General features: G+C 69.4%; 43 protein-coding genes, 2 tRNA genes and 1 pseudogene (2 of these 46 running past the window's edge). 15 read left to right on the top strand and 31 right to left on the bottom strand.

Translation table 11 applies throughout. The features are described from left to right. The 3 genes from hisG to hisS all read right to left on the bottom strand — a co-directional run. Positions 1 to 128, bottom strand: the 5' portion of a protein-coding gene (hisG, locus tag HEP74_RS11525) for an ATP phosphoribosyltransferase (RefSeq protein WP_185813006.1). 787 nt of this gene lie to the left of the window's left edge; only the first 128 of its 915 coding nucleotides appear in the window; the start codon lies at positions 126 to 128; its stop codon lies beyond the left edge, outside the window. 9 nt (positions 129 to 137) lie between these two features. After that, on the bottom strand, positions 138 to 464 hold the full coding sequence (locus tag HEP74_RS11530) for a YerC/YecD family TrpR-related protein (protein WP_179564306.1): 327 nt from the start codon (positions 462 to 464) through the stop codon (positions 138 to 140). Positions 465 to 819: 355 nt separating this feature from the next. After that, a complete protein-coding gene (gene hisS, locus HEP74_RS11535) occupies positions 820 to 2,217 on the bottom strand; it encodes a histidine--tRNA ligase (RefSeq protein WP_185813007.1) in 1,398 nt (465 codons plus the stop codon). Positions 2,218 to 2,329: 112 nt separating this feature from the next. Here hisS and HEP74_RS11540 point away from each other — a divergent pair, with 112 nt between their 5' ends. Further along, a complete protein-coding gene (locus HEP74_RS11540) occupies positions 2,330 to 3,085 on the top strand; it encodes a Crp/Fnr family transcriptional regulator (RefSeq protein ID WP_255427974.1) in 756 nt (251 codons plus the stop codon). 338 nt (positions 3,086 to 3,423) lie between these two features. Continuing rightward, positions 3,424 to 3,744 carry a hypothetical protein gene (locus HEP74_RS11545; protein WP_185813008.1) on the top strand — a complete coding sequence of 107 codons (321 nt, stop codon included), beginning with the start codon at positions 3,424 to 3,426 and terminating at the stop codon, positions 3,742 to 3,744. Between the two features lie 106 nt (positions 3,745 to 3,850). Here the strand turns inward: HEP74_RS11545 and thrC are convergent, their stop codons facing one another. The 6 genes from thrC to HEP74_RS11575 form a co-directional block, all read right to left on the bottom strand. Continuing rightward, positions 3,851 to 5,152, bottom strand: a complete 1,302-nt coding sequence (gene thrC / locus HEP74_RS11550) for a threonine synthase (RefSeq protein ID WP_185813009.1) — start codon at positions 5,150 to 5,152, stop codon at positions 3,851 to 3,853. A gap of 713 nt (positions 5,153 to 5,865) precedes the next feature. Next, on the bottom strand, positions 5,866 to 6,834 hold the full coding sequence (locus HEP74_RS11555) for a homoserine kinase (RefSeq protein WP_185813010.1): 969 nt from the start codon (positions 6,832 to 6,834) through the stop codon (positions 5,866 to 5,868). Continuing rightward, the gene (thrA, locus tag HEP74_RS11560) at positions 6,831 to 9,338 is read right to left on the bottom strand and encodes a bifunctional aspartate kinase/homoserine dehydrogenase I (RefSeq protein ID WP_185813011.1); all 2,508 of its coding nucleotides are present in this window, start codon (positions 9,336 to 9,338) and stop codon (positions 6,831 to 6,833) included. The genes HEP74_RS11555 and thrA overlap by 4 nt, the downstream gene beginning before the upstream one ends. A gap of 368 nt (positions 9,339 to 9,706) precedes the next feature. Next, positions 9,707 to 9,883 carry a hypothetical protein gene (locus HEP74_RS11565; protein WP_221893124.1) on the bottom strand — a complete coding sequence of 59 codons (177 nt, stop codon included), beginning with the start codon at positions 9,881 to 9,883 and terminating at the stop codon, positions 9,707 to 9,709. Positions 9,884 to 10,080: 197 nt separating this feature from the next. Then, positions 10,081 to 10,395 (bottom strand): hypothetical protein, encoded by a 315-nt coding sequence (locus HEP74_RS11570; RefSeq protein WP_255423826.1) that lies wholly within the window; start codon positions 10,393 to 10,395, stop codon positions 10,081 to 10,083. A gap of 418 nt (positions 10,396 to 10,813) precedes the next feature. Beyond that, positions 10,814 to 10,890: transfer RNA gene (locus HEP74_RS11575), tRNA-Arg, on the bottom strand. A gap of 164 nt (positions 10,891 to 11,054) precedes the next feature. Here HEP74_RS11575 and amaB point away from each other — a divergent pair. The 9 genes from amaB (at position 11,055) to HEP74_RS11620 (ending at position 19,569) form a co-directional block, all read left to right on the top strand. After that, on the top strand, positions 11,055 to 12,587 hold the full coding sequence (gene amaB / locus HEP74_RS11580; protein ID WP_185813013.1) for an L-piperidine-6-carboxylate dehydrogenase: 1,533 nt from the start codon (positions 11,055 to 11,057) through the stop codon (positions 12,585 to 12,587). Positions 12,588 to 12,590: 3 nt separating this feature from the next. Next, the gene (locus tag HEP74_RS11585; protein WP_185813014.1) at positions 12,591 to 13,331 is read left to right on the top strand and encodes a metallophosphoesterase family protein; all 741 of its coding nucleotides are present in this window, start codon (positions 12,591 to 12,593) and stop codon (positions 13,329 to 13,331) included. A gap of 85 nt (positions 13,332 to 13,416) precedes the next feature. Beyond that, entirely contained in the window at positions 13,417 to 13,698 is a 282-nt protein-coding gene (locus HEP74_RS11590; protein ID WP_179564286.1) for a DUF4190 domain-containing protein, read from the top strand. Between the two features lie 4 nt (positions 13,699 to 13,702). Next, the gene (locus tag HEP74_RS11595; protein WP_185813015.1) at positions 13,703 to 14,470 is read left to right on the top strand and encodes a class I SAM-dependent methyltransferase; all 768 of its coding nucleotides are present in this window, start codon (positions 13,703 to 13,705) and stop codon (positions 14,468 to 14,470) included. 9 nt (positions 14,471 to 14,479) lie between these two features. Then, positions 14,480 to 15,535, top strand: coding sequence for a quinone-dependent dihydroorotate dehydrogenase (locus HEP74_RS11600; protein WP_185813016.1), 1,056 nt, complete (start codon positions 14,480 to 14,482; stop codon positions 15,533 to 15,535). Next, the gene (gene murB, locus HEP74_RS11605; protein WP_185813017.1) at positions 15,532 to 16,572 is read left to right on the top strand and encodes a UDP-N-acetylmuramate dehydrogenase; all 1,041 of its coding nucleotides are present in this window, start codon (positions 15,532 to 15,534) and stop codon (positions 16,570 to 16,572) included. Before HEP74_RS11600 ends, murB begins: the two co-directional genes overlap by 4 nt. Before the next feature lie 32 nt (positions 16,573 to 16,604). Next, positions 16,605 to 17,474, top strand: a complete 870-nt coding sequence (locus HEP74_RS11610; protein ID WP_185816599.1) for a DMT family transporter — start codon at positions 16,605 to 16,607, stop codon at positions 17,472 to 17,474. A gap of 62 nt (positions 17,475 to 17,536) precedes the next feature. After that, positions 17,537 to 18,655, top strand: coding sequence for a TPM domain-containing protein (locus tag HEP74_RS11615; RefSeq protein ID WP_255427725.1), 1,119 nt, complete (start codon positions 17,537 to 17,539; stop codon positions 18,653 to 18,655). 224 nt (positions 18,656 to 18,879) lie between these two features. Next, complete coding sequence (locus tag HEP74_RS11620) at positions 18,880 to 19,569, top strand: aspartate/glutamate racemase family protein (RefSeq protein WP_185813019.1); 690 nt, start codon at positions 18,880 to 18,882, stop codon at positions 19,567 to 19,569. A gap of 18 nt (positions 19,570 to 19,587) precedes the next feature. Here the strand turns inward: HEP74_RS11620 and HEP74_RS11625 are convergent, their stop codons facing one another. Then, positions 19,588 to 20,295, bottom strand: a complete 708-nt coding sequence (locus HEP74_RS11625) for a phosphatase PAP2 family protein (protein WP_185813020.1) — start codon at positions 20,293 to 20,295, stop codon at positions 19,588 to 19,590. Next, the gene (gene ispG / locus HEP74_RS11630; protein WP_185813021.1) at positions 20,276 to 21,541 is read right to left on the bottom strand and encodes a flavodoxin-dependent (E)-4-hydroxy-3-methylbut-2-enyl-diphosphate synthase; all 1,266 of its coding nucleotides are present in this window, start codon (positions 21,539 to 21,541) and stop codon (positions 20,276 to 20,278) included. Before ispG ends, HEP74_RS11625 begins: the two co-directional genes overlap by 20 nt. A gap of 103 nt (positions 21,542 to 21,644) precedes the next feature. Here ispG and HEP74_RS11635 point away from each other — a divergent pair, with 103 nt between their 5' ends. The 3 genes from HEP74_RS11635 to HEP74_RS11645 all read left to right on the top strand — a co-directional run bounded on the left by HEP74_RS11635 (position 21,645) and on the right by HEP74_RS11645 (position 25,345). Continuing rightward, positions 21,645 to 22,868: an ATP-binding protein gene (locus HEP74_RS11635; RefSeq protein ID WP_185813022.1), complete on the top strand. Its 1,224-nt coding sequence runs from the start codon at positions 21,645 to 21,647 to the stop codon at positions 22,866 to 22,868. Next, the gene (locus tag HEP74_RS11640; RefSeq protein ID WP_185813023.1) at positions 22,865 to 23,431 is read left to right on the top strand and encodes a response regulator transcription factor; all 567 of its coding nucleotides are present in this window, start codon (positions 22,865 to 22,867) and stop codon (positions 23,429 to 23,431) included. The genes HEP74_RS11635 and HEP74_RS11640 overlap by 4 nt, the downstream gene beginning before the upstream one ends. A 126-nt stretch (positions 23,432 to 23,557) precedes the next feature. Then, positions 23,558 to 25,345 (top strand): putative bifunctional diguanylate cyclase/phosphodiesterase, encoded by a 1,788-nt coding sequence (locus HEP74_RS11645; RefSeq protein WP_185813024.1) that lies wholly within the window; start codon positions 23,558 to 23,560, stop codon positions 25,343 to 25,345. A gap of 65 nt (positions 25,346 to 25,410) precedes the next feature. On the opposite strand, the gene HEP74_RS11650 is transcribed toward HEP74_RS11645, so the two are convergent. The 8 genes from HEP74_RS11650 to pcnB form a co-directional block, all read right to left on the bottom strand. After that, the gene (locus HEP74_RS11650) at positions 25,411 to 26,973 is read right to left on the bottom strand and encodes a sodium/sugar symporter (protein WP_185813025.1); all 1,563 of its coding nucleotides are present in this window, start codon (positions 26,971 to 26,973) and stop codon (positions 25,411 to 25,413) included. Positions 26,974 to 27,314: 341 nt separating this feature from the next. Further along, positions 27,315 to 29,900: a glycoside hydrolase family 3 protein gene (locus HEP74_RS11655; RefSeq protein WP_185813026.1), complete on the bottom strand. Its 2,586-nt coding sequence runs from the start codon at positions 29,898 to 29,900 to the stop codon at positions 27,315 to 27,317. Positions 29,901 to 30,493: 593 nt separating this feature from the next. Further along, on the bottom strand, positions 30,494 to 32,008 hold the full coding sequence (pgi, locus tag HEP74_RS11660) for a glucose-6-phosphate isomerase (protein ID WP_185813027.1): 1,515 nt from the start codon (positions 32,006 to 32,008) through the stop codon (positions 30,494 to 30,496). Beyond that, positions 32,005 to 32,385 (bottom strand): aspartate 1-decarboxylase, encoded by a 381-nt coding sequence (panD, locus tag HEP74_RS11665; protein WP_003470181.1) that lies wholly within the window; start codon positions 32,383 to 32,385, stop codon positions 32,005 to 32,007. Before panD ends, pgi begins: the two co-directional genes overlap by 4 nt. Positions 32,386 to 33,026: 641 nt before the next feature. After that, a complete protein-coding gene (gene panC / locus HEP74_RS11670; protein ID WP_185813028.1) occupies positions 33,027 to 33,866 on the bottom strand; it encodes a pantoate--beta-alanine ligase in 840 nt (279 codons plus the stop codon). Beyond that, entirely contained in the window at positions 33,863 to 34,681 is an 819-nt protein-coding gene (panB, locus tag HEP74_RS11675; protein WP_185813029.1) for a 3-methyl-2-oxobutanoate hydroxymethyltransferase, read from the bottom strand. The genes panC and panB overlap by 4 nt, the downstream gene beginning before the upstream one ends. A 31-nt stretch (positions 34,682 to 34,712) precedes the next feature. Beyond that, complete coding sequence (folK, locus tag HEP74_RS11680) at positions 34,713 to 35,225, bottom strand: 2-amino-4-hydroxy-6-hydroxymethyldihydropteridine diphosphokinase (RefSeq protein WP_185813030.1); 513 nt, start codon at positions 35,223 to 35,225, stop codon at positions 34,713 to 34,715. Further along, positions 35,222 to 36,565 carry a polynucleotide adenylyltransferase PcnB gene (gene pcnB / locus HEP74_RS11685; RefSeq protein WP_255427726.1) on the bottom strand — a complete coding sequence of 448 codons (1,344 nt, stop codon included), beginning with the start codon at positions 36,563 to 36,565 and terminating at the stop codon, positions 35,222 to 35,224. Before pcnB ends, folK begins: the two co-directional genes overlap by 4 nt. 103 nt (positions 36,566 to 36,668) lie before the next feature. On the opposite strand from pcnB, the gene HEP74_RS11690 reads away from it, so the two are divergent. Continuing rightward, positions 36,669 to 36,743, top strand: a tRNA-Glu gene (locus HEP74_RS11690). A 91-nt stretch (positions 36,744 to 36,834) separates the two neighbouring features. Here the strand turns inward: HEP74_RS11690 and HEP74_RS11695 are convergent. The 12 genes and pseudogenes from HEP74_RS11695 to HEP74_RS11750 form a co-directional block, all read right to left on the bottom strand. After that, a complete protein-coding gene (locus HEP74_RS11695) occupies positions 36,835 to 37,395 on the bottom strand; it encodes a gamma carbonic anhydrase family protein (RefSeq protein WP_185813031.1) in 561 nt (186 codons plus the stop codon). After that, positions 37,392 to 38,339 (bottom strand): GTP cyclohydrolase FolE2, encoded by a 948-nt coding sequence (gene folE2 / locus HEP74_RS11700; RefSeq protein WP_185816601.1) that lies wholly within the window; start codon positions 38,337 to 38,339, stop codon positions 37,392 to 37,394. Before folE2 ends, HEP74_RS11695 begins: the two co-directional genes overlap by 4 nt. Positions 38,340 to 38,393: 54 nt before the next feature. Then, positions 38,394 to 39,077 (bottom strand): annotated as a pseudogene (locus HEP74_RS11705) (N-acetylmuramoyl-L-alanine amidase family protein); the annotation flags it as partial. A 331-nt stretch (positions 39,078 to 39,408) separates the two neighbouring features. After that, positions 39,409 to 40,836 carry a sugar porter family MFS transporter gene (locus HEP74_RS11710; protein ID WP_185813033.1) on the bottom strand — a complete coding sequence of 476 codons (1,428 nt, stop codon included), beginning with the start codon at positions 40,834 to 40,836 and terminating at the stop codon, positions 39,409 to 39,411. A gap of 90 nt (positions 40,837 to 40,926) precedes the next feature. Next, on the bottom strand, positions 40,927 to 42,267 hold the full coding sequence (gene xylA, locus HEP74_RS11715; protein ID WP_185813034.1) for a xylose isomerase: 1,341 nt from the start codon (positions 42,265 to 42,267) through the stop codon (positions 40,927 to 40,929). A 39-nt stretch (positions 42,268 to 42,306) separates the two neighbouring features. Then, positions 42,307 to 43,800, bottom strand: a complete 1,494-nt coding sequence (xylB, locus tag HEP74_RS11720; RefSeq protein WP_185813035.1) for a xylulokinase — start codon at positions 43,798 to 43,800, stop codon at positions 42,307 to 42,309. Continuing rightward, complete coding sequence (locus HEP74_RS11725) at positions 43,797 to 46,202, bottom strand: glycoside hydrolase family 95 protein (RefSeq protein ID WP_185813036.1); 2,406 nt, start codon at positions 46,200 to 46,202, stop codon at positions 43,797 to 43,799. Before HEP74_RS11725 ends, xylB begins: the two co-directional genes overlap by 4 nt. Before the next feature lie 184 nt (positions 46,203 to 46,386). Beyond that, a complete protein-coding gene (locus tag HEP74_RS11730) occupies positions 46,387 to 49,278 on the bottom strand; it encodes a TIM-barrel domain-containing protein (RefSeq protein WP_185813037.1) in 2,892 nt (963 codons plus the stop codon). 53 nt (positions 49,279 to 49,331) lie between these two features. Next, complete coding sequence (locus tag HEP74_RS11735; protein ID WP_185813038.1) at positions 49,332 to 51,050, bottom strand: DUF5597 domain-containing protein; 1,719 nt, start codon at positions 51,048 to 51,050, stop codon at positions 49,332 to 49,334. Positions 51,051 to 51,067: 17 nt separating this feature from the next. Continuing rightward, positions 51,068 to 52,993 (bottom strand): sialate O-acetylesterase, encoded by a 1,926-nt coding sequence (locus tag HEP74_RS11740; protein ID WP_185813039.1) that lies wholly within the window; start codon positions 52,991 to 52,993, stop codon positions 51,068 to 51,070. 120 nt (positions 52,994 to 53,113) lie between these two features. Then, the gene (locus HEP74_RS11745; protein WP_185813040.1) at positions 53,114 to 55,339 is read right to left on the bottom strand and encodes a beta propeller repeat protein; all 2,226 of its coding nucleotides are present in this window, start codon (positions 55,337 to 55,339) and stop codon (positions 53,114 to 53,116) included. A 142-nt stretch (positions 55,340 to 55,481) separates the two neighbouring features. Continuing rightward, a protein-coding gene (locus HEP74_RS11750) for a TonB-dependent receptor (RefSeq protein ID WP_185813041.1) crosses the window boundary here: on the bottom strand, positions 55,482 to 57,671 show its 3' portion. 543 nt of this gene lie beyond the right edge of the window; only the last 2,190 of its 2,733 coding nucleotides appear in the window; its start codon lies beyond the right edge, outside the window; its stop codon occupies positions 55,482 to 55,484.

The following is a 57,671-nucleotide window of genomic DNA, read 5'->3' on the forward strand; positions in this document are numbered from 1 at the left end:
TCGCGGCTCTCGCGCCAGCTCAGCCCGCAGGCGGCCAGCACCGCCCGCGCCGGCTCGGCCAAGCGGCCGCTCTTCTGGATCGCGATACGCAGCCGGTCACGCGCCGGCGCTGCCAGGGAAGCACTCATCAGGACATCTCAATGGGAATCGGAGGGGCGCGCCGCTTGCCGGCGCAGCGCCGTGGCATAGCCGCCGGCGCCGTATTCCAGGGTCCGCGCGACGCGGCCGATGGTGGTCACGCTGACCTGGGTCAGCTCGTGGATCTCGCGGTACGGCACGCCCTTGAGCAGCAGCGGCACCACCCGCCAGCGATCGGACATCGCCTCCAGTTCGGCCGGCGTGCACAGGTCCTGCAGGAACGCGGCGACCTCCTGCGGCTTGCTCAGGTGGGCCAAGGCGCGCGACAGCGCCTTGAACGAGGTGTCGCTGTCGCGATCGGGTTGCGTGGCGGGTCGTTGTTTCATTGCGATAATGTAATAGCGTGTTAGTACATTAGCGCGATTGGACAGGCCGGGTCAAGCCGCGGTGTGCAGGGGCGTTGTGTGGATGTGTTCGATCACCGATGAGCGCGAGGGCGCCATGCGCTCTGTCGCGGCTGAAGCCGCTCCTACAAGGTGCACGAAAGTTCGCGCACACCGCCCCCTGTAGGAGCGGCTTCAGCCGCGACAGGCACTCACACCCACCGCATAGGCCAAGGGCGCAGGAGCGGCTTCAAGTAGCGCCAGGCCCTGGTCATCCGCGTCGCGACTGAAGTCGCTCCCACAAGGGATACGCGGCGCGAACGACCAAGTTGCGCCACGCCCGACCCTGCATCCCCGCTCAGGGCATGACCTTGGCCTGCTCCAGCTCGACCAGCAGGGCGCTGGCCAGTTCGTCGCGGGCGACCTCGAACTGCTGCTCGCGCACCAGGTCCTTGACCGCGACCACGCCGCGCGCCAATTCGTCGTCGCCGGCCAGCACCACGAAGCGGATGCCGGCACGCGCGGCGTACTGGAACTGCTTGCCGACCTTCTTCGGCTCCATCTGCACTTCGGTATTGATGCCGCCGACGCGCAGGCGCCGGGCGATGTCCAGCGCGTCGTCCAGCTTGGCTTCGTCCATCAGCGCCACCATCGCCTGCACGCTGCTGGAGGCGATGCCCTCGATCAGCCCGGCCTCGCGCAGTTGCCAGAACAGGCGGGTCAGGCCGATGGAGATGCCCACGCCCGGCAGCTTGGACTTGCTGTAGTGGCTGGCCAGGTCCTCGTAGCGTCCGCCCGAGCAGATCGAGCCGATCTGCGGGTAGTCGGTCAGCAAGGTCTCGTAGACGGTGCCGGTGTAGTAGTCCAGGCCGCGGGCGATGGAGAAGTTCAGGCAGTACGCGGTTTCCGGCACGCCCAGCGCCTTGACCAGGGCCAGCACCTCGCGCAGCTCGGCCACGCCTTCGCGCAGCGTCGCGCTCGAGGCGGCCGCCGCGTCCAGCGCATCCAGCCGCGCCAGCGCGTCGTCGTGGCCGCTGGAGCGCACCGCGACGAAGGCCAGGATCTGTTCGACCTGCTCGGCTGGGATAGCGAAACCCTCCCCGGCCAGCGTCTCGCGCACGTAGTCGGCGCCGCGCTTGTCCAGCTTGTCGACCTCGCGCAGCACCGCCAGCTGGCGCTCGCCCTCGGCCACGCCCAGGCTCTCGAAGAAGCCGCGCATCAGCTTGCGGTTGTTCAACTGCACCGCGAACGCGCCGATGCCCAGTTCGGCGAACACCGCGTGGATCACCGCCAGCACTTCGGCGTCGTAGCGGATGCTCAGCGCATCCTTGCCGATCACGTCGATGTCGCACTGGTAGAACTCGCGGAAACGGCCGCGCTGGGCGCGCTCGCCGCGGTACACGCGCTGCATCTGGTAGCGGCGGAACGGGAAGCTCAGCTCGTGTTCGTGCTCGGCCACGTAGCGCGCCAGCGGCACGGTCAGGTCGAAGCGCAGCGCCAGCTCCGGCAAGCCGCCCTCGCCGCTGGCCTCGGCATTGGCCAGCGCGCCGGTGGACTGCACGAAATACACCTGACGCTCGGTCTCCCCGCCGGACTTGGTCAGCAACACGTCGGACAGTTCGAACACCGGCGTCTCCACCGGCAGGAACCCGAACCGCTCGTAGTTGCGGCGGATGACGTCCAGCATGCGCTGGAACGCGATCTGCTCGCGCGGCAGCAATTCCATGATGCCGGGCGGCGTACGGGGCTTGATCACGTGCAAAACTCCTGCGTCTTGGGGGCAAACAGACGTCAATTCTAGCCGTACCGGGGTGCCGGCGAACGTATCGGCGTATCATCCCGGCGTGACCACTCCGCCCGCCAAGCGCATGCACCGGACCGTCCCCGGCTTCGCCCTGCCCTATGCCGAACCCGCCGCGGCCCGCGATCCGAACGCGCACGAATGCATGCATTGCGCCGTGCGCCACCTGGCGATCTGCTCGGCGCTGGCCTGCGACGAAGTGCAGGCGCTGGAGCGGGTGACCACCTCGCTGTCCTACGCCGCCGGCGCCACCCTGGTCCGCACCGGCGAGGCGCGGCAAGCGGTCTATACCGTCACCTCCGGCGCGCTGCGCCTGGTTCGCACCCTGGCCGACGGCCGCCGCCAGGTGGTCGGCTTCGTGCTGCCGGGCGACTACGTGGGCCTGAGCGAGTCGGAGAAATACCGCAACGACATCGAAGCGATCGCCGACAGCCGCGTGTGCCGGGTGTCGGTGGCGCAGATGCGGCTGCTGCGCACGCAATACCCGCAGCTGGAACGCAAGCTGTTGCAGCGCGCCTGCCTGGAACTGGACGCGGCCCAGGATGCGGCGCTGTCGCTGGCACGCCTGCAGCCGATGGAAAAGCTCGCCGACTTCCTGCTGAAGCTGGCGGCGCGCACCGCCAGCCGAGGCGATCCCGGCAACACGGTGACCTTGATGATGGGCCGCGGCGACATCGCCGACCATCTCGGCCTGACCATGGAAACGGTCAGCCGCACCTTCACCAAGCTGCGCCAGCAAGGCCTGATCGCGCTGCCGCAGCTGCACGTGGTCGAGATCCGCGACTTCGCCGCCTTGCACCGGCTGGCGTCCGACGAAGCATGAGCCGATGGGCGGCGGCGATTTTTTCGCCAGCCCCTGTCTACGCCTTGCACCACCGCGCCCGCACCGACTTATCCACAGGTTTCCAGGGCAACGCTCCACATGCGCTGTGGACAACCCGGCGGACCACGACTGCCTTCGAACCGCGGAGCTGGCTGCGGCCTTAGGGCCCGCCTAAGCGGACCAACGGTCGCGGACGGCGCAGACGCTGCCAGCCGCCGCATCCGTGAACGCTTCAGACCTCGGCCATGCCTTGTCACACGCCCGGGCATAGACTTGCGCCGCGATACACCTGCGGCGCCGCCGCGGTGCCGGAGGGGGGAACCACTGGGAGGGCAACCATGCTCGTCGCCATCGATGTGCTGCACGACCCACGCGCCTGCGTGGTGCTGGATCGCGAAAGGGAGTTGGATTTCTGGAAGGCGCATTTCGCCCAGGCCCCGTTCCATCAGCCCGGGCATGCGTTCACCGACTACGAGCCGGCGCTGAAACTGGCCTACGACGCCTACCTGAAGTACCACGGCCAGCGCTTCGAGGACGTGGCCCCGCAGCTGCGCGACGTGTTCCTGCGCGACCACCCGCGCTCGCGCCTGGACTGGCTGCAGGTCCGCAGCGTGGTGCAGGCCGCCTGGTTGCGGCTGCAGCCGCAGGATCAGGACTGACTCTGCGCCGCGGACCGCGCGCCGCCGTGCGCGCGCAACGCAGGCTGCAGCGCGGCGGCCCGGACAGCGGCGCCGCCGCTGCCGGGTCAAGCGGCAGCGGCCAGTCTCAGCCGACCAGCAGGCGCGCGCGCAGCGTCGCGTAGTCCGGCGCGATCGGCTCGGCGTGCGCCGGCCGCTGCAACAAGGCGGCCAACGCCGGCGGCACTGGCACCGGCTGGCCGATCAGCGGCTCGACCACCGCCTCGAACTTGGCCGGATGCGCGGTGGCCGCCACCGCCCAGTCGCCGGCATCGGCCTCGGCGCCCTCGGCACGGATCTGCTGCAACACGTGCAAGGCGGTGGCGGTATGCGGGCAATGCACTTCGCCGTAGCGGCGGAAGCGCTCGCCGATCAGCTGGCGGATCTGCACATCGTCCACCGAATAGGACTGGAACTGCGCGCGCAACGCGGCATCGTCGCCGCGGTACAGCCAGCGCAAGCGCTCGAAATTGCTCGGCGCGCCCACGTCCATGGCATTGGCGACGGTGGCCACGCTGGGCTGCGGCGCGTAGTCGGCACCGGCGAAATAATCCGGCAGCACGTGGTTGGCATTGGTCGCCAGCACGATGCGGCCCAGCGGCACGCCCAGCCCGCGCGCCAGGATCGCCGCCAGCGCATTGCCCAGGTTGCCGGTCGGCACCACCAGGTTCAGCGGCTGCGCGCGCCCGGCGTAGTGCACCAGGGCGCTGTGCGCGTAATAACTCATCTGCGGCAGCAACCGGCCCAGGCTGATGCTGTTGGCCGAGCTCAGCGGCGCCTGCGCCTGCAGTTCGACATCGCTCAAGGCCTGCTTGACCAGCGCCTGGCAATCATCGAACGAGCCGGACACGCGCAGCGCCTGGATGTTGTCGCCGAAGCAGCCCAGCTGATGCGCCTGCCGCGGCGACACGCGGCCGTCCGGATACAGCACCACCACGCGCAGCCCAGGCTGGCGATGGAAGGCGGCGGCGACCGCGGCGCCGGTATCGCCGGAGGTGGCGACCAGGATGGTCAGCGGCGTAGCGGCATCGCGACGCAGCCGGGCCAGGCAGGCGGCGAGGAAGCGCGCGCCGAAGTCCTTGAACGCGGCGGTCGGTCCATGGAACAGCTCCAGCGCATGGTCGCCGGGCGTGGCCAGCGGCTGCAGCGGCGCATCGAAATCGAAGGCTTCGGCGCAGATCGCCGGCAGCTCGGCGGCTAGCGCGTCGCCGTCGAAGAACGGCGCCAGCAGCGTCGCGGCGGTCTCGGCCAGGCTTGCGCCAGGACGCAGTTCACGGGCCGGCGGCATGCGCTCGGGTACGTACAGCCCGCCATCGGGCGCCAGACCGGCGGCGATGGCCTGGCTGAGCGTGGCGGCGGGCGCGGCATTACGGGTGGAAATAAAGTTCATGGTGGTTCCATCGGCAGGGGGAATTCGATCGCACTGTCATCCGTGACTGTGGCACTGCTTGGTTATTGCTCTTGTTGTTGCTCTGCCCTTGCTTCGGCTGTTGCTTTTTTGCTTTTCGATCTCCCGTGAGGCGCGGCAAGCAGGATGGGTACAACCCCCGAAGGGGGCGACGCGCAGGATGCGCGTCGTTTTCGGCAGGCACATGGATGTGCCTTCCGAAAATTCCCATCCTGCTTGCGCACCCGTAGCGCGCAGCGCGGAGGGCGCGCCGCCCGGGTGTGCTTTCTTTTGGTTACTTTTCTTTGCACAAGCAAAGAAAAGTGACCCGCGCCAGCGGAAGCTTTGCTCTTGCTCTTGCTCTTGCTTTGAATCTTCAGACCAAAGCAAAAGCAGAGGCAAAGGCAAAGGCTTTCGCCTTGCGGCGAGTCACTTTTCTTTGCTCGCGCAAAGAAAAGTAACCAAAAGAAAGCGCGCCCTGCCTAGCGCCCTCCGCGCTGCGCGCTCCGGGTCCGCGTCCATACCGGGGATTCGCGGAAGGGGCATCCTGCCCCTGCCGCGAACGGCGCACATCCATGTGCGCCGCCCCTTCGGGGTTTTTCCCCGCCATGGCCGCCGCTTCGGAAGGGAACCCGGTACGGCAACAGCAAAAGCAACAACAAGAGCAACAGCAAAAACAACCTCGAAAGCAACAGCAACAGCGAGGCTACGCGCCGCTACAGCAATCGGGCGCCCGGACACTGCAGCGGCGATACCCAATGCTGGCTGTCGAAGCCGGCTGCCGCGAACGCCGCCTGCACCGCCGGCGCGGCCGCCTCGGCCGCCGCGCGCGTCGGGAACCAGGCGAATACGCTGGGGCCCGCACCGGAAATGCTCGCGCCCATCGCTCCCGCCGCCAGCGCGGCCTGCTTGGCCGCATCGAAACCGACGATCAACGGCGCACGCCGCGGCTCGATCAGCACGTCGCGCAAGCCCGCGCGCACCAGCGCCTCGTCGCCGGCATGGCAGCCCGCCAGCACCAGCGCCAGATTCGAACTCTGCGCCACGAATTCGCCGAGCCGGTACTCGCCGGCCAACGCCTCGCGCGCGCGGCGTGTCTCCAGCACAGCATCCGGATGCACCAGCAGACTGTGCCAAGCCGCAGGCACCGGCACCGGCACCATCCGCTGCAGCGTGGACAGCACCAACCCGCCCAGGAACATCGGGCCGAGGTTGTCGCCGTGGCGGCTGCCGCTGGCCACCGCCTCGCCCTCCAGCGAATACAGATAAAGCTGCTCGCGCGACAAGGGCGCGTCCAGCAACGCATTGGCCGCCACCAGCGCAGCAACGCACGAGGCCGCCGAACCGCCCATGCCGGAGCTGAGCGGGATGCCCTTGTCGATCTCCAGCTCGAAGCCGAACGGCAGCGCCAACGCCTCGCGCAAGGCGATCAGCGCCGCGCCGGCGGTGTTGCGCGCCGCCTCCAGCGGCAACGCCACCGTGGTGCCGCGGATCGCGGCGATACGCACCTCCGCCGCATCGATGCGGCGCACGCTCACCGTGTCGCCGACACCCTCCACCGCATAGCCCAGCAGATCGAAACCCACCGCCACATTGGCCACCGAGGCCGGCGCGAAGGCGCGCGCCTCGCGCGGCACGGCGCGGGCAGCGGACTGCGGCGCCGGCGAGGTCTGCGCCTGGCTCACAGCCGCGCGCCCTCGCCCGCCGCCACCCGCAGCAGGTCGGCGAACACGCCGGCAGCGGTGACTTCCGGACCGGCACCGGGCCCCTGCACCACCAACGGATTGTCGCAATAGCGGCGGGTGGTGAACTGCACCACGTTGTCGGTCAGGCGCAGGTTGGCGAAGGCATGCTCGGCCGGCAATTCCACCAGGCCAACGCTGGGCGCGCGGTCCGGCGCCAGCTGCGCCACGTAGCGCAGCACGCAGCCGCGCGCCTTGGCCGCCTGCAGGCGTTGCGCGAACGCCGCATCCACTTCGTGCAGCCGCGCCATGAAATCCTCCACGCTGGCCTGGCGCAGCGCCTCCGGCACCAGGCTCTCCACCGCCACGTCCTCCAGGCTCAGCTCGCGCCCGGCCTCGCGCGCCAGGATCACCAGCTTGCGCGCCACGTCGGTACCGGACAGGTCGTCGCGCGGATCCGGCTCGGTATAGCCCATGCCGCGCGCGTCGGTGACCAGTTGCGAGAACGGCACGCTGCCGTCGTACTTGTTGAACAGCCAGGCCAGGGTGCCGGAGAAGATGCCCTCGATCGCGGTGACTTCGTCACCGGTATCGACCAGATCGCGCAGCGTGGTGATCACCGGCAGGCCGGCGCCGACCGTGGCCTCGTAGCGGAAACGCGCACCGCTGCTCTCGGCGGCGGCACGGATCGCATGGAAGCGCGCCAGCGGCCCGGCGCCGGCCTGTTTGTTCGGGGTGACCACATGGATACCGGCGGCGAGCCAGCCGGCGTAGCGGTCGGCCACGTCGGCGCTACCGCTGCAATCGATGATGACCGCGTGCGGCAGGTGCGCCGACAGCAGGTGCGCGGTGAACGCGTCCAGGTCGGTGGGCTGCGGGCCGCTGGCGAAGGCCTGGCGCCAATCGCCGGTGATCGCGCGGGTTTCCAGGCGCATCGTGCTGCGCGAGGCGATCGCGCGCAGGCGCAGGTCGAGGTTGGCCTTGGCCAGCAACTGCGGCTGCGCCACGCGCAGTTGGTCGAGCAGCGCCGCGCCGACGTTGCCGGGGCCGATCACCCCGACCGAGAAGGTCTGCGGCGACAGCCAGAACCCGGCATGCGCCGCGCGCAGCGCCTTGGTCGCGTGCGCGCTGTCGATCGCCACCGAGATGTTGCGCTCCGACGACCCCTGCGCGATCGCCAGGATGTTGACCTGGGCGCGGCCCAGCGATTCGAACAGGCGCGCGGCCACGCCCGGCTGCCCGGCCATGCCGTCGCCGACCGCGGCCAGCACGCTGATGCCGGTGGTCAGCTGCACGCGCTGCACCTGGCCGACCACCAGCTCGTGCGCGAACGCCGACAGCAGCGCATCGCGCGCGCGTTCGCATTCGTTCTGCCGCACCACGCAGCAGATCGAATGCTCCGAGGAACCCTGCGAGATCATCACCACCGACACCCGCGCATTGCGCAGCGCGGCGAACACGCGCTCGGCGGTGCCGGGCACGCCGATCAGGCCGGTGCCTTCCAGGTTCAGCACCGCCAGGTCCGGGCTCAGGGTCAGGCCTTTGATCGGGCCGCTGCTGGCACTGCTGGCGGTGATGCGGGTGCCCGGGTGTTCGGGCTGGAAGGTGTTGCGGATGATGATCGGCAGGCCGCGCTCGATCGCCGGCGACATGGTCTGCGGATGCACAACCTTGGCGCCGAAATAGGCCAGTTCGCAGGCCTCGTCGTAGCTCAGCGTTTCCAGTTGCACCGCTTCGGGCACCACCCGCGGGTCGGCCGACAGCACGCCGTCCACGTCGGTCCAGATATGCAGTTCGTCGGCATCGAACAGGGCGGCGAAGATCGCGCCGGAGTAGTCGCTGCCGTTGCGACCGAGCGTGGTGATGCGGCCCGCGCGGTCGCGGGCGACGAAGCCGGTGACCACGACGCGCTGCTGCGGATGCTGCTCTCGCCACGCCGACAGGCGCGCCGCGCTGGCCTCCCAATCCACGTCCACGCCCAGTTCGCCGCGATCCACCACCAGCACCTCGCGCGCGTCCAGCACCGCGCAATCCTCGCCCAGCGCGCGCAGATGCTCGCCGAGCAGTTGCGCCGAGTACACCTCGCCCAGGCCCTGCACCCGGTCCAGCACCTCGCGCGGCAGTTCGCCGATCACCGCCAACGCGCCGAGGATCTCGGCGAGATGATCGAAGCGCGCATCCAGCCACTCCACGGTGATGCCGGCGTGCTCGCCGAGCAGCGACACCGCCGCGGCGCGGTGCCGCGCGCGGGTCTCGTGCCAGCGTTCGCGCCAGTCGCTGTTCTCGCTGGCGGCCAGTTCGGCCAGCCCGATCAGCGCATCGGTCACTCCCTTCATCGCCGAGACCACGGTGATCTGCAGGGTTTCCGGGCGCGCCAGCAGCAGCTGCGCGACATGGCGATAGCGTTCGGCGTCGGCCACCGAGGTGCCGCCGAACTTGTGGACGACGGTGCGCGCGGCGAGCGCGGGGTCTGCGGCGGGAGCGGAAGCGACTGCGGGGGACGGCATGGGAGACCTCGGAGTGGAGGCCCCGCTCGCATCAGGCCGACGGGTTCCCCCGCATCCTGATCCGGGTGCGGGGCCGTGGGTTTCGACAGTTACGCGAAAACGACGGGCCGCACCGGGCGAATGGTGTGGGTGGTAATACCGGTGGTAATGCCCGCGCAGCATGCGGCCGGGCGCCGAAGCGTGGGCGGCACGAAGCTGGTGACGAGGGCGAGAACGTGGGGCATGGGCGCAAGAGGACATCATGCGCCGGGGTGCTGTCAAGCGCTGTGTGCCGCAAGGCAGCATGCGCGTCGCACCCGGATGGATCCGTTGCAAAAGTTACTATCCGACGCCGACGCGGCGGAAGCTTGCTAGCGGCGCTGCGGCGCTCACCGGCGCGGTCGGACCAGGTGACCGGACTTGCCACGCCGCCAGATCGATCGTCGCGGCTTCGCCGAATGGCGCACCCATTCCACGATCTTGTCCACCATCCTGGACAGTTCGGACGCGACCAGCGCGACCATGGTCAGGAACATCATGCCGAGCGCAGCGAAGACGGGATTCATGCGCCGCACTGTAGAAAACCGTTTGTGCGGGCTCATGTTCGGACCGACAAAAACGGCGTGCGGTTGCGTTGTGTTCAGTGGCGCGGCTATGCCCTTCGACCGCGCGGTTCCGGGTAGCGGACAATGGACGGAAGGCACCCGAGGTCGGAGATCGCGCAAGGCGCGCGGATTCTTCGTCCGCGCGCCTTGCACCTTCGTCAATGCTGCTGATTGTCCGCCGGCGGCTGTTGCTGTTGCTGCGGATCGCTGGTCGGCGACTGCGGATCGGTGGTCGGTGTGGTGGGCGTCGCCGGGGGCGTCCCCTGGCTCGGATCGGTACCGGTCGCCGTGCCGGTCGCGTCGCCGCTGGTAGCGGCCGGCGGCGCGCTGCTGCCGCCCGCCGGGCTACCGTCGGCCGCCGCTGGCGGCGTCGCGGCGTTCTGGTCCTGCGTGTTCTTGTCGCCATCACGATGGCAAGCGGCCAAGGCCGCCAGCATCGAACCGATCAACACAAGCTTCAAGGCTCTATTCATTGGCTTACTCCTGCTTCGCATTCGCGGGTGGGGTTAACACGGCCGCCATCGACGGTCGGAACGAGGTGGAGCCCGCCATCCGGGATGTGGACACGCAACCAGGCCGCATCGTGATGCGGCGCTGCGGCCGATTCAGGCGGCCGCAAGCTGCAACAAGGCAAACCCGTCGTCGCACATCCAGCCATGCAGGAGCCGGCACCGCGTCTGCATCCGCTCCTGCATTGGCGGACATGGTGCAGGTTACGGAGCGAGGCGCTCATCCGACGTCGACGAGGGGTGTAGACGGTGTTAGGCCAGGACGGCGCCGCATGGGCGGCAGCGGCGTGACGGCCGTTGCCATGTCGCAGCATCGAAGGCAGTGCCTGCATGCACTACCGGCATCGGCGATTCGCCGCGCTTGCGCACATGCCCACTGCGGTGGTGACCCCGGCGCGATTCGAACGCACGACCTGTCCCTTAGGAGGGGACCGCTCTATCCAGCTGAGCTACGGGGCCTTGGCCGGGCGCATTGTCGCACGATCGCCGCGCTTGCCAAGCCCGCCGCGGCGCGCGGCGGATGCGGCCGGGCCCGCCCGGTCTGCTAAAATTGCGGGCTAATCGCGTCCCGCGTCCCCCGCCTGCGGTCGCCTTCCCTGTCGCAACGAACCCCAGGAGATTCCATGTCCGCTGACCTGCTCAAGGCGCTCGGCCTGACCGCGTCCAATTCCGGCACCTATCTCGGCAACGGCGAGTGGTCCACGGCCACCGGCGCCGGCGTGCTGCAGCCGCTGAACCCGTCCAGCAACGAGGTCATCGCCGAGGTGCAGGCGACCACAAAGGACGACTACGAAACCGTCGTCGCCCGTGCCCAGGCGGCGTTCAAGGTGTGGCGCACGACCCCGGCGCCGCGCCGCGGCGAGGCGGTGCGGCTGTGCGGTGAAGCGCTGCGCCGGAACAAGGACGCGCTGGGTTCGCTGGTCGCGCTGGAAATGGGCAAGAGCAAGCCCGAAGGCGACGGCGAGGTGCAGGAGATGATCGACATCGCCGATTTCGCGGTCGGCCAGAGCCGCATGCTGTACGGCTACACGCTGCACTCCGAGCGTCCCGGCCACCGCATGTACGAGCAGTACCAGCCGCTGGGCCTGGTCGGCATCATCAGCGCGTTCAACTTCCCGGTCGCGGTGTGGGCGTGGAATGCCTTCCTGGCGGCGATCTGCGGCGACATCTGCCTGTGGAAGCCGTCCAACAAGACGCCGCTGACCGCGATCGCGTCGATGAAGATCTGCAACGAAGCGCTGCGCGACGCCGGCTTCCCGGACATCTTCTTCCTGATCAACGACGCCGGCACCGAACTGGCCGAGACGCTGGTCGAGGACAAGCGCATCGCGCTGATCAGCTTCACCGGCTCGACCCAGGTCGGGCGCAACGTCGCCGAGAAATGCGCGCGGCGCCTGGGCCGTTGCCTGCTGGAGCTGGGCGGCAACAACGCGATCATCCTCGACGAGAGCGCCGACCTGAAGCTGGCGATCCCCGGCATCGTGTTCGGCGCGGTTGGCACCGCCGGCCAGCGCTGCACCACCACGCGCCGGCTGATCGTGCACGAATCAATCTACGACACCGTGCTGGCGACGCTGCTCAAGGCCTACAAGCAGGTCGAAGGCAAGATCGGCGACCCCACCGACCCGGCCAACCTGATGGGGCCGCTGAACAGCCGCGGCGCGGTCGAGCAGTTCCTTGCCTCGATCGAGAAGGCCAAGGCCGCCGGCGGCACCGTCGAGACCGGCGGCACCGCACTGGACCGGCCGGGCAACTTCGTGCTGCCGGCGATCGTCACCGGCCTGCACAACGGCGACGACGTGGTGCAGCACGAGACCTTCGCGCCGATCCTGTACGTGATGAAGTACAGCAGCCTGGACGAGGCCATCGACATGCAGAATGGCGTGCCGCAGGGCCTGTCCTCGTCGATCTTCACCCAGAACCTGAAGGCGGCGGAGAAGTTCCTGTCGGCGGCCGGCAGCGACTGCGGCATCGCCAACGTCAACATCGGCACCTCCGGTGCGGAGATCGGCGGCGCGTTCGGCGGCGAGAAGGACACCGGCGGCGGCCGCGAATCCGGCTCGGACGCCTGGAAGGTGTACATGCGCCGGCAGACCAACACGATCAACTACTCCGACTCGCTGCCGCTGGCGCAGGGCATCAAGTTCGACCTGTAAGCGATGCGCCTCGCCGCCCTGTCCGACATCCACGGAAACCTGCCCGCACTGGAAGCGGTGCTTGCGGATATCGGGCGGCGCGGCGCGGACCAGATCGTCAATCTCGGCGATATCGTGTCCGGTCCGCTGTGGCCGCGCGAAACCGCCGCGCGGCTGCTGCCGCTGGCGCTGCCCACGGTGCGCGGCAACCACGAGCGCCAGCTGCGCGAACTGGCGCCCGCGGCGATGGGTGCCAGCGATGCCTACGCGCATGCGCAGCTGACGCCGGCGCAACGGCACTGGCTGGACGGCCTGCCTGCGACGCTGGCGCTGCCGCAGGCGCTGCTGTGCCACGGCACCCCGCACGACGACCTGTGCTGGCTGCTCGACGAACTGGTCGCACCGCACCTGCTGCCCGCCAGCGCGCAACGCGTGCGCGAACGGCTCGGCGCCGCGCCGCCGGCGCCGCTGGTGCTGTGCGGGCACAGCCACGTGCCGCGCACGCTGCGCCTGGACGACGGGCGGCTGCTGTGCAATCCGGGCAGCGTCGGCCTGCCCGCCTACGCCGAGGCGCATCCGCAGCCGTACCGGGTCGAAACCGGCACGCCGCAGGCGCGCTACGCGATCCTGGAACAGCGCAACGGACGCTGGGACGCGCAGCTGCTGGCGGTCGACTACGACCACGCCAGCGCCGCGCTGCAGGCCGAACGCAACGGCCAGCCGGCGTGGGCGCATGCGTTGCGCCATGGCCGCGTGCGCGGATGAACGGCGCACGGCAGGCGCGCTTCTGGGATAATTCGGGCACCGTGCATGCGAGCGAACCCGCTGCCCCCTTCACGAGGATCCGCACATGAGTGCCGTACGCGAAACCAATTCCCTCGCCGTGGTCAGCCTGGTCGCCGGCATCCTCGGCTGGACCCTGATGCCGGTGCTCGGCAGCCTCGGCGCGATCATTACCGGGCACCTGGCGCGGGCCGAGATCCGCCGCCAACCGCAGCGTTTCCAGGGCGACGGGCTGGCGGTCGGCGGGCTGATCCTGGGCTGGGCCGCGGTGATCGTCGCGATCCTGTCGGTGCTGGCGTTCGTGCTGTTCTTCGGCGGGCTGGCCTGGTTCGCCAGCACCCAGGCCTGAGCCGATGGACGCCTCCGCTCCGCGCGAACGCTTCAGCGACCGCGTCGCCGACTACGTCCGCTACCGTCCCGACTATCCGCCGGCGCTGCTGGACTGGGTGCACGGGGAACTCGGCGTGGCGCGCGACGCGCAGGTCGCCGACATCGGCGCCGGCACCGGCATTTCCACCCGCATGTTTCTGCAGGCCGGGCATCCGACGCTGGCGGTGGAGCCGAACGCGGCGATGCGCGCCGCCGCCGAGACCCTGCTGCACGACCTCCCCGGCTTCGCCTCGGTCGATGGCAGCGCCGAGGCCACCACCCTGCCCGCCGCCAGCGTCGACCTGATCAGCGCCGCGCAGGCCTTCCACTGGTTCGACCTGGACGCGGTACGCCGCGAATGGGCGCGCGTGCTGCGTCCCGGCGGCCTGGCGCTGGTGTACTGGAACTCGCGCCTGCTCGACGGCACAGCGTTCCTGCACGACTACGAGCAGCTGCTGCTCGACTACGGCACCGACTACAGCGCGGTGGCCGAACGCTACCACGACGATGCGACGATGCAGCGCTGGTTCGGCGCCGGGCTGCGCGGCACCGCGCAGTTCCCCAACGTGCAGAAGCTGGACTACGACGGCCTGCGCGGGCGCCTGCTGTCCTCCTCGTATGCGCCGCTGGCCGCGCATCCGCGCCACGCGCCGATGCTGGCCGCGCTGCGCGCGCTGTTCGATCGCCACCAGGTCGATGGCCTGGTCGATGTCCATTACCGTACCCGTGCCTTCGCCGGCACGTTGAACTGAGCTGTGCCCATGTATTCCCTCGCCCGCCCGTTCCTGTTCGCCTTCGACGCCGAGCGCGCCCACGCGCTGGGCCTGCGCGCGATCGAGATGGCCTACCGCACCGGCACCAATCCGCTGCTGGCCAGGGCGATCGCGCCGATGCCCACGCGCGCGTTCGGCCTGGAGTTTCCCAACCCGGTCGGGCTGGCCGCCGGCCTGGACAAGAACGGCGAGCACATCGACGCGCTGCTGGCGCTGGGCTTCGGTTTCGTCGAGATCGGCACCATCACCCCGCGCCCGCAGCAGGGCAATCCGAAGCCGCGTATGTTCCGGCTGCCGCGCGAGCAGGCGGTGATCAACCGCATGGGCTTCAACAACCTCGGCGTGGATGCGCTGGTGCGCAACGTCGAACGCGCGCGCCGCCGCCACGGCCTGCTCGGCATCAACATCGGCAAGAATAAGGACACGCCGAACGCGGACGCGGCATCGGATTACCTGCATTGCCTGGAAAAGGTCTACCCGCTGGCCGACTACGTGACCGTCAACATCTCCTCGCCGAACACCGCCGGCCTGCGCGAGCTGCAGGAGGAACAGGCGCTGCGGCAGCTGGTGTCGCAGCTGCGCGAGGCGCAGGAAGCGCTGGCCGCGCGCCATGGCAAGCGTGTGCCGATGCTGGTCAAGGTCGCGCCGGATCTGAGCGACAGCGACATCGACGCCGCGGCGCGGGTGCTGTCGGACCTGCAGGTGGACGGCGTCATCGCCACCAACACCACCGTCGCCCGCCCCGGCTTGGAACAGAACGCGCTGGGCGCCGAAGCCGGCGGCCTGTCCGGCGCGCCACTGCTGGGCCAGTCCACCCTGGTGCTGCGCCGCCTGCGCGCGCGCCTGCCCGAGGCGATCCCGCTGATCGGGGTCGGCGGCATCCTCTCCGGTGCCGATGCGGTGGCGAAGATGGCCGCCGGCGCGGCGCTGGTGCAGTGCTACAGCGGGCTGGTGTTCCGCGGCCCGGAGCTGATCGGCGAATGCGTCGAGGCGATGCGCCGGCGCCGCGAAGCGCCCAGCCGCGGCGCGGTCGCCGCGCTATGAGCAACGCCTGGTCGCTGACCGCCAATGCGCCGCTGCAGGCGCTGAACACCTTCCATGTCGCCGCGCAGGCGCCGTGGCTGCTGCAGATCTTCGCCCCCGAGGCGCTGCCCGACGCGCTGCTGGCGCCGCAGCTGGCCGGCGCGGCGCTGCTGCCGCTGGGCAGCGGCAGCAACATGCTGTTCGCCGGCGACGCGCCCGGCGTGGTGCTGGCCTTCGCCAACCGCAGCATCGACACGCTCGAACACCGCGCCGACTACGCCATCGTCCGCGCCGGCGCCGGCGTGGGCTGGCACGAACTGGTGATGTGGTCGCTGGCGCAGGGCTTGTCGGGCCTGGAAAACCTGGCGCTGATCCCGGGCACGGTCGGCGCCGCGCCGATCCAGAACATCGGCGCCTACGGCGCGCAGGTCGGCGAGTTCGTGCACGTGGTCGAGGCCTACGACCGCGCCGACGCGCGCTTTGTGCGGCTGGACGCCGCCGCCTGCGAATTCGGCTATCGCGACAGCCTGTTCAAGCGCCAGCCCGACCGCTATCTGATCGCCGCGGTGGAATTCAACCTGCCGCGGCTGCATGCGCTGCGCCTGGACTACGCCGGCATCGGCGAGGAACTGCAGGCGCTCGGCATCGCCATGCCTGGCGCGCCCGACGTGGCGCAGGCGGTGATCAACATCCGCCGCCGCAAGCTGCCCGACCCGGAGGTGCTCGGCAACGCCGGCAGCTTCTTCAAGAATCCGCTGCTTCCGGCCGAACAGGCGCAGGCGCTGCAGCACGCCTACCCGGCGCTGCCGGTGTTTCCCGGCGACGGCGAGGACCAGCGCAAGCTGTCGGCGGCGTGGCTGATCGAGGCCTGCGGCTGGAAAGGCCACCGCGACGGCGATGCCGGCGTGTCCGCCGCGCACGCGCTGGTGCTGGTCAACCACGGCCAGGCCAGCGGTGCCGAACTGCTGGCGCTGGCGCGGCGCATTTCCGCCTCGGTGCTGGAGCGCTTCGGCGTGATCCTGGAGCCGGAACCGCGCATCGTCGGCGCGTTCTGGTGAAGCAGCCGGTGTCGCTGCGCGCGGCCGCGCTGATGCTGGCCAGCACGCTGTCGTTCGGACTGATGGTGATTGCGATCCGGCTGGCCTCCGCGCACCTGTCGACGGTGGAGATTGCCTTCTTCCGCAACCTGTTCGGCCTGCTGTTCCTGCTGCCGATGCTGCTGCGCCCAGGGCAGTCGCTGCCGCGTACCGCACAGTTGCCGCGTTACCTGCTGCGCACCGCGATCGGCCTGGTGTCGATGCTGGCCGGCTTCTGGGCGATCGGCCACCTGCCGCTGTCGCAGGCGATCGCGCTGTCCTACTCCACGCCGCTGTTCGTGACCCTGGCCGCGGCGTTCTGGCTGGGCGAGAACGTGCGCCTGCGGCGCTGGATGGCGGTGCTGTGCGGCTTCGTCGGCGTGCTGATCATCCTGCGCCCCGGCGCGGCCACGTTCAGCGCAGGCACCCTGATCGCACTGCTGGCGGCGGTGATGAGCGCGCTGGTGGCGATCCAGATCAAGCAGCTGGCACGGGTCGATTCGGCCAACACCGTGGTGTTCTACACCTACGCGTTCTGGGTGCCGATGTCGCTTCTGCCCGCCCTGTTCGCCTGGACCTGGCCGCACGGCATCGACTGGCTGTGGCTGCTGGCCACCGGCCTGTTCGGCACGCTCGGGCAACTGCTGTGGACGCGCGCACTGCGCATCGGCGAAGTCTCGGCGCTGACCCCGATCAGTTTCATGCAGCTGCCGTTCGTGGCGCTGCTGGGCTGGTGGCTGTTCGCCGAGGCGATCGCCCCGCGTACCCTGCTCGGCGCGAGCATCATCATCGCCGCCAACGTCTACATCGCCCATCGCGAATCGGTGCTGGCCAGGCGCGCCGCCACGCACGCGCCGCTGGAAGGCGCCAAGCCCGGGGAATGAGCGCAGCCGCGCCAGGCCGGGCGGCCGCCATAATGGCCGCACGATCCGCCTCGACCCACCCCATGCGCGCCTTCCGTCTGCTTGCCATCGCCACGCTCATCCTGCTGCTGTGGCCGGTGGGTTCCGCGCGCGCCATCGAGATTCCCGCCTACACGCCGGACGTGGTCGATCCCAGCGGCCAGTTGAGCGCGTCGGACCGGCAGCGGGTGAACGCGTCCCTGCAGCAGCTGCGCACCGACCAGGGGATCTGGGGCGCGGTCTACATCGTGCCCGCGCTGGACGGCGACAACATCGAGAGCCTGTCCGAGCGCGCGTTCAAGACCTGGCGGCTGGGCCAGAAGGACGTCGACAACGGCCTGCTGCTGGTCCTGTCGATGCAGGACCGCCGCTCGCGCTTCGAGGTCGGCTACGGACTGGAAGGCAGCCTGTCCGACGTGGTCAGCAAGCACGCGCTGGACGACTACCTGGCGCCCAGGATGCGCCAGGGCGATACCGCCGGCGCCATCATCGACGCCTTCGGCTTCATGGCGCGCGTCGCCGCGCAGGATCCGACCAGCCTCGAAGAACTGTCGCGGCCGTCGGCCGCGCCCGCTACCGAAGTGCGCCACTGGGAACGCGGCGCGATCGCCTGGGCCGGGCTGGCGGCATTGATCTGGCTGCTGCCGCTGCTGCGCCGGCGCTGGATGCGGCACCTGCGCGCACGGTTGCTGCGCCAGCATCCGCAACTGGCCGGCCAGGCCGAGGACATCGCCGAATCGACCCGCCGCTCGTGGTTCCCCGGGGTGTTCATCAAGCTGTTCCTGACCGTCAACCCCGGCGTGTTTGTGCTGGTATTGTCGGCGCTGTTCCCGCTGGCGTTCGTGCTCTCGCTGGCCATCGAGCTGCTGGTGCTGGGACTGGCGCTGGCGATGGCAGGCCGCCGCTATTCCTCGCCCGAGTATTTCCGCGACTTCCTGCGCGAGCAGGCGAGCGAGCGCCAGGCGTTGATGCGCAAGGGCCACGTGGTCGCCACCGCGTCCGGCGGCTACGCCTATACCCCGGCGTACTACGCCAGCCGCACGTCGACTTCTTCGTCGTCTTCGTCCTCCTCCTCTTCCTCGTCGTCCAGCAGTTCGAGTGGCGGCTCCTCCTCCTCCGGCGGCGGCAGCTCCGGCGGTGGCGGTGCCAGTTCGAGCTGGTAGCGCTGCACGCGCCCCGCTGGCGGCGCCTGGTGATGCTGCACCACGGAGAAGGCGTGTTCACGGAGAAGATCCATGTGGCCTTGGCGGACGTACGCGCGCGCTTGCAGGCTGCATAAGCGGATAGCCAATGCCGAAGCGAGCGCCGTGACCGGCTCGGGCTGATCGTTGCGCGCGGGTATGCTTGCCGTGTGCGCAGCCATTTCGGTTGCCGTCCGGAAAGCGGAATGAAGACCATCGGCCTGATCGGCGGCATGAGTTGGGAATCCACCGTGCCCTACTATCGGCACATCAACGAGACGATCCGCACCCGGCTGGGCGGGCTGCATTCGGCGAAGATCCTGCTGTACAGCGTGGACTTCCACGAGATCGAGCAGTTGCAGCAGGCCGGCGACTGGGACGCGGCCGGCGCGGCGATGGCCGCCGCGGCGCGCGCGCTGCACGCCGGCGGCGCCGATTTCCTGGTGTTGTGCACGAACACCATGCACTGCGTCGCCGATGCGATCACTGCCGCGGTGCCGTTGCCGCTGTTGCATATCGCCGATGCCACGGCCGCCGCCCTGCACAGCGCCGGGATCCGCAGGGTGGGCCTGCTGGGCACGCGCTTCACGATGGAGCAAGCCTTCTACCGCGAGCGGCTGCAGCGCCACGGTTTCGATGTGCTGGTGCCGGCGGCGGCGGAGCGCGCCGAGGTGCACCGCATCATCTACGAGGAACTGTGCCAGGGGACGATCCGCGACGCGTCGCGGACGTACTACCGCGACGTGATCGGCGCGCTGCAGGCGCAAGGCGCCGAGGCGGTGATTCTGGGTTGTACCGAGATCTCGCTGCTTGTCGGCGCTGCCGACGCGCAGCTGCCGCTGTTCGATACCGCCGCGCTGCATGCGCACGCGGCGGCATTGCACAGCCTGGCATAGCGACGCGGCAGCATCCGCTCAGGAAGCGCGGCGGTGGCGCCAGCGCGGGCGCCGTTCGCCGCGGAACATCAGCAGGTACAGCCCGAGCACCCAGACCAGCGCCGCACACCAGCCGCCGAGGATGTCGGAGGGGTAATGCACGCCCAGGTAGATACGCGACACGCCGACCAGCAGCGCGAACGCGCTGGCCAGCAGCAGCACCGGCCAGCGCCAGCGGGTACGCCACGCCAGCGCGATCAGCACCGCGGCCAGGGTCATCGACCCCATCGCGTGGCCGCTGGGGAAACTGAAGGTGTGCTCCGGCGCGATCGACTCCCACAGGCTGGGCCGGTCGCGCTGGAAGAACTGCTTGGCGCTCATGTTCAACAGCGCCGAACCGACGAACGAGAACGCGGCGAACATGGCCTCGCGCCAGCGCCGCAGCCCCAGCAACAACAGCACGATCAGCGTGTCCAGCGGGATCACCCCGTACTGGTAGCCGGCCTCGGTGACCACGCTGAAGAACCGGTCCCAGCCCGGCGAGGCCAGCCCGCGCATGCTCCACAGCAGTGGCTCATCGAAGTAGAAGTTCTCCAGTTCGTGGACCTCGTCGGCCAGCGCCACGAACACGCCCATCGGCAGCAGCACGCCGGCGAACAGCAGGCCGATGCGCCAGGCGTTGCGGCGCAACCAGTGGCGCACGCCAGCGGCGCGCTCGGCCGGGGTCTCACCCGGCGCGGCGGGCATACTTGGTTTCGACGTAGCCGTCGATCAGCGCGACGAACTCGTGGGCGATGTTCTCGCCGCGCAGGGTGACCGTCTTTTCGCCGTCGACGAACACCGGCGCCGACGGCGCCTCGCCGGTCCCCGGCAACGAGATGCCGATGTTGGCGTGGCGCGATTCGCCCGGCCCGTTGACCACGCAGCCCATCACCGCCAGGGTCATGTTCTCGGCGCCGGGATGGCTCACCTTCCACTCCGGCATCTTCGCGCGGACGTGGTTCTGCACCACCTTGGCCAGTTCCTGGAAGAACTCGGAGGTGGTGCGGCCGCAGCCCGGGCAGGCCGTGACCAGCGGGGTGAAGGCGCGCTGGCCGGTGGTCTGCAGCAGTTCCTGGGCGACGATCACCTCCTGCGTGCGCGACTGCCCCGGCTCGGGCGTCAGCGAGATGCGAATGGTGTCGCCGATGCCTTCCTGCATCAGCACCGCCAGCGCCGCGCTGGAGGCGACGATGCCCTTGCTGCCGATGCCGGCCTCGGTCAGGCCCAGATGCAGCGCGAAATCCGAGCGCTGCGCCAGGTCGCGGTACACCGCGATCAGTTCCTGCACGCCGCTGACCTTGCAGCTGAGCACGATGCGGTCGCGGCCCAGGCCCAGTTCCACCGCGCGTTCGGCCGAATCCAGCGCCGAGCGGATCAGCGCCTCGCGCAGCACCCGGCCGGCGTCCCACGGCGTGTCGCGGCGCGAATTCTCGTCCATCAACTGCGCCGCCAGGGCCTGGTCCAGCGAGCCCCAGTTGGCGCCGATGCGCACCGGCTTGTCGTACTTCAGCGCGAACTCGATCAGCTGCGCGAACTGGGTGTCCTTCTTCTTGCCGAAACCGACGTTGCCGGGATTGATCCGGTACTTGGCCAGCATCTCGGCGCAGGCCGGTTCGGCGGCCAGCAGCTGGTGCCCGTTGTAATGGAAGTCGCCGATCAGCGGCACCTCGATGCCCATCATCCGCAGCTTGTCGACGATGCGCGGGATCGCCGCGGCCGATTCGGCATTGTTGACGGTCAGCCGCACCAGCTCCGAGCCGGCGCGCCACAACTCGGCCACCTGCTTGACCGAGGAGGCCACGTCGGCGGTGTCGGTGTTGGTCATCGACTGCACCACGATCGGCTGGCCGCCTCCCACGACGACGCCTCCGACGCGGACCGGCTGGGTGGAACGGCGCGCCCAGGGCGCGGCGTCGCTGGGGGGGGTGGGTCGGCTGACGGCGTCGTACATGCGCGCATTTTAGCGTGAGCGGGCGTCCGCGCCCTACTCCGGCGCCGGGGACTGCGACGGTTTGTCGCAGACAGCCATGAGCGCCAGCGCATACGATGCGCCCATGAACTCCACCGATGCCTCGTTCCTGCGCACCCTGTGCAGCCTGCGCTGGCTGGCCACCGCCGGGCAGGCGGCGACGATCCTGGTCGCGACCTGGGCGATGCAGCTGCCGCTGCCGCAGCTGCCGCTGTGGTCCGGCGTGGCCGCGCTGACCCTGTTCAACCTGTATGCGCAGCTGCGCCTGCGCCATGCCGACACCGCCGCGCCGGCCACCGCGTTCGGCCACATCCTGGTCGACGTGACCATCCTGACCTGGATGGTCGGCTGGAGCGGCGGCATCGGCAACGCCTTCGGTTCGCTGTTCCTGGTGCTGATCGCGCTGGCCGCGCTGGCCCTGCCGCTGCGCTGGGCGCTGGCGGTCGCGGTGGCCTGCGTGGCCGGCTACGCGGTCAGCGCGCTGTTCGGCCTGCCGCTGCCGCGCGGCCCGCACCAGGCCCTGGACCTGCAGCGCTGGGGCATGGCCGCCAACTTCCTGCTGTCCACCGTCGTGGTGCTGGTGTTCTCCACCCGCCTGGCGCTGGCGCTGCGCGCGCGCGAACGCGAGCTGGCGCTGCTGCGCGAGCGCTTCACCCGCAACGAAGGCATCGTCGCCCTGGCCACCCACGCCGCCTCGGTCGCGCACGAGCTGAACACGCCGCTGGCGACGATGACCCTGCTCACCGACGACATCGTCGAGCAGAGCGAGCAGCCGGAACTGCGCGAGGACCTGGAAACCCTGCGCGAACTGCTGGTGCAGTGCCGCGAACGGGTGCTGGCGCTGGCCGCGCCGGCGCAGCGCGCCGGCGGCGGCACGGTGTCGCTGGCGCACGTGCTGCACCAGTGGCAACTGGTGCGCCCGACCGTGCAACTGCGCCGCAACGACGACGCGCCGCTGCAACTGCGCCTGGAGAGCGCGATCGGCCACCTGCTGCAGGTGTTGCTGAACAACGCCGCCGACGCCGGCGAACGCGCCGGCCGGCCGCAGGTGGACCTGAGCGTGCGGGTCACCGGCAGCGAACTGATCGGCGAGGTGCGCGACTACGGCGGCGGCTTCGACGCCAACCAGGTCGCGCTGCCGGCCACCCTGTTCCGCAGCGGCAAGCCCGACAGCATGGGCGTGGGCCTGGCCCTGTCGCATGCCACCATCGAACGCCTGGGCGGCGAACTGTGGACCCAGCCGGCGCCGGACCACGGCGCACGGGTCGGCTTCCGCCTGCCGCTGCTCGCCCTGGAGACCGCCGCATGAGCACCGACGCCCCGCTGGGCCTGCTGGTCGACGACGACCCGCTGTACCTGCGCACCCTGCAACGCACCCTCGCCCGCCGCGGGCTGGAAACGCTGACCGCCGACAGCGGCGCCGCGGCGCTGGCCCTGGCCACGGCGACGCCGCCGGACTACGCGCTGATCGACCTCAAGCTGGGCGACGAATCCGGCCTGGCGCTGATCCAGCCACTGCGCGCGATCCGCGCCGACATGCGCATCCTGCTGGTCACCGGCTACGCCAGCATCGCCACCGCGGTGGAGGCGATCAAGCTCGGCGCCGACGACTACCTGCCCAAGCCCGCCACGGTACAGATGATCCTGCGCGCGTTGAGCCTGGAGGCGGACAGCGCCGAGGACGACGACGCAAGCGAACTGCCGGACGCGATGACCCCGCTGAGCCGGCTGCAGTGGGAGCACATCCAGCAGGCCATGCACGAGACCGGCGGCAACGTCTCGGCGGCCGCGCGCCTGCTCGGCATGCACCGCCGCTCGCTGCAGCGCAAACTGGCCAAGCGCCCAAGTCCGCAACGCGAGCCGCCGCGCTGAGCGTGGCGCAACTGCCCATGCGTCGCCGTCTACCGTCGTACACACAGGCTTCACTTTCCCGACCCGCGGCTGTTCGCCATCGGCGCGCCGCCTCAAGTCGCCCGGGCAGGCGCCGTTAAATCCTGTATGCGCCCTTCTTCTCATCCGCTGCCGCCCGACGAATCGAAGAGGCTGGCCACCCTGCGCCAGCTATGCCTGCTCGACACCCCGGCCGACCGTGTCTTCGACCTGATCACCCAGTTGGCCTCGCGCACCCTGCGCACCCCGATCGCCCTGGTCTCGCTGATCGACGAGCAGCGCCAGTGGTTCAAGTCCCGGGTCGGCCTGGACGCGCCGCAGACGCCGCGCAGCCAGGCCTTCTGCGCGCACGCGATCCATAGCCCCGAGCTGCTGGTGGTGGCCGACGCGCGGCAGGATCCGCGCTTTCGCGACAATCCGCTGGTCACCGGGCCGCCGTTCATCCGCTTCTACGCCGGCGCGCCGCTGATGCTGGCCGACGGCACCGGCCTGGGCACGCTGTGCGTGATCGACAGCGAACCGCGCAGCGAGTTCGACGCCGACTCTCGACGCACCCTGCAGGAGCTGCGCGACCTGCTGTTGCTGCGGATCGAGACCCTGCGCAACACCGGCTACGTCGATGCGCTGACCGGCCTGCCCAACCGCAGCCGCTTCAACGAAGACCTGACCATGTGGCTGTCGCTGCAAAGCGCGGACCACCACGACACCGGCGTGGCGATCGACGTCTGCGGCACCGAATACTTCCGCGACATGGTCAAGGCCCTGGGCTGGGAATACGCCGAGGGCTACCTGCTGGCCGCGCGCGACCGCCTGCTGCAAGCGCTGGATGGGTTGCCGGCCTACCGCATCGACACCACCAGTTTCGCCTTCGTGGTGAAGGGCAACGACCCGGCACAGCTGGCGCAATGCTGCGAACGCGTATGCAGCGCCTTCGCCGAGGCGATCGAGCACCAGGGCATTCCGCATGCCGCGACCCCGTCGCTCGGCGCGGTGCGCCTGGACGGCGTGCTGAGCGCCAACCACACGCTGCGCTCGCTGACCACCGCGGTGGACATGGCGCGCCAACGCGGCCTGCCGTGGAGCCTGTACGAGCGCAGCCACGACGCCAGCCAGCGCAACGCGTTCCGGATCCTGGCCGCGCTGCCGGAAGCGCTGAGCGCACGCGAACAATTGAGCCTGCACTACCAGCCGCGGGTCAGCCTGCGCAGCGGCGAATGCGTCGGCGTGGAAGCGCTGCTGCGCTGGGAGCACCCGCTGCTCGGCGCGGTCGCGCCCAACGACTTCATCCCGCTGGCGGAAAAGACCGCGCTGATGAGCCGGGTCACTACCTGGGTGCTGCGGACCGGCATCGCCCAGGCCGCGCTGTGGCAGCAGCAGGGGCATCATTTCAGCGTGTCGCTGAACGTGTCGGCGGTGGACCTGGAACAGGCCGACTTCATCGCCACGCTGCGCGAGCTGCTGGCGCGGCATGCGCTGGAACCAGGCCGCATCGAGATCGAGTTCACCGAAAGCGCGATGATCCGGCATCCCGAGCGCGTGGCCGAACAGCTGCAGGAGATCAGCGCGCTGGGGGTGAAGATCGCCATCGACGACTTCGGCAGCGGCTACAGCAACCTCAGCTATCTCAAGCGCATCCCCGCCAACGCGCTGAAGATCGACCAGTCGTTCATCCGCTCGCTGCCGGGCAGCCGCAAGGACTGCATGATCGTGCCGTCGATGATCCGGCTCGGCCACGATTTCGGCCAGCAGGTGGTGGCCGAAGGCATCGAGACCGAGCAGATCTACGACATGCTGCGCGACTGGGGCTGCGACGAGGGCCAGGGCTACTGGATCGCGCGGCCGATGCCGGCGGCGGCGCTGGAGGCCTGGCTGGCCACGCCATGGCGCGAAGCCTGAGCGCACGCGACCGAACCCGCAGCGACCGCTAGCGCGCGGCCGCTGCGGCGATGCTCAGGCCGCGCTCACCAGAACACCGTGTACAGCGCGATCAGGATCGCGACCACGCCCACCGCCCCGATCTTGAAGCCGAGCGTGGTGGCGTAGCCGACGTCGTCGGTGCGGATCAGGTCGCGCGCCTGCGTGGCCGGGGTCAGCAGCGACACCACCACCGCCAGCACCAGCGCCGCCACGAACACCACGCCGATGCGGTCCATGAACGGCAGTTCCGGCCAGGCGAACTTGAGCGCGAACGACAGCACCACCGACCCGATCGCCGCGGTCAGCGCGCCGGCTTCGTTGGCGCGCTTCCAGAACAGGCCGAGCATGAAGATCACCACCACGCCCGGGGTGAAGAAGCCGGTGAATTCCTGGATGAACTGGAAGCCCTGGTCGAAGTTGCCGAGCAGCGGCCGCGCGGTGAGGATGCCGATCAGCACCGACGTCACCGCGGCGATGCGGCCCACCCGCACCAGTTGCTTCTGTCCGGTCTGCGGGCGGAACTTGGCGTAGAAGTCCAGGGTGAAGATGGTCGCCACCGAATTGATCTTCGACGCCAGCGAGGCCACGATCGCCGCCACCAGCGCGGCGAACACCAGGCCGAGGATGCCGCTGGGCAGCAGCTGCATCATGGTCGGGTAAGCCTGGTCGGGCTTGGCCAGGTCCGGCGCCAGCACCACCGCGGCGATGCCCGGGACCACGATCACCAACGGCATCAGCAGCTTCAGAAACGCGGCGAACACCATGCCCTTCTGCGCCTCGCCGATGTTCTTGGCGGCCAGCGCGCGCTGGATGATGTATTGGTTGAAGCCCCAGTAGCTGATGTTCATCACCCACAGCCCGCCGAGCAGCACGCTCAGGCCCGGCAGGTCCTTGTAGAACGGGTTGTCCTTGCTCAGGATCATGTGGAAGTGCTCGGGATGCGCATTCCACAGATGCTTGAACCCGGCCAGCACGCCGGCACCGTCGCCGATGCGCGACAGGGTCAGCCCGGCCACCAGCAATCCGCCCAGCACCAGCAGGGTGACCTGCACGATGTCGGTCAGCGCCACCGCCTTGAGTCCGCCGTACAGCTGGTAGATCAGCGCGAACACGCCGATCAGGGCCAGCGCCAGGGTCTGGTCCATGCCGGTGACCTGGCTCACTGCGATCGAGCCCAGCCACAGGATCGAGGTCAGGTTGACGAACACGTACAGCAGCAGCCAGAACACCGCCATCAACGTACGGATCCACTTGCCGTAACGCTGCTCCAGGAACTGCGGCATGGTGTAGATGCCGTTGCGCAGGAAGATCGGCAGGAAGAACTTGCCGACGATCAGCAGGGTCAGCGCCGCCATCCATTCGTAGGACGCGATCGCCAGGCCGATCGCATAGCCGGAACCGGCCATGCCGATGATCTGCTCGGCGGAGATGTTGGCCGCGATCAGCGACGCGCCGATCGCCCACCACGGCAGGGTCTTGCCGGCCAGGAAGTAGTCCTCGGCGCTCTTGCTGTGCCCGGCCTTTTCCCGCGATACCCACTGCGCGAGCACGAAGATGCCCGTCAGGTAGACCAATACGATCGCAATATCCAACGTCGCCAGACCCACTGCACTTCTCCCACGGGCCGCGGCCCTTTCGCCTGTGTATCGATGCGCCCATCCGCACGGGACGGGCGTTGTCTTTGTATGGCCGAACGCGACCGCGCGCGGCCGCTGCCGTGCCGTCGCGCACCGGTCGTCGCGCGAAGCGTTTGTCGCGGCGCATCCTGTCGCCCGGTGCCGCTCCTGCGGCCGCTGCCGCATCGGCCACGCCGCGAACGGTTGGTACAGCGGCTGGCGCTCTCCGCCTTTGCCGCAATCCTGGCCTCCCGCCCTGCCCCGCTTGCGTCCGTCTCGGCGCAGGCGACGCCATCCGGCGACGGCGCCGCTGCGTGTTCGTCAGGCGCGCATCAGCGCACCGGGCAGTCGACCACGCTCTGCGCGTCGTTGCTGGCGCCCAGCGCGATCCGCGACAGCGCCAGGTCCAGCGTGCCGTCGCTCTCGATCACCGGCAGCCGCTCCAGCTTGGAAACGTCGGCGCCGGCGACGCTGAAGCACTTCAACGGCACCCCCAACGTGCGCCATTCGCCCTTGGGCAGCGCCGCCAGCGCCTTGCCCAGATCGACCTGCGCCGCGCAGCCATTGCCGCAGGCCACGCCGATGCGGGTCCCGGCGCTCGGCGCCGCGTCCACCTTCAAGGTCAGAATCAGCTGCACGTCGCCGTTGCTCTCGCGCGACACGTCCAGCGGCCTGGGCAGCACCAGCGCAATCCCCGCCTTGCCCTTGCCCGACCACTCGAGGCGACGCGCATCTTCCTGCGCCTTGTGGTCGACGGAGGTCATCCTGAGCGACCCGTCGGCCAGCGCCGCCGGCGTCGTCACCGCCGGCAGATTCGCCTGGCTGGCGCCTTGCAGGATCATGTTGATGCCCGCTGCCGGCTTGCCGCGCTCGAAGTACACCCCGCCCACCGCCTGCGCGCCGGACACGCCGGAGACTTCCGACAGCCGGGCCAGATCGCCCTTGTCGGCGTAGCGCAGGCCATAGCCGAACGCGAACTGCGGGTTGTAGTTCTTCTGCCCGACGTTGTTGGCGTACTGGGTCGCGGTGCGCGGCCAGGAGAAGCTGAGCTTGCCGTGGAAGTCGTACTGGATGCCGCCATCGGGCTTGCGCAACAGCACGTCGGCGATGCCGCCGCCTTCCGAACCCGGCAGCCACGCGGCGACGAACGCATCGGCGGCATTGATCTCGCGGTTCACCCACAGCGGACGCCCGCTCAGGAACACCGCCACCACCGGAATGCCCTCGGCCTTGAGCTTCTTGATCAGCTGCAGGTCGCTGTCGTCGCCGGGCTTGTAGAGCAGCGTGGCGATGTCGCCCTGGAACTCGGCGTAGGGATTCTCGCCGAACACAACCACCGCCACGTCCGGCTTGGCCTGGTACTTGCCGTCGATCGCCAGCTCGGCGCTGCCGCCAGCGGCCTTGACCTGCTGCTGCAGGCCTTCCCAGATCGTGTTGCCGTTCGGGTAGTCGGCGCGCTTGGTGCCGGTGCCCTGCCAGTTCAGCGTCCAGCCACCGGACTGCTTGCCCATGTCGTTGGCGCCGTCGCCGGCGACCAGCACCTTGCTCTGCGGCTTCAGCGGCAGCAGTTGCTTCTGGTTCTTGAGCAGCACCAGCGACTCGCGCACCGCCTGCCGCGCCACCGCGCGGTGCTCGGGCGCGCCGAGCAGTTCGAACTTGCCGCCGAGCGGACGCTGCGACGGCTTGCCGGCCTCGAACAGGCCCAGCCGCAGCTTCACCCGCAGGATCCGCCGCACCGCATCGTCCAGCCGCGTCATCGGGATCTCGCCCGACTTGACCGCCTTCAGCGCACTCTCGTAATAGCCCTTCCAGCTGTCCGGCGCCATCAGCATGTCCACGCCGGCATTGAACGCGGCCGGGCAGTCGTCGTTGCGGCAACCCGGCACCTGGCCATGGCCGTTCCAGTCGCCGACCACGAAGCCGCCGAAATGCATCTGCCCCTTCAACACGTCGGTCAGCATCGGCTTGTTGCCGTGCATCTTCACCCCGTTGAAGCTGTTGAACGAGGCCATCACCGTCTGCGCGCCGGCGGCGATCGCCGGCGGATAGCCGGCGCCATGGATGTCGCGCAACTGCTGCTCGCTGACCCGGGTATCGCCCTGGTCCTTGCCGTCGGTGGTGCCGCCGTCGCCGAGGAAATGCTTGACCGAGGCGATCACGTGCGAGCCGTCGAGGAAGCCGGGCTGCCCGGGCACGCCCTGCAGGCCTTCGACCACCTTGCCGGAGAAGCTGGCGACCACCTCGGGCGATTCGGAATAGCCCTCGTAGGTGCGGCCCCAGCGATCGTCCTGCGGCACCGCCACGGTCGGCGCGAAGGTCCACTCCATGCCGGTGGTACGGGTCTCGGCGGCGGTGACCGCGCCGATCTTGCGCATCAGCTCCGGGTCGCGCGTGGCGCCCAGGCCGATGTTGTGCGGGAACAGCGTGGCGCCGACGATGTTGCTCTGCCCGTGCACCGCATCGATGCCGAAGATGATCGGGATCGCCAGGCCGCCGTTGCCCTTGTCCATCGACGCCGCGTAGTAGGCGTCGGCCAGCTTCAGCCACTCGGCCGGGCTGGCGTCGTACTTGCCGCCGGGATCGGAATTGCCGCCGGCCAGCACCGAACCGATGTGGTACTTGCGCACGTCGTCCGGGGTCATGCTGGCGATGTCGCCCTGCACGATCTGGCCGACCTTCTGCTCCACCGTCATCTGCGCCATCAGCTTGGAAATGCGCGCCTCCAGCGCCGCATCGGCGGCCAGCGGCCAGGCCGGCGACGGCCACAGCTGCGGATGGATCGCCGGCGGCGCGGTGGCGGCGGCGGCTGGAGCCGATTGGCCGTGGCCGGCCGCGGCCAGCGCCAGCAGGCCCAGCGCGGCGGCGGTGGCCAGCGCATTGCGAATCGGCGCGGACACGCCAGCGGACTGTTTTTGCAAGGTCTTCCCTCCCAGGGACGGCAAACGCGCGACATACGGCGGCCACGCTCCCTCCCGAGACACGCGACCGGCGCCTACGCTTCATTAATCGCCCCGACCCTGTCAACCACGCCGCCAGGTATGCCTGACCCTGCTACGGATATCGGATTGCGCTATAGCGATGGAATACCGGCAAGGCCGGCCCGCCGCGTGATCGCAGCATCGCCAGCCGCTGCCATGTTCGCGTCGGCAAACACGCTTGCTGCGCCGCAACACTGCCCTGTCGGAGAACTGCGCAACTCTGCCGCGGGGATGGCGCCCTCTTCGGACAGTCTGCGGCGTCGCGCGACGCAGCGTTTTTAGCGCCGATCCAGTTGGACGATTGCTGTGCGCATCTCCGCTCGTCGCGATTGAAGTCGCTCCCGCAGACTTCTCTCCGCTATCGCGCGTCGGGTCAACCGGCAAACAATGTGCGTGAGCCCGCTCCGGTTTTTTGAGCGATCAGTCGAAGCATGCTGTGCAGGACGAGTCCGCTCACGGATACCGAAGGCGTAGCGCGCGGCAAAAACGAACGGGGCCCGAAGGCCCCGTTGCATGACACCCGAAAGCGCGCCTCAGCCGCGCAAGCGCGCCAGCACTGCGCGCGTCACCGGGTCGGCGACTTCGGTGGTTTCGCCCTGCAGCGCCGGCAACAGCTGGCTGGCCAGTTGCTTGCCCAGTTCCACGCCGAACTGGTCGAAGGCGTTGATGCCCCAGATCACCGACTGCACGTAGACGCTGTGTTCGTACATCGCGATCAGCGCGCCCAGCGCCTGCGGGGTCAGCGCGTCGAGCAGGATCAGCGTGCTCGGGCGGCCGCCCGGGTAGTCGCGGTGCGGGTCGTCGCTGCCCTGCCCGTTGGCCAGCGCCTCGGTCTGCGCCAGCAGGTTGGCCAGCAGCGCCTGGTGGTTGACCGTGTACGGATCGTCGTTGTGGATGCAGCCGATGAAATCGGCCGGCACCACGCTGGTGCCCTGATGCAGCGCCTGGAAGAAGCTGTGCTGCACGTCGGTGCCGGCGCCGCCCCACCACACCGGCACGGTATCGGCCTGCACCGGGCTGCCGTCCAGGCGCACGCGCTTGCCCAGGCTCTCCATCACCAGCTGCTGCAGGTAGGCCGGCAGCAGCGCCAGGCGCTGGTCGTAGGTCATCACCGCCTGCGTGGCGTAGCCGAGCACGTTGCGGTTCCACAGCGTGGTCAGCGCATGCAGCACCGCCACGTTGCGCGGCAGCGGCGCGGTCAGCGCGTGTTCGTCGAACTGCGCGGCGCCGGCCAGCAACTGCTCGAAGCCATCGGCACCGATCGCCAGCGCGATCGGGAAGCCCACCGCCGACCACAGCGAGTAGCGCCCGCCGACCCAGTCCCACATCGGCAGCACGCGGCCGGCGGCGATGTCGAAGGCCTTGGCGGCGCGCTCGGGATTGGCGCTGACCGCGTACAGGCGCTCGCTGCCGCCGAGCCAGTCGCGCAGGATCTGGCCGTTGAGCAGGGTTTCCTGGGTGCCGAAGGTCTTGGAGATCAGCACGCCGGCGGTACGCGCCGGATCCAGCGTGGCCAGCGTGCGCTGCATCGCCGCGCCATCGACGTTGGAGACGAAATGCACGCGGAAGCGCGCGCCTTCGACCGGACGCAACGCGTCGGCGACCAAGCGCGGGCCCAGGTCGGAACCGCCGATGCCGACGCTGACGATGTCGGTGACCTCGGTCTGCGCCAGCGCGTCGATCAGCGCGCGCATGCGCTGCTGCACGTCGCGGGCGCTGGCGTTGGCCTCGGCCGCGACCGGCGCGCCGCTGAGCTCGCCGCGCAATGCGGTGTGCAGCGCGGCGCGGCCTTCGGTGACGTTGACCGTCTCGCCGCGGAACAGGCGCTGGAACGCGCCGGCCACGTCGTGCTCGGCGGCCAGCGCCAGCAGCGCGTCGAGCGCGGCGCGGTCGTATTTCTGCCGCGCGAAGTTGAAGTACAGCGGCCCGACCTGCAGCGCCAGGTCGTCGACCCGGCCCGGCTCGGCGGCCAGCAATTCGGGAAGGCGCGCCCCGCGCAAGCGCTGGGCGTGGGAATGCAGTGCGTCGAAACCGTTGGACTGTGTCATGCGGCCTGCTTCGGGATGCTGTGGTTGGTATGGGTGATCTTGTTGGCGCCGTCCACGTAGACCAGGGTCGGCTGGAAGCGCGCGGCTTCCTCTTCGCTCATGCCGGCGAAGGCGGCGATGATGATCAGGTCGCCGACCTGCACGTGGCGCGCGGCGCCGCCGTTGAGCGAGACGATGCCGCTGCCTTCGTCGGCGCGGATCGCGTAGGTGCTGAAGCGTGCGCCGTTGGTGACGTCCCAGATGTGCACCTGCTCGAACTCGCGGATGCCGGTGGCGTCCAGCAGCAGCCCGTCGATGGCGATCGACCCTTCGTAGTTGAGCTCCGAATGGGTGACGGTGGCGCGGTGGATCTTGGTCTTCAACAGGCTCAGTTGCATGCTTGCGGTACTGCGGTGGGGAAAGATGCGCAGTTTAACAGCCGAGGGGTTAAGCGGCAGTGGCAGCAAGGCTTGGCGGCGTATGCACGGCGTTGTCCGCTGCGCGTCCCGGCATGCCGAGCGCAGGACAGGACGTGACTGCTCGATGCGGCACTGCGTGGTGCGAGCGACGCCAACCGCGGCCAGCCGCGCGGCGGATCCTGCGGTTGCGGATGGCGCCACGAAGTGGAGGGCCTGACGGCTTCGGACAGCGTCGGGGCTGAAACCCCTCCCACAGTGCACCCAGCCGGCTCGCCGCAAGTCCCTGTAGGAGCGGCTTCAGCCGCGACGAACGAAGTGGTGAACCCGACGACTGCGGACACCGGTCGGGGCTGAAGCCCCTCCTGCAGTGCACCCAGCCGGCCCGCCGCAGGTCCCTGTAGGAGCGGCTTCAGCCGCGACGAACGAAGCGGCGGGCTCAACGGCTTCGGACGCAGTCGGGGCTGAAGCCCCTCCCACAGTGCACCCAGCCGACTCACAGCAAACCCCTGTGGGAGCGACTTCAGTCGCGACGCGCGAAGCCAACAGGCGATCCGCCGCCTCAACCGCATTCGGCACGTTGCCGGCGCCAATGCCACGGCAGCCACTACGCGCTGCCGCGCTCAGAACTCCAGATTGTCGATCAACCGGGTGCGCCCCAGGCGCGCGGCGATCAAGGCCACACGAGGGCCTTCCTGGTCCTGCGGCTCGCTCAGGTCGGGCAGGCGCAGCACGGTGTAGTCGACCTCGAAGCCGACCTCCTGCAACTGCCTGGTCGCCGCCGCCTCGATCTCGGCGCGCGGCTGCCCGGCGACGTACCCGTCGCGCATCGCCAGCAACGTCTGGCGGATCTGCGCCGCGCGCGGCCGCTCTTCGGCCGACAGGTACTGGTTGCGCGAGCTCATCGCCAGGCCGTCGGCCTCGCGCACGATGCTGCCGCCCAGGATCTCGATCGGGAACGCCAGGTCGGCGACCATCTGCCGGATCACCGCCAGCTGCTGGTAGTCCTTCTTGCCGAACGCGGCCAGGTCCGGCTGCACCTGGTTGAACAGGCGCGCGACCACGGTGCAGACGCCATCGAAATGCCCTGGCCGGCAGGCGCCTTCCAGCACTTCGCTGACCCCGGGCGTGTGCATGCGCAACGCCAGCTCCACGCCCAGCGGGTACATGCTCTCCACCGTCGGCAGCCACAGCACGTCGCAGCCGGCGCCTTCCAGGCCGCTGGTGTCGGCCTCGGGGGTGCGCGGGTAGCGGGTGAAGTCCTCGTTCGGGCCGAACTGGGTCGGGTTGACGAACACGCTGGACACCACCCGGTCGGCGTACTGCCGGGCCAGCATCACCAGCGAGAAATGCCCGGCATGCAGGTTGCCCATGGTCGGCACGAAGGCCACGCGCAGGCCCTGCCGCTTCCAGCCGGAAACGACGGCGCGCAGCCGGGCCAGGTCGGTGATGGTCTCGATCATTTGGCGTAGGCGTGTTCGGCGTCGGGGAAGGTACCGGCGCGCACGGCGTCGGCGTAGGCACGCACGGCGCCGGCGATGGAGCCGCCTTCGGCCAGGAAATCCTTGACGAAGCGCGGCCGCCGGTGGCCGCTGTCCAGGCCCAGGAAGTCGTGCAGCACCAGCACCTGGCCGTCGCAGTCGGGGCCGGCACCGATGCCGATGGTGGGAATGTCGATCGCCGCGGTGATCCGCGCGGCCAGCGGCGACGGCACGCATTCGAGCACCAGCAGAGCGGCGCCGGCCGCAGCCACCGCCTTGGCGTCGTCGAGCAATTTGGCCGCGGCGGCCTCCTCGCGGCCCTGGATCTTGTAGCCGCCGAAGGTCAGCACCGACTGCGGGGTCAGGCCCAGGTGCGAACACACCGGGATGTCGCGCTCGCTGAGGAAGCGGATCACCTCAAGCTTGTGCCCGGCGCCCTCCAGCTTGACCATCTCCGCGCCGGCCTGCAGCAGCCGGGTCGAGGCGTCCAGCGCGCGCTCGGGGGTGGCGTCGGACTGGAACGGCAGGTCGGCCACCAGCAGCGCGCGCTGCAGCACCCGCGCCACCGCGGCGGTGTGGTAGACGATGTCGTCCACGGTCACCGGCAGGGTCGAGTCGTGGCCCTGCACCACCATGCCCAGCGAATCGCCGATCAGGATCAGGTCCACGCCGTTGGCGTCGAACGCGCGCGCGAAGCCGGCGTCGTAGGCGGTCAGCATCACCAGCTTCTGCTGGCGGCGCTTGGCCTCGGCCAGGGCGGGAACGGTCCAGGGCTTGCTGTCGGCGTGGCTGCTCATAAGCTCATGCGGTGCGGTGATAAGCCGGGCATTATCTACCGATTGCCACGATCCCGTCGGTTTCGATGCGGTCGCGTATGTCACGCACCGTTCCATGGCCGGGGATGGTCGCCTCGGCGGCGATCTCGGCCAGCGGCAGCAAGGCGAAGCCGCGCTGGTGCAGGTGCGGGTGCGGCACCTGCAGCCCGGGCAGGTCGATCACCGCGTCGGCGTACAGCAGCAGGTCCAGGTCCAGGGTGCGCGGGCCCCAGCGCTCGCCGGGGGTGCGCTGACGGCCGTGGCGGCCTTCCAGCGCCAGCAGCGCCTGCAGCAGCTCCAACGCCGGCAAGCCGGTGCTCAGCACCGCTGCAGCATTGATGAAGTCCGGCTGCGCCTGGTTGCCCCAGGCCGGGCTGCGATACAGCTGCGAGGCGCGCAGCAGGCGCGTGTGCGGCAGCGTGTCCAGTTCGGCGATGGCCGCGCGCAGGGTCGCGACCGCATCGCCGAGGTTGCCGCCCAGGCCGATGCAGGCCTGCACCGGCGCGGGGTTGGGCGCGGCGCTCACTCGGCCGGTGCGGCGGCATCCGGACGCCGGCGCCGGCGCCGGCGGCGCTTGGGGGTTTCCTCGCTGTCGGCCGGGGCCATCGCCACCTCGTCGCCGACGTAGTCGATCTCCGGGTCGAAGCCGCGCGGCGGCGGCGCGTAGCCAGGCTGCTGCTGCAGTTCGCGCCAATAGGCGATGTCGGCCTCGTGCTCGGCCGAGGCGGACTGGCGCAGGATCAGGAAATCGAATGCGGCGCGGAAACGCGGATGCGACAGCGTGCGCACCACCCGCTTCTTCTGCCGCGAGGTGAAGCGCGACTGCAGCAGCCAGATTTCCTGCATCGGCAGCGAGAAGCGCCGCGGCAGCGCGACCGTGCTCAGCTGGTGCAGGGTCACCCGGTCGGCGGCGCGGCGCTGCGCCTCCTCCAGCTGCATGCCCTGCTTCTGCAACGCCATCAGCGCGCGGCAGTAGGCCGGCCACAGCAGCAGCGCGAACAGGAACGCCGGCGACACCGGTTCGTCGTTGGCCACGCGTGCATCGGTGTTGCGCAGGCCTTCGATCAGCATGCGCCGCAGCGCGCCGCTGCGGTTGGAATTCAGCGCCGCGGCGCTCTCCGGGAACAGCGCGGCGAGCAGGCCGTAACGCTCCAGACCCTCGAAGCTGGCCACGCCGTCGCCGGACAGGAACAGCTTCAGCACTTCCTCGAACAGCCGTGCCGGCGCCGCTTCGGCCAACAGCCCGGCCAGGCGCGGGATCGGTTCGGCGGTGGTCGGCTCGATCTCGAAGTCCAGCTTGGCGGCCAGGCGTACCGCGCGCAGCATGCGCACCGGGTCCTCGCGATAACGCTGCTCGGGGTCGCCGATCATGCGCATCAGCCGCGCCTGCACGTCGGCGAAGCCGCCGGTGTAGTCGCGCACCGAGAAATCCTCGATCGCGTAGTACAGCGCGTTGCAGGTGAAGTCGCGGCGTACCGCGTCGTCCTCGATGCTGCCGTAGACGTTGTCGCGGACCAGGCGGCCGTTGTCGAGCTCGCGGTCGCCGCTGCCGTCGTCGACGTTGGCGCGGAACGTGGCCACTTCGATGATCTCGCGGCCGTACACCACGTGCGCCAGGCGGAAGCGGCGGCCGATCAGGCGGCAGTTGCGGAACAGCTGCTTGACCTGCTCAGGGGTAGCGTCGGTGGCGACGTCGAAGTCCTTGGGCTGCAGCTCGACCAGCAGGTCGCGGACCGCGCCGCCGACCAAGTACGCGCCGAAGCCGGCTTCGCGCAGCCGGTACAGCACGCGCAACGCATTGGGACTGATGTCCTTGCGCGAGACGTTGTGCTGATCGCGCGGGATCAGCTGCAGAGTGAACGGCACAGGAACTGGCGGGTTGATGATGGCGCTTCCGTATCGAGTTGCGGGATTGCCGCCGGGCGGCTAGCCCCATATACTAGCGCCCTGCAATCGATGCGACCAACCTGCTCCCTTCGTCTAATGGTTAGGACGTGGCCCTCTCAAGGCTAAAACAGGGGTTCGAGCCCCCTAGGGAGCACCATCGTCGCCTTGCCTGCAGCGAAAACCACAAAAGCCCCGCCCTGGCGGGGCTTTTGCGTTGTGGGGCCGGCCCCGGACCGGGGCGCGCTCGCTCACCACTGGTTGCGCAGGCGCCGGTAACCCTCGACCAGGCGGATGTTGGTCGCCGCCACCTCCTCGGAGAATTCGCTGGCCGCGACGCTGACCCGCGCGATCTTCGACAGGTCGGTGCGCGGCCCGATGCGCTCGGTCGAGGGCACGTAGAACCCCGGCGGCAGGTTGCAGCCGTCGACCACGGCGTTGTGCCGGACCACGCAGCCGTCGCCGACCGCGCAGTTGAACAGCACGCTGTTGAAGCCGATGAACACGCGCTCGCCGACCGTGCACGGCCCGTGCACGATGGCGCGGTGCGCGATCGAGGTGCGCGCGCCGATCAGCACCGCCGCGCCGGCCTTGGAATGGATCACCACTCCATCCTGGATATTGGCGTAGGCGCCGATGTGGATCGGCTCGATATCGCCGCCGGCAGTGGTCTCGTCGGCGCGGATCACCGCATACGGGCCGATGAACACGTGCGCGGCGACGATCACCCGCCCGCACAGGATCGCGGTGGGATCGACGAACGCGCTCTCGTCGACCACCGGCAGGTCGCCGCGCGGATTGCGGCGGATCATCGGGCGCCCTCGCCCGCCGCGAACAGTTCCGGATCGCCGAAGCCGCGCTCGGGAGCCCCGGCCTCGGCCACCGCGTCGTGCGGGTGCAGGCTCTCCAGGTGCCGCACCTGCACCCGTACGCCCTGGTAGCGCGCGCCCAGCGCCTGCTGCAGGCGTCGCGCGGCGTCCTCCACGTACATCAGGTTGGCGCCGTTGAGGCGGGCGAAGGCCTGTTCGTCGGTGCGCCGCACCGCGGCCTGCACCGGCGTGGCCAGGGCCTGCTCGGCCAGTTCGATCAGCGCGCCCAGGTCGAAGCGCACCGCGCGCGGCGAGACCGCCACCCGCAGCGTGGCGATGCTGCGCTGGCTGTGCGGGGTGGCATGGCTGCCGTGCTGCAGCAGCCAGTCCGCCACGGCCTCGCGCTGCAGCGACGGCTGCTCCGCATGCTGCTGCAGGAACGCCGCGCTGAGCAGTTGCCGCGCCAGCGCCGCCGAGCACGGGCAGGTGGAGGAATAGAGCACGTCCACGCCGACCTCGATGCGCGCGCTGGCGCCACGCAGCACCGCATCGATCCGCAGCGGATACGCCTTCCAGCCGGCCAGGCCTTCGCTGCGCAGCGCCGGGCTGCGCCGCAGCAGGGACAGGCGCAAGCCCACCCGCGCGGCGGTGGAGGCGCAGTCGGCATGGCTGCGCACCATCGCGTGCAGCAGCTGTGCCAGCCGCGACGGCGACAGCGGCTGCTGCGCCTGCTCGTCCAGCAGCCGGTACAGCCGCGACATGTGGATGCCCTTTACCTGCGCCGCCGGCAGGTCGACATGCAGCGCGGCCTGCGCCGGCAGCGGTTCGGTCTCGGCCGTGTCGCACAGGCGGACCGGCAAGGCGATGCCGTCCATGCCGACCCAGTGCAGCGGCGCGGCGATGGTGGACGGTTCGCTGCTGGCGACGTCGGGCAACAGCGGTGGAATCGGCAGGTTCATTGGATCGGCATGACCAGAGAAGAAAGAAAGGAACGCAGCGGCTCAGGCATGCACCGGAAACGCCTGGAAGTAATCGTCGATGCCCAACTGCAGCGACTGCGCCAGTTCTTCCTGGTGGCGGCCGCTGACCAGGCGGCGGCAATCGTCGGCGTTGCTCATGAAGCCGGTCTCGACCAGCAGCGACGGAATGTCCGGCGATTTGAGCACCGCGAAGCCGGCCTGGCCGACATCGCCCTGGTGCAGCCGGGTGACCTGCTGCAGGCGCCCGAGCATGCTTTTGCCGAACTGCAGGCTGGTGGCGATGGTGCCGTTCATCGACAGGTCCACCAGCACCTTCGACAGCACCGGATCCTTCTGCCGCAGATAGCGCTCGGCGACATTGCCGTACTGGTCGGCACTGTTCTCGCTGTCGGCGATCCAGCGCGCCAGCGCCGAGCTGGCGCCGGTCTCCGGCAGCGCGTACACCGAGGCGCCCTGCGCGCTGCGGTTGGGCGCGGCGTCGGCATGGATCGACACGAACAGATCGGCCTTGCGCTGGTGCGCGATCACCACCCGCTCGTGCAGCGGCACGAGGCGGTCGTCGCTGCGGATCAGCGTCGGGCGGTAGCGCGGGTCGGCCTGCAACGCCTGGTACAGGCGCCCGGCCACGCCCATCGCCACGTATTTTTCGTAGCGGGCATCGGCGCCGACCGCGCCCGGGTCCTTGCCGCCATGACCAGCATCGACGCAGTCGGAACCAGACGGACACATGCGACCAGGCACTGCGCTACTCCACGCCAATAATGTTATAAAGTAACATATCTCAGACGCGAAACGACCGCCATCCTCGTTGCGATCGGCAGTCAGGCTGCAGATGGGTCGTGCTGGCGGCAGCGGCGCCGCAGCACCATGCAGAACACGCGCGCAGCTTCAGGCGCAGGCAATGCCGCGGAACGAAGGAGTGGCGCCGGGGCTGGCATCGTCGGTTGCTCCACCCGCTCCGGCAACCATGCCGCCACGGCGCGACGCCGCAGGCGGCATCCGCCGGCGCGGCCGCGAGCCGCACCGGCGATGGGCGTCAGCCCTGCATCTGCTCCAGCTCGCGGCCCTTGGTCTCGTACACGTACTTGAGCACGAAGAACACCGAGATGAACGCGGCCACGGTGTAGATGCCGTAGGCGCCGGCCAGGCCGATGCTGCCCAGCAGGATCGGGAACGACACGGTGATGGCGAAGTTCGAGGTCCACTGCGCCGCGCCCGCCACCGCCAGGCCGGAGCCGCGGATCTGGTTCGGGAACATCTCGCCCAGCATCACCCACATCACCGGGCCCCAGGACATGTTGAAGAAGATCACGTAGACGTTGGCCGCGATCAGCGCCAGCCGGCCCATGCCCGGCGACATCGCCAGCTTGCCGGCTTCGTCCAGCGAGGCGCTGGCGAAGGCCAGGGTGACCAGTGCCAGCGACACCGCCATGCCGGCCGAGCCGATCCAGAGCAAGGGTTTGCGCCCGATCTTGTCGATCAGCATCACCGTGATCAGGCAGGCGCCGATACTCAGCGCGCCGGACAGCACGTTGATCAGCAGCGAATCGCTCTCGGAGAAGCCCACCGCCTGCCACAGCACCGCGCCGTAGTAGAACACCACGTTGATGCCGACCAGCTGCTGGAAGGTGGCCAGGCCGATGCCGATCCACACGATCGGGCGCACCTTGCCGGTGACCTTGCTGACCAGGTCCGACAGCTTCGGCTTGTGCTGGTCCGCCGCCAGCGAGGCGGAGATCTCGGTGAGCTTGGCCTGCGCCTCGCGCGGGCCATACAGCCGGGTCAGCACCGCCAGCGCATCCTCGCGGCGGCCCTTGACCACCAGATAGCGCGGGCTTTCCGGGATCGCCAGCAACAGCAGCAGGAACACCAGCGACGGGAACGCCTGCATCCAGAACATCCAGCGCCACGCGGCCTGGCCCAGCCACAACGGCTCGGTCGAGGCGCTGGCCAGCTTGACCAGCACGTAGTTGCTCAGGAACGCGGTGAACAGGCCGCTGATGATCGCGATCTGCTGCACCGTGGCCAGGCGCCCGCGGTAGCGCGCCGGCGCGACCTCGGCGATGTAGGCCGGCGACATCACGCTGGCCGCGCCGACCGCGAAGCCGCCCATGACCCGGGCGAAAACGAAGAACATCGAACTGTGCGAAGCACCGGCGCCGAGCGCCGACAGCAGGAACAGCACCGCGGAGATGATCAGCACCGCACGGCGGCCGAGCCGGTCGGCCAGCCAGCCGGCGAAGAACGCGCCGAACGCGCAGCCCAGCAGCATCGAGGCGACCTCGAAGCCGGTGCCGGCGGCGCTGGAATGGAAAGTCTGCTTGAGGCCGTCGACGGTGCCGTTGATCACGCCGCTGTCGAAGCCGAACAGGAAGCCGCCGATGGTGGCGACGCAACTGATGAGGATGATGAGGCGCGTGTTCTCGCCTGCGCCATGGGCGCGGTCTAGGGATACGCTGGACATTGAGTCACCTGGTGTCGTGCAGAAAGGAAGGCCGCCATCGGGGAAGGACAGCGCGGCCGGCGGCAAGGGTGCCGCCGGCCGTCGCGCACATCAGCGGATCAGGTACTGGTTGATCAGGTTCTCGTAGGCTTCCTGGCGGCCGCTGACCTGCTTCGGCGCGCCGGCCTTGGCCGCGTGCGCCGCCAGCTCCGCCAGCGTGCTGCTGCCGGCCGCGAACGCCGCGCCGGCGCCGCTGTCGAAGCTGCTGTAACGCTCGGCGCGCCACTGCTCCAGCGGCGATGCGGTCAACAGCGCATGGGCCACTTCCAGCCCGCGCGCGAACGCGTCCATGCCGCCGATGTGCGCCAGGAACAGGTCCTGCGGATCGGACGACTCGCGCCGCACCTTGGCGTCGAAGTTCAAGCCGCCCGGCGCCAGCCCGCCCTGGCGCAGCACCACCAGCATCGCGCCCACCGTGTCGTACAGGTCGGTCGGGAACTGGTCGGTGTCCCAGCCGTTCTGCGGATTGCCGCGGTTGGCGTCGATGCTGCCGAGCAGCCCGGCATCGCTGGCCACCTGCAGGTCGTGCTCGAAGCTGTGGCCCGACAACGTGGCGTGGTTGGCCTCGATGTTGAGCTTGAAGTCCTGGTCCAGGCCGTGCTGACGCAGGAAGCCGATCACCGTGGCGCTGTCGAAGTCGTACTGGTGCTTCATCGGCTCCATCGGCTTGGGCTCGATCAGGAAATTGCCTTTGAAGCCGATGCTGCGGCCGTAGTCGCGGGCGATGGTCAAGAAGCGCGCCATGTTGTCCTGCTCGCGCTTCATCTGCGTGTTGTGCAGGCTGGCATAGCCTTCGCGGCCGCCCCAGAACACGTAGTTCTCGCCGCCCAGTTCGACGGTGGCGTCGAGCGCGGCCTTGACCTGCACCGCCGCGCGCGCGACCACGTTGAAGTCCGGGTTGGTCGAAGCGCCGTTCATGTAGCGCGGGTGCGAGAACAGGTTGGCGGTGCCCCACAGCAGCTTGATGCCGGTGTCGGCCTGGCGCTGCTTGGCGATGCCGACCATGTGCGTGAGGTTCTTCTCGTACTGGCCGACGTCGTCGGCGTCCGGCGCCAGGTCGATGTCGTGGAAGCAGTAGTACGGCACGCCGAGCTTGGTGAAGAACTCGAACGCCGCATCGGCCTTGGCCTCGGCGCGGCCCAGCGCGTCGCTGCCGGCGTCCCACGGATAGGCGCGCGTGCCCGGGCCGAACGGATCGGCGCCGTTGCCGCAGAAGCTGTGCCAGTACGCCACCGCGAAGCGCAGGTGCTCGGCCATGGTCTTGTCGCCGATGCGCTTGTTCGCGTCGTAGACCTTGAAGGCGAGCGGATTGTCCGAGGCCTTGCCTTCGAACGCGATGCGGCCGATGCCCGGGAAGTATTCCTTGGCGCCGATGTAGACGGAGTTGCTCATGACGAAATCCTGCTGTGCGTTTGCGGGGGAAAAAGTGGATCAGCCGGCGTAGAGCGGGCCAATGGCGTGCAAGTGCTTCAAGAAGGTCTGGTAGTGCGCCTGGTACTGCGCGCCGCGTTGCGGATCGGGCTGCGCCGACAACGTCGCCTCGTCCTGCTGGTGCTGCAGCACCACCTCGGCCAGGCTTGCCCGGTCGCCCTGCGCGTGGCCGTCGGCCCACAGCGCCTGCAGCGCGGCGCCGAACGCGGCACCTTCGGCCTGCGCCGGCACGTGCACCGGCAAGCCGAACAGGTCGGCGATCAACTGCCGCCAGCCGGCGCTCTTGCTGCCGCCGCCGGTGACGTAGATCGAATCGAACGCCAGCCCGGCATCGACGAAGGCGTCGAAGCCGTTGCGCAGGCTGTAGCTGGCGCCTTCCATCGCCGCGCGGTAGAAATGCGCCGGGGTGGTGTTGTGCAGGTCCATGCCGGTCATGCAGCCGCGCGCGGCCGGCAGGTTCGGGGTGCGCTCGCCGTTGAAGAACGGCAGCAACACCAGCCCGCCAGCGCCGGGCGCGGTGGCCTCGAGCAAGGCCTCGCCCTGCCCGGTCTTGATCCCGAACAGGCGCGAGATGGTCTCGGTGGCCACGGTGCAGTTCATCGTGCAGATCAGCGGCAGCCAGCCGCCGCTGGACGAGCAGAACGCGGCCCAGCGCGCGGCATCGTCCACCACCGGCCGATCGGCGTACGCGAACAGCGTGCCGGACGTGCCCAGGCTCATCGTCAGCCGCCCGGGCACCACGTTGCCGGTGCCGATCGCGGCCATCATGTTGTCGCCGCCGCCGGTGGCCACGCGCACGTCGCGCGGCAGGCCCAGGGTCTGCGCCGCGGCCGCGGACAGGGCGAAGGTGGTTTCGGTCGGCACCAGCGGCGGCAGCGCCGCGGCCAGGTCGCGCTGCGGATCGATCGCCTGCAGCAGCGGCGCCGACCACTGCCGGGTGCGCACGTCCAGCCAGCCGCTGCCGGAAGCATCGCCGAACTCGGTGTAGCGCTCGCCGGTGAGCCAGAAATTGACGTAGTCGTGCGGCAGCAGCACCGAGGTCATCGCGGCGTACGCGTCGCTGCGGTGCTTGCGCGTCCACGGCAGCTTGGAGGCGGTGTAGCCGGCCAGGATCGGATTGCCGGCCAGTTCCACGCAGCGCTGTTCGCCGCCGGCGGCCTGCATGATCTCCTCGCACTCCAGCTGGGTGCTGGTGTCGCACCACAGCTTGACCGGCGCGGTGACCTGCCCTTGCGAATCCACCGGCACGAAGCCGTGCTGCTGCCCGGACACCGAAATCGCGCGCACCTGCGCGCGCTGCTCGGAGGTCAGCGCGGCGAAGCAGGCGACGATGCCGTCGATCCACCACTGCGCCTGCTGCTCGCGGGTGCCGTCGTCGCGGCTGATCAGTTCCAGCGCATGGCCGTGCGTGGCGACCACGCGGCGGCTATCCGCATCGTAGGCGAGCAGCTTGACGCTCTGCGTGCCCACGTCCAGGCCGATGTACAGACTCATTGCCGCACCAGCCGATCGTCGTGCAAACCCAGTTCCATCGTCGCTCCAGGAGAAAGATCGGCGGTCAGGGTGTGCCCGCCGTAAACCAAAGTGTAGTGCCCGCCACGCTCGCTGCTCAGTCGCGCATGCTGCAGGCGGCCATCGCGCCAGGCCAGATCCACGCCCGCCGCACCGCGCACGCGCAGACCGCGCACCTGCCCCTGCGGCCAGGCCTGCGGCAGCGCCGGCAACAGCCAGATGCTGTCGCCCCAACTCTGCAGCAGCATTTCGGTGATGCCCGCGGTGCCGCCGAAGTTGCCGTCGATCTGGAACGGCGGATGCGCGTCGAACAGATTCGGATAGGTGCGCTCGGGCGCCAGCAGCATCGCCAGAATACGATGCGCGTGCTCGCCGTCGTGCAGCCGCGCCCACAGGTTCAGACGCCAGCCGAGGCCCCAACCGGTAGCGCTATCACCGCGGAGCTGCAGCGAGCGCCGGGCGGCGGCGGCCAACGCCGGGGTGTCGCGCAGGTTGATCTGGCTGGACGGATGCAGCGCATACAGATGCGAGACGTGGCGATGGTGGATTTCCGGGGCCTGCATGTCCCAGTCCTGCTGCCACTCCTGCAGTTGCCCGGCGCCGCCGATGCGGTCCGGCGGCAGCTGTGCGCGCAGCGCCGCCAGGCGCTCGCCGAAGGCCGCGTCCACGCCCAGCAAGCGGCCCATTTTGATGCACTGCGCAAAAAGATCGCGCAACAATTGCGCGTCCATCGCCGGGCCAGCGCACAGCGCGGCGCCGAACGGATGCCGGTTCTCCGGCGACATCGACGGGTTGGTCACCATCGCGCCGGTCTGCGGATCGCGTACCAGGGTGGCGACGAAGAACTCGGCCGCGCCCTTGAACAAGGGATAGATGCGCTGCAGGTAGGCGCGGTCGCGGCCGTAGTCCCAGCGGTCCCACAGCTGTTGCAGCAGCCAGACGCCGCCCATCGGCCACAGGCTCCACTTCACGCCGTCGACCGGCCCGGCCAGGCGCCACAGGTCGGTGTTGTTGTGCACCACCCAGCCCGGCGCGTCGTACATCGCCCGCGCAGTGCGGGCGCCGGTTTCTGCCAGATCGAACAGCATGGCTTCCAGCGGTTCCACGCATTCGTGCAGGGCGTTGGCTTCGCTGGGCCAGTAGTTCATCTCGGTATTGATGTTGATCGTGTACTTGCTCTCCCACGGCGGCTGCATCAGGTCGTTCCACACGCCTTGCAGGTTGGCCGGCTGGCTGCCCGGCCGCGAACTGCTGATCAGCAGATAGCGGCCGTACTGGTGGTAGAGCGCGGCCAGCGCCGGATCGTTGCCGTCGGCGTAGCGGCGCACGCGTTCGTCGGTGGGCAGCTGCGCGGCGGCGCTGCTGCCCAGGTCGATCGCGACCCGGCGGAACAGCCGCCGGTGTTCGGCCAGATGCCGCTGCAGCAACTGCGCATAGGGCAGCGCCGCCGCCTTGCGCAGTTGCGTGGCGCTGAGCGCGAGCGGATCGCCGCCGACGTCGTCGTAGCGGCGGTAGCTGGTGGCGGCGGTCAGCAGCAGCACCACCTCGTCGGCGTTTTCGATGCGGATCCGCCCGCGCTCGATGCGGGTCTGGCCGCCAGTGGCCTGCGGCAGCACGCGCAACGCGAAGCGCAGCCCGCCTTCGATGCCGGCGAAACCGGCGTTGCGCCCGGCGAACAGCAACGCACCCTGCTCTTCGGTGACCTCGCCGGCCTGCGGGCTGTCGATGCCGATGCGCAGCGAGATGCGGCCGGGGTGATCGCAGGACAGGCGCACCACGATGCACTGTTCGGTTGGCGAGACGAACACCTCGCGCACATGCGTGGCGTCGCCCGAGACAAAGCGGGTGCTGGCCAGCGCGGTGTCCAGGTCGAGTTCGCGCCGATAGCCGTCGATGCCGTCGGCACGGTCGTAGTCGAGCAGCAAATCGGCCAGCGGCTGGTACGGCATCTGCTTGCGCGGGCGCGACAGCATCTTCGCATCGGCCAATGCCTCGGCCTCGGCGTAGCGGCCGGCGAAGATCAACGCGCGCACCTGCGGCAACGCCGCCAACGCCTCCGGCGAGGTCGCATCGTGGGGCTGGCCCGCATACAGCGTGTCTTCGTTCAACTGCAGGCGTTCGTGGGCGATGCCGCCCCACACCATCGCACCGAGCCGGCCGTTGCCGACCGGCAGCGCCTCCACCCATTGCGTGGCCGGGCGCGGGTACCACAGCTGCAGCGCGGCCGGTTCGGCGGCAATTGCCGGTACCGGCACGCCCGCAGTCTCGGCACCGGCATCGGCATCGGCACCAGCAGCGAGCGCAGCGCCCGGCACCGCGAGACCGGCGACCAGGCCGCCGCCGATCGCCTTGCACAGTTCGCGGCGGGTCAACGTAATGCGCATCCTGCACCTCCGTTCGCCTGCGGCGGACGCACGTGCGGCCAAGCGAGGCAGGCGCAGGCCACTCGCCCACACTGACCCCATAGCGAATCCGGGCGCGAAGCGGCACCGCTCGCGCCGCAAACACGCCGCAACGCCACCCGCGCCACGGCACCGTTCCCGCCCGGGTTGCCGCGTACCGCGGCCATCACTTCGCCTTGCTGCGCTTGGCACCCTTCGCGGCCTTGCGCGCCACGTTCAAGGGCTTGCCGCTGTATTGCACGCTGGCGTCGGCCTTGGGCTCCAGTGCCCCGGTCTCCTCGCGCACACCATCGACGAAGCGCACGTTGATGGTGCGCTTGGCCAGCATGCCCGGCCAGCTGCCTTCGCGCGCGCCGATGGTCAGCACGCCCTTGGCCTGGTTCCAGCGCAGCGGAATGCGGCTGAACTCGCCCTTCTCGTAGCCATAGCCCTTGCCGTCGTCCTCGTACAGCGAGAACTGGCCGTCGGCGCCGGTATAGACGACCACGGTCAGCGGCGCGTTCGGCACCTCGTCCACGTATTGCTGCACGGTGGTGGTGGGCACGATGGCACCGGCGCGCACGAACAGCGGCATGCGCTGCAGCGGCGCGGCGGCGTCGATGCTCTGGCCGCCGTCGTAGCGCTTGCCGCTATTGAAGTCGATCCACGAGGTCCCGGCCGGCAGGTAGACCTGGCGCGAGGTGGCGCCGAAACGGGTCACCGGCGCGACCAGGAAGGCCGGTCCAAACAGGTACTCGTCGTTGATGTCGGCGACCTTGGGATCGTGCGGGAAGTCCATCGGCAGGCCGCGCATCATCACCCCGTCGTGGTGATAGGTGTCGCCGGCGAGCGTGTAGATGTACGGCAGCAAGGCATACCGCAGACGGCTGTAGTAGGCCATGCTCGCGTAGTACGGCGTGCCTTCCGGGGCGATGTTCCAGATCTCGCGGAACGGGAACTGGCCGTGCGAGCGGAACAGCGGCACGAACGCGCCGAACTGGAACCAGCGCGTGTTGAGCTCGCGCCATTCGGTCTGGTGCGCCGGGTCCTGGTCCTCGTAACGCTTCTCCACCGCGAAGCCGCCGATGTCGAAGGTCCAGTTCGGCAGGCCGGACATGGAGACGTTGACGCCGGCGGAGATCTGGTCGCGCATGTCGTCCCAACGCGAGACGATGTCGCCGCTCCACACCGCCACCGCATTGCGCTGGGTGCCGGCATAGCCCTTGCGCGATAGGATGAACACGCGCTTGCCGTCGGCGGCGCGGTCGCCTTCGTAGACGCCATGGGTGTGCGGCAGCGGATAGGAATTGAAGAACTCGGTGGACGGGCCCAGCGCGGTCGGCGTGGTGCGCGCCTTGCGCTCGCCGATGTCCAGGTTGGAGTGCACGTCCGGCTCGTCGGCGTCCATCCACCAGGCGTCGAAGCCCTTGCTGTTGAGCTTGTCGTTGATCTGGCGCCAGTAGATCGCCTGCGCGTCGGCCGAATACGGATCGTAGAACGAGTTCTTGTAGCCCTTGCCGATCCAGTCCAGCTCGCCGACTTCGACGTTGCGCTTGTACATGTGCCCGGCGGCGTCGAGTTCCTTGTAGTTGGCGGTGGTCGGATAGAACTTCGGCCAGATCGAGATCATGATCTGCGCGTGCATGTCGTGCACCGACTTGACCATGCTATCCGGATCGGGGAAGTGCGCCTTGTCGAAGTCGTGCGAGCCCCACGCGTCCTGCGGCCAGTACGACCAGTCGAGCACGATGTTGTCGATCGGCAGCTTGCGCTTGCGGTACTCGGCCAGCGCGGCCACCAACTCGTCCTGGCTCTTGTAGCGTTCGCGGCTCTGCCAGAAACCGTAGGCCCACTTCGGCAGCAGCACCGCCTTGCCGGTCAGTTCGCGGTAGCCGGCGATGACCTGGTCGGCGTCGGCGCCGGCGACGAAGTAGTAGTCGATCATCTGCCCGGCCTCGGACCACAGCGACAGGTCCTTGGCCTCGGCCGCCGGCAGCGGGTCGCGGTGCAGCAGCGCGATGTAGCTCGGGTCGATCAGGTCCCACTCGACCTTGATCTTGTGGCGCTGGCCCGGTTGCAGCGCCAGGGTGAACTCGTTGTGCCACGGGTTCCAGTTCTGGCGCCAGCGGTCGACCACCAGCTTGCCGTCGACCCACAGCTTGGCGTACTCGCTGGAGTACAGCGAGAAGCTGTGCTCGCCGCCGCTCCTGGCCTCGATCTCGCCTTCCCAGCTGACCTGCATGCGGCTCTTGTCGCTGGGCTTGGCCTTGGCCGGGAACTTGGCCAGGTCCTTGATGTACTGGTAGTTGAGTTCCTTCTCGCGGCGCTCGACCACCTGCTTGCCGTTGACCGAATAGCGCGCGGTCAGCGCGCCCGGCTTGCCCTTGGCGTCGTACAGCTTCAGCGACGCCGGCAGCGGCTGCAGGCCGCGTGGGTCGCCCATGCGGGTGATCGAATTGTTGTCCCACAGGATGCCGTAGTTGCGGCTGGACACCAGGTACGGCACCGCCAGGTCGATATTGCTCTGCAGCAGCTCGACGTTGCGGCCCTTCTGGTTCATCCAGCCCTGCTGGTGCTGGCCCAAGCCGTAGAAGGCTTCGTCGTCGGGCGAGGCGAAGCGCTGGCGCGTGCTCAGGTAGGAGGTGCCCTCCACCTTCAGCGGCGCGAAGCTGCGCCCGCCGGCCACTTCCGCCAGCAGCGGCTTGCCCTCGGCGTCGGCGAAACTGACATGGCCATCGACCGTGGACACCTGCGCGGTGACCTTGGTGGTCCTGACCCGCACCGTGTCGCCCTGCTCGTCGAACTGGTAGGCGGTGTCGCCCTGCACCGGCACCCGCATCAGGCTCGGGGTGCGCTTGAAATCGCCGTCCGGATCGGCGCTGACGCGGATGATGCCGCTGTCCACCACCTGCAGCCGCACCGGCGCGGCGCCCTTGGCGCTGGGGTGCACGGTGACGCCGTCGGCGTCCTTCTTCACTTCCTGCGCGTGGATGCCGGCGGCGAGCAGCGCCAGCGACAAGGCCAGCAGGCGCGGCAGCGGCTTCATCGCCGGGCGGACGGGACGGTTCGCGTTGTACATGTTCACTCCCTCTGTAGCGGGTGACGGCGCCGCACGCTGGCGGCGCCGAGGTGTCAGTAGGTGGCCAGCGTGATCTTTAGCAATTGCGGCACATCGGAGAAATTGACGCCGTAGTCGGTCTGATCGCCGTTCCAGTTGCGCTGGAACCGCCACTGCGTGTCATCGTAGAAGCCTTCCTCGACCCGGTCGTAGACCATGTTCGCGGTCGCGGCGCTGGCCGGGTGCAGGGTCACCCGCACGTGGTAGCCGGTAACCAGGAATTCGTCCGGGCCCAGTTCGGCGATCAGCGCCGCGCCGGTCGGCTCGGGATTGCCGGGCGGCGTGCCCTTGAACCAGAACTGCGGCACGCCATAGGTGATGGTCGCGCTCCAGCGCTCGTTGAGGCGCAACTCCTGCACCGGCTGGCCGGGTTCCTCGGCGGTGCCGTGCAGCTTGCCTTCCGCAGCGGCCTTGGCGAACGGCCGCATGCCCATGCCCACCGCCTTGAAGCCCAGCGCGAACGGGGCCATGGTCGGCTCGTCGACCACCTTGGCGCCGAGCGGATAGTTGGAATAGCGGGTGTAGTCCATGCCGAAGGTGGACCAGCCGATGCCGTCGTGGCCGAGCGCGGCGTACAGGTAGCGCGCGTATTCGGGCCGGTTGCCGGTCTCGGCCACGAACAGCGCGTTGTCCGGCCGCGCGTAGCGCTCCAGCACCGTGGTGTACGTGCGGTGCTCGGGCATGTAGATGTCCGGCGCCAGCAGGTCGATGTGCGGCGCAGCGGCCTTCCACACGTCGAGCACGTTGTCGGTGGGGCCGCCGCTGGCGTACTGACCGGGCTGGCCGGGATTGAACGGGCCGCGCAACGCCGCGTTGACGTACATCGGCAGCGGGTACTCGGCCTTGCCGGCCGCGGCCACCTGGTCGATGAAGTGGCCGATATGCCAAGCGTGGAAGAACTCGTCGGCGTCGGCGCCGAACACCTGCGCCCAGCTGCCCGGCGGCTTGCCCAGTTTCTGCAGCAGCGCCTCGGGCACCGGGCCGTCGAAGGCCTGCTGCGCCAGCGGCGAAAAATCGCGCACGCTGCCGTAGGTGCCCGGCTCGTTCTCCGGCTGCACCATCAGCACCGTGCGCTGCGGATCGGCCTGCTTGAGGTGCTTCATGAAGGCGACGAAGGCCTTGCGATCGGCGTCAAGTGTGGCCGGCGCCAGCGGCGACAGCGAACCCAGCGTCTTGCCGTCGCGGGTGACGACCCGCGGGAAGCGCACGTTGTCGGTCTTGACCCAGTGCGGCGTGTAGGCCGGGCCGTTGTTCTTCCAGGTGCCGAACCACAGCAGCACCAGCCGCACCTTGTGCGCGCGCGCCTGCGCCAGCAGCGTGTCGACGAAGGAGAAATCGAACTTGCCCTCCTCCGGTTCCACCTGCTCCCAGGCGATCGGCACCTGCACGGTGTTGGGTCCGAGGAACTGCATCGCCGGCCACACCTTGTCCAGGACGGCGGGATAGTTGCTGGAGTTATTGACCTGCGCGCCGAGGATCAGGAACGGTGCGCCATCCACCAGCAGCGCGTGCTTGCCGTCCTTGCTGAGCAGTTGCGGGATCGGCGCCGGCGCCACGGCCGCTGCGCCGGCAGGCTGGCCCGCGGCGGGTGTGGCAGCATCCGGCTTGGCCGTCCCGGCATCGATGGCCGCCTGCTCCGGCGCGCAAGCGGCCAGGCCGAGCGCGAGCGCCGTGGTCAGCAGCGGGCGCCAGCGGCGGCGTGCGAGGAGCGTGCGGGAAGCGAGGCAATGCATGCGGGTCGGACTCCGTGTCACCAGGTATCGGTTCGGAAGGGGGAAACGGGCAACTGCTCGCGGTTGACCAAGTTGGCCTCGGCCGGGTTTTCGCTCCAGGCATAGCGCACTGCCTGCGGCTGCGCCACCTCGGCGCTCTCGACCACGACCCGATCGCCATCGATGCGCGCCTGCGCCGGATGGAAACGGCGGTCGGCGCCGGCCACGCTGAAGCCCAGCAACGGGCCGCCGCCGCGTACCGCCAGCGCACTGCCCATCGGATCGAAACGCAGCGCGACCGCATGCCCGCCGAACTCGGCCTGCGCGAACACCGGCGCGCTGTAGACCAGCCGTTCGCCATAGGCCACATGCCGCGCGGCCAGCGCCAGGCGATGGCCGACGTCCTGCTTGTTGGTCGGATGGATGTCGCCGGGCGTGCCGATGTCGATGGTCACCGCCTGCGCAGTCGCCGGCAGCGCCAGGGTCATGGACTGCGATTCGCGCAGCTGCGCCCACGGGCTCAGGTCGCCCTTGTCGGACCCGGCCTGGAAATTGGCCAGTTGCACCCACAGGAACGGCAGCTGCGGCTGTGCGCGCTCCTGGCGCCAACTGCGGATCAAGGTCGCGAACTGCTCGCGGTAACGCAGCGCGCCGCCTTCGTGGGCATTGCTCTCGCCCTGGTACCAGATCACGCCCTTGAGCGGGAACGGCTGCAATGGATGGATCATGCGGTTGTACAGCAGCGTCGGTTGCTGGTTCCTGCCGTCGTCCAGGGTCACGCTCACCTTGGCCGGGCGGAATTTCCATTCTTGCAACGGGCGCTTGGTGCCGTCGCCGAGTTGCACGAAGCGTTCGCTGTCGTCGCCATGCAGGCCGCCACCGCCACTGAGGTCGGTCACCTGCACCGCGATGCGGTTGACTCCGGCGTGCAGCGCGGCCGCGGGCACGCGGTACACGCGCGGCAGGTTCCAGCGCTGTTCGGTATGTCCGACCGGCTGGCCGTTGACGTATGTGACGTCCGAATCGTCTACCTGGCCGACCCCCAGGGTGACGCCGGCCTTGGCTTCCTCCGCGCTGAGGGTGAAGGCGGTGCGGTACCAGGCGATGCCGTCCATGCCGTCGTAGCCGCTGGCCTCCCAGTTGCGATCGACCGCGATCCGGTCCCAGTCGCTGTCGTCCAGGTCGGCGTCGCGCCATTGCTCGGCGCCATCGGCCACCGCCGGCCAGCGCACGATGCGCTGCCGCACCGCAGCCAGGGTCTGCGCATCCTTGGCCTGCAGCGCGGCGATGCTGTGTTCGGTCTGCGCGGCATCCATGCCCAGCGCCGCGGCATCCATCCATGCCTCGATCGCGCTGCCGCCCCAACTGCTGTCGATGATGCCGATCGGCACCCCGGTGCTCCTGCGCAACTCGCGCGCGAAGAAATAGCCGACCGCGGAAAACGCGCCGGCGTCCTGCGGCGTGGCGGCTTTCCACTCGCCGCCGGCCAGTTGCCGCTGCGGCTGCGGCGACCACGACTTGGGTACCTTGAAATGGCGCAGCTGCGGATCGTTGGCCGCGGCCACCTCGCGCGCACCGTCGCGCGCCTGCGCCAGCGGCCACTCCATATTGGATTGGCCGCTGGCCAGCCACACGTCGCCGACCAGCACATCGCCGATCCGGCGTTGCACACCGTCGCCCTGCACCTCCAAGGCATACGGTCCACCGGCCGCATGCGCCGGCAACTGCGCCTGCCAGCGCCCGTCCGCGGCGGCGACGGCGGTCGCCGCGGCACCGTCCAGACCCACCTGGATGCGCGCGCCCGGCGTGGCCCAGCCCCACACGCGCATCGGCACATCGCGTTGCAGCACCGCGCCGTCGGCGAACAGCAACGGCAGCTGCAACTCCGCCCAGGCCGATGCGGGCAACGCAGCCAACGCCACTACGGCCAGCCATCGCAGACAACGGGTCGGGCGTGCGCTCATCGGATCGATCCTGGGGTGATGGGTGCGGCCGGCGTCGGCGCGCACGGCAAGAGGAAGCATGGCGCAGCGCCGCCTGCGCGTGCCGGCGCAAGGATGCGGACGCTGCGTTGGCCGCAAGGATTACGGTGCATCGCCATAGAAAATGCCTCGGCCGCCGGTGGCGAAGTAGACGCGGCCGACCACGCGCGGATCGCCGGTGACGGCATAGGGGCGGCCGAAACGGTGCGCGTCGTCGTCGATCCGCTGCCAGTGTTTGCCCTCGTCTTCGGAACGGAACAGCCCGCCAACGCCGTCCACGCTGCCGGCGAGGAACAGCATCGGCGCGGCGCCATCGCGCGGCGCCCGGCCCAGGCCCAGCGAGCGCGCCTCGTCCACCTTCGACAGCACGGTCAGACGGCCGTCCTGCCAGCGCAGCACGCCGTGGCTGGGACTGGCCAGGTAGACCACACCGGCTCGCGCCGGATCCGGGCGCAGCTGCGGGCGGGTGCGCTCGGCAGCGGACGGCGCGCCGACCTCGACGCCGCTGTCGCGAAACCGGCGGCCGCCGTCCTCGCTGAGAGAAAAACGGCCGCCGGCCGCATCCACCGCGTACCAGCGCTGCGGATCGACCCGGTCGGCCTCGATCAGCAAGCTGCCCGAGGAGCCTTCCACGCGCTGCCACTGCCGGCCCCAGTCGTCGCTGGCCCAGGCGCTGCCGCCGTTGCGCGGCGACCAGATCACGCGGCTGCCGTCGGCGTTGATCGCGATATGCCCGGCGCCCTCGCCCACCGGCGGCTCGCTGGCGAATGCCGTCCAACTGGCGCCGCCATCGCGCGACCATGCCGCGCGCACCTCGCCGTCGCGCCGCTCGCGCAGCGTACCGCTGCGCACCACCAGCTGCGGTGCCTGGCCGGCGGCATCGATGCTCTCGCCGTTGGTCAGCCGCGGCCCGGCGAACTGCGACTGCGCGCGGTCCAGGCGATCGTGGCGGAAGCCATCGATGTCGCCGAGCGCGCTGAGCAAGTGCGCGCCCTGCGCCGGGCTGAGCAGGTCCAGCGGCACCGTTTCCTCCAGCCCGGCGTCGGCGAACCACCACTGCACCACGCCATCGGCGGCATCGAAGGCGCGCAGGTTGCGCGAGGCCCAGATGCCGTAGCCGGTGACGAACAGCGCGCGGTCGCTGTCGAACGGATCGATCGCCAGCGACGCCATCCAGTGCGGGCGCGCCTGCGCGGTCCACGGCGCCGCGTCGTGCACGAAGCGCGAGCGCGGGAACAGCGGTGCCCAGCTGCGCCCGCCATCGGTGCTGCGGTAGATGTCCTCGCCCGGCTGGTAGCGCCGGAACGTGCTGGCGATCAGCGTATCCGGCTGGCGCGGGTCCACCGCCACCGCGCCCCAACCGAAGCCCGGCCCGCTGCGCGGTTGCGGCACCGGGGTGATGTCGGTCCAGCGTGCCGCGGCCGGTTCGTACTTCCAGACCGCGCCGTCGGCCATCAGGTCCGGACCCGGCTGGTCGCCGTAGCTGAGGTAGTAGATGCCGGCACTGGAACGCACCATGTGGCTGGGGCGCAATCCGGTCGGCTGCCCCGGCAGCGGCCGCCAGCTGCGTCCGCCGTCCGCGGATTCGAACACGCTCTGTTCCGGCGTGGACACGCCGACGTAGATCCGCTGCGAAGCGCCAGCGCCGGCGGCGCTGGCCGGGTCGAACAGTACGAAGGAGATCCCCACCTGCTGGCGGCGTCCGGCATGGTTTTCCGCGCTGGCCGACGGCCCGGTGGCCACCGCCGGAAAGGAATTTACCCGCTGCCAATGCGCACCGCGGTCGGCGCTGCGCCACAGGCCGGCATCGCGCGAACCGAGCAGCAACACGCGGCCATCGTTGGGGTCGACCGCGAGCCGTTCGCCGTTGCCGCGGCCCAGTTCGTTGCCGCCCAGCTTGAACGGCAGATCGGTGCGCACGAAGCTGCGCCCCTGGTCGTGCGAACGCAGGATCGCCGCATTACCTGCGCGCGGGTGCAGATAGGTGCCCGCGGCCAGGTACAGCGCCTGCGGATCGTGCGGGTCGATCGCGAACGCATCGATGCCCATCAGGTTCTGGTCGTCCGGCCCGAGCCAGTCGGTCAAGGCGACCCAGTGCGCGGACGCGGCGTCCCAGCGGTAGGCGCCGCCGACGTCGGTGCGCGCATACAGCAGGCCCTGCTGCGCCGGATGGAACAGCAGGCCGCTGACGAAACCGCCGCCGCCGATGGCGACGCTGCGGAACTGGTAAGGCAGCGACGGCGCCGCGAGTGCCGGAACCACGCTGCACAGCAAGGAAAGCAGCAGAGCCCACCAGGCCAAACGCAGCCGCCCGGCACGCTGCGACATGCCAGGCACTGCGTCGAATCCCAGCAAGCGATGTTGCCGCATCGTGCGCCCTACTCCGATTGCAACCGACGGCCACGCCATCGGCAGGAAAGCCCCGCTCCGGCCACGCTGCGCGGGCAAGAGCGGATCGACTGCGCCGTGCTCAGAAGCTGGCGCGCAGGGTCAGGCCATAGCGACGGTCGTTGATCACGAAGTCGCGGTAGCGCGATTCCACGCCCAGGTAGCTCTCGTTGCGGGTATCGAGCAGGTTGACCCCATCCACTGACACCGACCACACGTCGTCGATGTTGTAGCGCACCGACGCGTCCAGCTGACCGAAGCCCTTGTTGTACACCGGCAGATTGCCGGTGCCGTTGCCGGCCGTGGTCACCAGCCAGTCGCTGCGCCAGTTGTAGGCCACGCGCGCCTGGAAGCGCGACAGCTCGTAGCTGAGGATCAGGTTGTAGCTGTTCTTGGACAAGCCCTGCAACGGCACCGTCAGCGCCTGGCCGTTGGTGTCGGTGGCGGTCGGGCTCGGCGCCTCGCTGTCCACGTAGGTGTAGTTGGCCTGCAGGCCGAAGCCGCTCAGCCAGCCCGGCAGGAAATCGAAGAACTGGGTATAGCCCAGCTCCGCGCCCTTGATCCTGCCGTCCTTGCCGTTGACCGGGCGGGTGATCTCCCAGGTCTGCCCGCCATAGACTTCCTCGAACACGGCATCGGCGATGAAGCCGTCGACCTTCTTGTAGAACACCGTGCCATACATCATCGAGCCCTTGCCGAAGTACCACTCCAGCGCGGTGTCGAACTGGTCGGCCTTCATCGGCCGCAGGTCGGGATTGCCGGCCGAGCCGGTACGGCGGGTGGTGCCGTCGCTGCCGGTGGCGGTGCCCAGGCTCAGGTTCGGGTTGAGCTCGTTGAGATCCGGGCGCGAGATGCCGCGCGAGGCGGCGAAGCGCCACTGCAGCGTGTCGGTGAGCATCCACCGCAGATTCAGGCTCGGCAACACGTCGGTGTAGGTCTGCTGCACGTCCACCGGCAGCAGGCCGCCGCCCTCGGCGTCGGTGCCGGTGCGCACGCCCTGCGAGTCGACCTTGGTGCGCACGATGCGCAGGCCGATATTGCCGTCGAACGGAATCGCGCCGCTGTCCACGCCGAAGCGCAGCACGCCGTAGGCGGCGTAGGTCTTCTCGCCCTGGCCGTTGATGTTGTTTGGCGCGAAGCTCAGCGGCGAGGCGCCGAACACCTTCAACGCTTCCGCGTAGTTGTCGACCAGCGTGTCGGACGGGGTCAGCCTGGGGCCGAAGGTCTGCGAATCGCCGCGGAAGAAATCGGTGATCGGATTCTGCATCACCTGTGCATCGGGGTATTGCGAGAACGGCGCGCCCAGGTACATGTAGCGCCACACGTTGCCCTTGTTCTGCGCGTCGCGGTCGGTATAGCGCACGCCGGCCTTGAAGCTGCGCGCGAAGCTGTCGTCGAACGCCAGGTCCATGTCGCTGCGCCAGGCGAACTCGGTGGCCTTGTTATCGTCCTTGTTGTCCAGGTGGAACTTCCAGCCGCTGTAGTTGGCCTGGTCGGCCAGGTAGCCCGGGTTGCCGGCGGCATCGGTCACCGACAGGCGCGGCAGGTCGCCGCGGAAGTCGATGGTGTACAGCGGCGTGGTGTCCATGCCGGTGCCGAGGATGTAGCGCGTGCCCTTGGTGGTGGCATCGATGTACTGGAAATCGGTGCTCAGTGTCAGGTTCGGCGACACCGTCCACTTGGCGCCCAGCGCGTAGTCGGTGGTCACCGAATGGCGCTCGGTCAGGCTGGTGTTGGAATCGGCCGGGGTGTTCTGGAACGTGCCGCTGACGAACTCGTTGCGGTCGTTGACCACGATGTCGTCGTAGCCCTGCATCGGGTTCTGCCCGCTGTAGGCGAAGAACGAATAGTCGTGCCAGCGGAAATCGTAGTCCGAGCGCAGCACCTGCGCGGTGACCTCGACGTCGTCGTTGGGCCGCCACTGCAGCGCGAACGCGCCGGTCTTGCGCTTGCGCTCGCCGACCGTGGTGTTGGTGCCGGCGCCATGCGGCACCGAGATGCCCTGGCCTTCGTAGCCAGGCAGATCGGTCTGCGTGTACCACGGCTCGATGGAGATGGTGTCCTGGCGGAACGGGCTGGTCTGCTGCGAGTAGTTCAGCAGCAGGCCGATCTCGCCGATGCCGGTCTGCCAGCGGTCGCTGTACATGCCGGAGAACGCCGGCTTGCTGTCGTCGGCCAGGTCGTAGTGGTTGTACTGCACGCTGCCGGCGATCTTGCGCCCGTCGTAGTCGAACGGCAGGCGCGTGCGCAGGTCGACGGTGCCGCCCAGGCC

Origin of the sequence: Xanthomonas sp. SS (assembly GCF_014236835.1) — a bacterium.
GTDB lineage: Bacteria > Pseudomonadota > Gammaproteobacteria > Xanthomonadales > Xanthomonadaceae > Xanthomonas_A.

Excerpts from the sequence above, each read along its gene's own strand:
- HEP74_RS11530 (WP_179564306.1), bottom strand. The coding sequence starts at position 464 with ATGAAACAACGACCCGCCACGCAACCCGATCGCGACAGCGACACCTCG.
- HEP74_RS11540 (WP_255427974.1), top strand. The coding sequence starts at position 2,330 with ATGCACCGGACCGTCCCCGGCTTCGCCCTGCCCTATGCCGAACCCGCC.
- HEP74_RS11545 (WP_185813008.1), top strand. The coding sequence starts at position 3,424 with ATGCTCGTCGCCATCGATGTGCTGCACGACCCACGCGCCTGCGTGGTG.
- thrC (WP_185813009.1), bottom strand. The coding sequence starts at position 5,152 with ATGAACTTTATTTCCACCCGTAATGCCGCGCCCGCCGCCACGCTCAGC.
- thrA (WP_185813011.1), bottom strand. The coding sequence starts at position 9,338 with ATGCCGTCCCCCGCAGTCGCTTCCGCTCCCGCCGCAGACCCCGCGCTC.
- HEP74_RS11565 (WP_221893124.1), bottom strand. The coding sequence starts at position 9,883 with ATGAATCCCGTCTTCGCTGCGCTCGGCATGATGTTCCTGACCATGGTC.
- HEP74_RS11570 (WP_255423826.1), bottom strand. The coding sequence starts at position 10,395 with ATGAATAGAGCCTTGAAGCTTGTGTTGATCGGTTCGATGCTGGCGGCC.
- amaB (WP_185813013.1), top strand. The coding sequence starts at position 11,055 with ATGTCCGCTGACCTGCTCAAGGCGCTCGGCCTGACCGCGTCCAATTCC.
- HEP74_RS11585 (WP_185813014.1), top strand. The coding sequence starts at position 12,591 with ATGCGCCTCGCCGCCCTGTCCGACATCCACGGAAACCTGCCCGCACTG.
- HEP74_RS11590 (WP_179564286.1), top strand. The coding sequence starts at position 13,417 with ATGAGTGCCGTACGCGAAACCAATTCCCTCGCCGTGGTCAGCCTGGTC.
- HEP74_RS11595 (WP_185813015.1), top strand. The coding sequence starts at position 13,703 with ATGGACGCCTCCGCTCCGCGCGAACGCTTCAGCGACCGCGTCGCCGAC.
- HEP74_RS11600 (WP_185813016.1), top strand. The coding sequence starts at position 14,480 with ATGTATTCCCTCGCCCGCCCGTTCCTGTTCGCCTTCGACGCCGAGCGC.
- murB (WP_185813017.1), top strand. The coding sequence starts at position 15,532 with ATGAGCAACGCCTGGTCGCTGACCGCCAATGCGCCGCTGCAGGCGCTG.
- HEP74_RS11610 (WP_185816599.1), top strand. The coding sequence starts at position 16,605 with ATGCTGGCCAGCACGCTGTCGTTCGGACTGATGGTGATTGCGATCCGG.
- HEP74_RS11615 (WP_255427725.1), top strand. The coding sequence starts at position 17,537 with ATGCGCGCCTTCCGTCTGCTTGCCATCGCCACGCTCATCCTGCTGCTG.
- HEP74_RS11620 (WP_185813019.1), top strand. The coding sequence starts at position 18,880 with ATGAAGACCATCGGCCTGATCGGCGGCATGAGTTGGGAATCCACCGTG.
- HEP74_RS11625 (WP_185813020.1), bottom strand. The coding sequence starts at position 20,295 with ATGCCCGCCGCGCCGGGTGAGACCCCGGCCGAGCGCGCCGCTGGCGTG.
- ispG (WP_185813021.1), bottom strand. The coding sequence starts at position 21,541 with ATGTACGACGCCGTCAGCCGACCCACCCCCCCCAGCGACGCCGCGCCC.
- HEP74_RS11635 (WP_185813022.1), top strand. The coding sequence starts at position 21,645 with ATGAACTCCACCGATGCCTCGTTCCTGCGCACCCTGTGCAGCCTGCGC.
- HEP74_RS11640 (WP_185813023.1), top strand. The coding sequence starts at position 22,865 with ATGAGCACCGACGCCCCGCTGGGCCTGCTGGTCGACGACGACCCGCTG.
- HEP74_RS11645 (WP_185813024.1), top strand. The coding sequence starts at position 23,558 with ATGCGCCCTTCTTCTCATCCGCTGCCGCCCGACGAATCGAAGAGGCTG.
- pgi (WP_185813027.1), bottom strand. The coding sequence starts at position 32,008 with ATGACACAGTCCAACGGTTTCGACGCACTGCATTCCCACGCCCAGCGC.
- panD (WP_003470181.1), bottom strand. The coding sequence starts at position 32,385 with ATGCAACTGAGCCTGTTGAAGACCAAGATCCACCGCGCCACCGTCACC.
- panC (WP_185813028.1), bottom strand. The coding sequence starts at position 33,866 with ATGATCGAGACCATCACCGACCTGGCCCGGCTGCGCGCCGTCGTTTCC.
- panB (WP_185813029.1), bottom strand. The coding sequence starts at position 34,681 with ATGAGCAGCCACGCCGACAGCAAGCCCTGGACCGTTCCCGCCCTGGCC.
- HEP74_RS11695 (WP_185813031.1), bottom strand. The coding sequence starts at position 37,395 with ATGATCCGCCGCAATCCGCGCGGCGACCTGCCGGTGGTCGACGAGAGC.
- HEP74_RS11710 (WP_185813033.1), bottom strand. The coding sequence starts at position 40,836 with ATGTCCAGCGTATCCCTAGACCGCGCCCATGGCGCAGGCGAGAACACG.
- xylA (WP_185813034.1), bottom strand. The coding sequence starts at position 42,267 with ATGAGCAACTCCGTCTACATCGGCGCCAAGGAATACTTCCCGGGCATC.
- xylB (WP_185813035.1), bottom strand. The coding sequence starts at position 43,800 with ATGAGTCTGTACATCGGCCTGGACGTGGGCACGCAGAGCGTCAAGCTG.
- HEP74_RS11725 (WP_185813036.1), bottom strand. The coding sequence starts at position 46,202 with ATGCGCATTACGTTGACCCGCCGCGAACTGTGCAAGGCGATCGGCGGC.
- HEP74_RS11730 (WP_185813037.1), bottom strand. The coding sequence starts at position 49,278 with ATGTACAACGCGAACCGTCCCGTCCGCCCGGCGATGAAGCCGCTGCCG.
- HEP74_RS11735 (WP_185813038.1), bottom strand. The coding sequence starts at position 51,050 with ATGCATTGCCTCGCTTCCCGCACGCTCCTCGCACGCCGCCGCTGGCGC.
- HEP74_RS11740 (WP_185813039.1), bottom strand. The coding sequence starts at position 52,993 with ATGAGCGCACGCCCGACCCGTTGTCTGCGATGGCTGGCCGTAGTGGCG.
- HEP74_RS11745 (WP_185813040.1), bottom strand. The coding sequence starts at position 55,339 with ATGTCGCAGCGTGCCGGGCGGCTGCGTTTGGCCTGGTGGGCTCTGCTG.